The organism is Sphingomonas sp. PL20 (assembly GCF_017875905.1).
Classification (GTDB): domain Bacteria; phylum Pseudomonadota; class Alphaproteobacteria; order Sphingomonadales; family Sphingomonadaceae; genus Sphingomonas; species Sphingomonas echinoides.
Genome location: NZ_JAGINH010000002.1, coordinates 4583623 through 4631974 on the forward strand (window position 1 = coordinate 4583623; position 48352 = coordinate 4631974).

The 48352-nt window shown below is 65.7% G+C and carries 50 protein-coding genes and 1 riboswitch (1 of these 51 cut by a window edge); of the genes, 37 read left to right on the top strand and 13 right to left on the bottom strand.

Translation table 11 applies throughout. The features are described from left to right. The 4 genes from cobW to H4W01_RS21795 form a co-directional block, all read right to left on the bottom strand. Nucleotides 1-362, bottom strand: partial view of a cobalamin biosynthesis protein CobW gene (gene cobW, locus H4W01_RS21780; protein ID WP_209613153.1) — the beginning only. The gene continues 676 nt to the left of window position 1, outside the view; only the first 362 of its 1038 coding nucleotides appear in the window; the start codon lies at nucleotides 360-362; the stop codon falls past the left edge of the window. A gap of 180 nt (nucleotides 363-542) precedes the next feature. Continuing rightward, nucleotides 543-771, bottom strand: a riboswitch (cobalamin riboswitch). A gap of 74 nt (nucleotides 772-845) precedes the next feature. Further along, the gene (locus H4W01_RS21785; protein ID WP_209613154.1) at nucleotides 846-1904 is read right to left on the bottom strand and encodes a HoxN/HupN/NixA family nickel/cobalt transporter; all 1059 of its coding nucleotides are present in this window, start codon (nucleotides 1902-1904) and stop codon (nucleotides 846-848) included. Between the two features lie 123 nt (nucleotides 1905-2027). After that, nucleotides 2028-2795 (bottom strand): glutaminyl-peptide cyclotransferase, encoded by a 768-nt coding sequence (locus H4W01_RS21790; protein ID WP_209613155.1) that lies wholly within the window; start codon nucleotides 2793-2795, stop codon nucleotides 2028-2030. Then, nucleotides 2792-3355 (bottom strand): helix-turn-helix domain-containing protein, encoded by a 564-nt coding sequence (locus H4W01_RS21795; protein WP_209613156.1) that lies wholly within the window; start codon nucleotides 3353-3355, stop codon nucleotides 2792-2794. Before H4W01_RS21795 ends, H4W01_RS21790 begins: the two co-directional genes overlap by 4 nt. Nucleotides 3356-3446: 91 nt before the next feature. On the opposite strand from H4W01_RS21795, the gene H4W01_RS21800 reads away from it, so the two are divergent. The 4 genes from H4W01_RS21800 (at nucleotide 3447) to H4W01_RS21815 (ending at nucleotide 6605) form a co-directional block, all read left to right on the top strand. After that, nucleotides 3447-3920: a DUF6456 domain-containing protein gene (locus H4W01_RS21800; RefSeq protein WP_209613157.1), complete on the top strand. Its 474-nt coding sequence runs from the start codon at nucleotides 3447-3449 to the stop codon at nucleotides 3918-3920. 21 nt (nucleotides 3921-3941) lie between these two features. Further along, nucleotides 3942-5021 carry a DUF2855 family protein gene (locus tag H4W01_RS21805; RefSeq protein ID WP_209613158.1) on the top strand — a complete coding sequence of 360 codons (1080 nt, stop codon included), beginning with the start codon at nucleotides 3942-3944 and terminating at the stop codon, nucleotides 5019-5021. A gap of 37 nt (nucleotides 5022-5058) precedes the next feature. Then, on the top strand, nucleotides 5059-6003 hold the full coding sequence (gene dapF / locus H4W01_RS21810) for a diaminopimelate epimerase (RefSeq protein WP_209613159.1): 945 nt from the start codon (nucleotides 5059-5061) through the stop codon (nucleotides 6001-6003). Nucleotides 6004-6074: 71 nt separating this feature from the next. Then, nucleotides 6075-6605 (top strand): glycine zipper 2TM domain-containing protein, encoded by a 531-nt coding sequence (locus tag H4W01_RS21815; RefSeq protein WP_334685402.1) that lies wholly within the window; start codon nucleotides 6075-6077, stop codon nucleotides 6603-6605. Nucleotides 6606-6639: 34 nt separating this feature from the next. Here the strand turns inward: H4W01_RS21815 and H4W01_RS21820 are convergent, their stop codons facing one another. Next, a complete protein-coding gene (locus tag H4W01_RS21820; protein ID WP_209613160.1) occupies nucleotides 6640-7854 on the bottom strand; it encodes a carbohydrate porin in 1215 nt (404 codons plus the stop codon). Between the two features lie 178 nt (nucleotides 7855-8032). Between H4W01_RS21820 and H4W01_RS21825 the strand changes: the two genes are divergently transcribed. From H4W01_RS21825 to H4W01_RS21835, 3 genes are all read left to right on the top strand, one after another. Next, nucleotides 8033-9895, top strand: a complete 1863-nt coding sequence (locus tag H4W01_RS21825; RefSeq protein ID WP_334685403.1) for a methyl-accepting chemotaxis protein — start codon at nucleotides 8033-8035, stop codon at nucleotides 9893-9895. 164 nt (nucleotides 9896-10059) lie between these two features. Continuing rightward, the gene (locus H4W01_RS21830; RefSeq protein WP_209613161.1) at nucleotides 10060-10584 is read left to right on the top strand and encodes a hypothetical protein; all 525 of its coding nucleotides are present in this window, start codon (nucleotides 10060-10062) and stop codon (nucleotides 10582-10584) included. Then, entirely contained in the window at nucleotides 10581-11918 is a 1338-nt protein-coding gene (locus tag H4W01_RS21835; protein ID WP_209613162.1) for a DNA-packaging protein, read from the top strand. The genes H4W01_RS21830 and H4W01_RS21835 overlap by 4 nt, the downstream gene beginning before the upstream one ends. A gap of 7 nt (nucleotides 11919-11925) precedes the next feature. Here H4W01_RS21835 and H4W01_RS21840 read toward each other — a convergent pair whose 3' ends face one another. Continuing rightward, nucleotides 11926-12297, bottom strand: a complete 372-nt coding sequence (locus tag H4W01_RS21840; RefSeq protein ID WP_010406284.1) for a hypothetical protein — start codon at nucleotides 12295-12297, stop codon at nucleotides 11926-11928. A 161-nt stretch (nucleotides 12298-12458) separates the two neighbouring features. On the opposite strand from H4W01_RS21840, the gene H4W01_RS21845 reads away from it, so the two are divergent. The 23 genes from H4W01_RS21845 to H4W01_RS21955 all read left to right on the top strand — a co-directional run bounded on the left by H4W01_RS21845 (nucleotide 12459) and on the right by H4W01_RS21955 (nucleotide 32660). Further along, on the top strand, nucleotides 12459-13130 hold the full coding sequence (locus H4W01_RS21845; RefSeq protein WP_209613163.1) for a spermidine synthase: 672 nt from the start codon (nucleotides 12459-12461) through the stop codon (nucleotides 13128-13130). A gap of 497 nt (nucleotides 13131-13627) precedes the next feature. Continuing rightward, nucleotides 13628-14176 carry a GNAT family N-acetyltransferase gene (locus H4W01_RS21850; RefSeq protein ID WP_209613164.1) on the top strand — a complete coding sequence of 183 codons (549 nt, stop codon included), beginning with the start codon at nucleotides 13628-13630 and terminating at the stop codon, nucleotides 14174-14176. Nucleotides 14177-14502: 326 nt separating this feature from the next. Beyond that, nucleotides 14503-15639, top strand: coding sequence for a phage portal protein (locus H4W01_RS21855; protein WP_209613165.1), 1137 nt, complete (start codon nucleotides 14503-14505; stop codon nucleotides 15637-15639). Further along, a complete protein-coding gene (locus tag H4W01_RS21860; RefSeq protein WP_209613166.1) occupies nucleotides 15636-15941 on the top strand; it encodes a DUF6127 family protein in 306 nt (101 codons plus the stop codon). The genes H4W01_RS21855 and H4W01_RS21860 overlap by 4 nt, the downstream gene beginning before the upstream one ends. Nucleotides 15942-16072: 131 nt before the next feature. Then, nucleotides 16073-16516 carry an HK97 family phage prohead protease gene (locus H4W01_RS21865; protein WP_209613167.1) on the top strand — a complete coding sequence of 148 codons (444 nt, stop codon included), beginning with the start codon at nucleotides 16073-16075 and terminating at the stop codon, nucleotides 16514-16516. Further along, nucleotides 16509-16706: a cold-shock protein gene (locus H4W01_RS21870; protein ID WP_010406292.1), complete on the top strand. Its 198-nt coding sequence runs from the start codon at nucleotides 16509-16511 to the stop codon at nucleotides 16704-16706. The genes H4W01_RS21865 and H4W01_RS21870 overlap by 8 nt, the downstream gene beginning before the upstream one ends. Before the next feature lie 84 nt (nucleotides 16707-16790). Next, a protein-coding gene (locus tag H4W01_RS21875) for an IS3 family transposase (RefSeq protein WP_128082060.1) occupies nucleotides 16791-17920 on the top strand; the annotation gives its coding sequence in 2 pieces (ribosomal slippage) (nucleotides 16791-17052 and nucleotides 17052-17920; 1131 coding nt in all). Nucleotides 17921-18080: 160 nt separating this feature from the next. Continuing rightward, nucleotides 18081-19106: an IS110 family transposase gene (locus H4W01_RS21880; protein ID WP_159513066.1), complete on the top strand. Its 1026-nt coding sequence runs from the start codon at nucleotides 18081-18083 to the stop codon at nucleotides 19104-19106. A 350-nt stretch (nucleotides 19107-19456) separates the two neighbouring features. After that, nucleotides 19457-20509 (top strand): phage major capsid protein, encoded by a 1053-nt coding sequence (locus H4W01_RS21885; RefSeq protein WP_209613168.1) that lies wholly within the window; start codon nucleotides 19457-19459, stop codon nucleotides 20507-20509. A gap of 108 nt (nucleotides 20510-20617) precedes the next feature. Continuing rightward, a complete protein-coding gene (locus H4W01_RS21890) occupies nucleotides 20618-21178 on the top strand; it encodes a head-tail connector protein (RefSeq protein ID WP_209613169.1) in 561 nt (186 codons plus the stop codon). Continuing rightward, on the top strand, nucleotides 21172-21369 hold the full coding sequence (locus H4W01_RS21895) for a hypothetical protein (protein WP_209613170.1): 198 nt from the start codon (nucleotides 21172-21174) through the stop codon (nucleotides 21367-21369). Before H4W01_RS21890 ends, H4W01_RS21895 begins: the two co-directional genes overlap by 7 nt. Further along, a complete protein-coding gene (gp17, locus tag H4W01_RS21900) occupies nucleotides 21366-21749 on the top strand; it encodes a tail completion protein gp17 (RefSeq protein WP_209613171.1) in 384 nt (127 codons plus the stop codon). Before H4W01_RS21895 ends, gp17 begins: the two co-directional genes overlap by 4 nt. A 310-nt stretch (nucleotides 21750-22059) precedes the next feature. Beyond that, complete coding sequence (locus H4W01_RS21905) at nucleotides 22060-22467, top strand: phage major tail protein, TP901-1 family (protein WP_010406304.1); 408 nt, start codon at nucleotides 22060-22062, stop codon at nucleotides 22465-22467. Further along, nucleotides 22464-22775 carry a gene transfer agent family protein gene (locus H4W01_RS21910; RefSeq protein ID WP_010406305.1) on the top strand — a complete coding sequence of 104 codons (312 nt, stop codon included), beginning with the start codon at nucleotides 22464-22466 and terminating at the stop codon, nucleotides 22773-22775. Before H4W01_RS21905 ends, H4W01_RS21910 begins: the two co-directional genes overlap by 4 nt. Further along, on the top strand, nucleotides 22775-22975 hold the full coding sequence (locus H4W01_RS21915; protein WP_209613522.1) for a phage tail assembly chaperone: 201 nt from the start codon (nucleotides 22775-22777) through the stop codon (nucleotides 22973-22975). Before H4W01_RS21910 ends, H4W01_RS21915 begins: the two co-directional genes overlap by 1 nt. Next, entirely contained in the window at nucleotides 22968-23531 is a 564-nt protein-coding gene (locus H4W01_RS21920) for a tail tape measure protein (protein WP_209613172.1), read from the top strand. Before H4W01_RS21915 ends, H4W01_RS21920 begins: the two co-directional genes overlap by 8 nt. A 170-nt stretch (nucleotides 23532-23701) precedes the next feature. Beyond that, nucleotides 23702-26005 carry a DUF2460 domain-containing protein gene (locus tag H4W01_RS21925; protein ID WP_209613173.1) on the top strand — a complete coding sequence of 768 codons (2304 nt, stop codon included), beginning with the start codon at nucleotides 23702-23704 and terminating at the stop codon, nucleotides 26003-26005. Next, on the top strand, nucleotides 26002-26814 hold the full coding sequence (locus H4W01_RS21930; protein ID WP_209613174.1) for a DUF2163 domain-containing protein: 813 nt from the start codon (nucleotides 26002-26004) through the stop codon (nucleotides 26812-26814). The genes H4W01_RS21925 and H4W01_RS21930 overlap by 4 nt, the downstream gene beginning before the upstream one ends. After that, nucleotides 26811-27209 (top strand): peptidoglycan endopeptidase, encoded by a 399-nt coding sequence (locus H4W01_RS21935; protein ID WP_209613175.1) that lies wholly within the window; start codon nucleotides 26811-26813, stop codon nucleotides 27207-27209. The genes H4W01_RS21930 and H4W01_RS21935 overlap by 4 nt, the downstream gene beginning before the upstream one ends. Nucleotides 27210-27212: 3 nt before the next feature. Continuing rightward, complete coding sequence (locus H4W01_RS21940; RefSeq protein WP_209613176.1) at nucleotides 27213-29390, top strand: phage tail protein; 2178 nt, start codon at nucleotides 27213-27215, stop codon at nucleotides 29388-29390. A 13-nt stretch (nucleotides 29391-29403) separates the two neighbouring features. Further along, nucleotides 29404-29907 carry a DUF2793 domain-containing protein gene (locus H4W01_RS21945; RefSeq protein ID WP_209613177.1) on the top strand — a complete coding sequence of 168 codons (504 nt, stop codon included), beginning with the start codon at nucleotides 29404-29406 and terminating at the stop codon, nucleotides 29905-29907. 144 nt (nucleotides 29908-30051) lie between these two features. Further along, nucleotides 30052-31164, top strand: coding sequence for an OmpA family protein (locus H4W01_RS21950; protein WP_334685404.1), 1113 nt, complete (start codon nucleotides 30052-30054; stop codon nucleotides 31162-31164). A gap of 194 nt (nucleotides 31165-31358) precedes the next feature. Further along, on the top strand, nucleotides 31359-32660 hold the full coding sequence (locus tag H4W01_RS21955) for a UDP-glucose dehydrogenase family protein (RefSeq protein WP_209613178.1): 1302 nt from the start codon (nucleotides 31359-31361) through the stop codon (nucleotides 32658-32660). 102 nt (nucleotides 32661-32762) lie between these two features. Here the strand turns inward: H4W01_RS21955 and ppa are convergent, their stop codons facing one another. The 4 genes from ppa to H4W01_RS21975 all read right to left on the bottom strand — a co-directional run bounded on the left by ppa (nucleotide 32763) and on the right by H4W01_RS21975 (nucleotide 36841). Next, complete coding sequence (ppa, locus tag H4W01_RS21960; protein WP_010406323.1) at nucleotides 32763-33314, bottom strand: inorganic diphosphatase; 552 nt, start codon at nucleotides 33312-33314, stop codon at nucleotides 32763-32765. A 40-nt stretch (nucleotides 33315-33354) separates the two neighbouring features. Then, the gene (locus H4W01_RS21965; protein ID WP_209613179.1) at nucleotides 33355-35262 is read right to left on the bottom strand and encodes a M61 family metallopeptidase; all 1908 of its coding nucleotides are present in this window, start codon (nucleotides 35260-35262) and stop codon (nucleotides 33355-33357) included. A 67-nt stretch (nucleotides 35263-35329) separates the two neighbouring features. Then, nucleotides 35330-35977 carry a DUF1345 domain-containing protein gene (locus H4W01_RS21970; RefSeq protein WP_010406325.1) on the bottom strand — a complete coding sequence of 216 codons (648 nt, stop codon included), beginning with the start codon at nucleotides 35975-35977 and terminating at the stop codon, nucleotides 35330-35332. 36 nt (nucleotides 35978-36013) lie between these two features. Next, nucleotides 36014-36841: a sulfite exporter TauE/SafE family protein gene (locus H4W01_RS21975; protein WP_010406326.1), complete on the bottom strand. Its 828-nt coding sequence runs from the start codon at nucleotides 36839-36841 to the stop codon at nucleotides 36014-36016. A gap of 236 nt (nucleotides 36842-37077) precedes the next feature. Here H4W01_RS21975 and hisS point away from each other — a divergent pair, with 236 nt between their 5' ends. From hisS to H4W01_RS22005, 6 genes are all read left to right on the top strand, one after another. Next, the gene (gene hisS, locus H4W01_RS21980) at nucleotides 37078-38412 is read left to right on the top strand and encodes a histidine--tRNA ligase (RefSeq protein ID WP_334685405.1); all 1335 of its coding nucleotides are present in this window, start codon (nucleotides 37078-37080) and stop codon (nucleotides 38410-38412) included. Further along, the gene (prfA, locus tag H4W01_RS21985; RefSeq protein WP_209613180.1) at nucleotides 38409-39482 is read left to right on the top strand and encodes a peptide chain release factor 1; all 1074 of its coding nucleotides are present in this window, start codon (nucleotides 38409-38411) and stop codon (nucleotides 39480-39482) included. The genes hisS and prfA overlap by 4 nt, the downstream gene beginning before the upstream one ends. A gap of 63 nt (nucleotides 39483-39545) precedes the next feature. Then, a complete protein-coding gene (prmC, locus tag H4W01_RS21990; protein WP_209613181.1) occupies nucleotides 39546-40427 on the top strand; it encodes a peptide chain release factor N(5)-glutamine methyltransferase in 882 nt (293 codons plus the stop codon). Nucleotides 40428-40661: 234 nt separating this feature from the next. Continuing rightward, nucleotides 40662-41705, top strand: coding sequence for a DUF4167 domain-containing protein (locus H4W01_RS21995; protein ID WP_209613182.1), 1044 nt, complete (start codon nucleotides 40662-40664; stop codon nucleotides 41703-41705). Between the two features lie 91 nt (nucleotides 41706-41796). Further along, on the top strand, nucleotides 41797-43212 hold the full coding sequence (locus H4W01_RS22000) for a DUF4139 domain-containing protein (protein WP_209613183.1): 1416 nt from the start codon (nucleotides 41797-41799) through the stop codon (nucleotides 43210-43212). Nucleotides 43213-43226: 14 nt separating this feature from the next. Further along, nucleotides 43227-44726 carry a DUF4139 domain-containing protein gene (locus H4W01_RS22005; protein ID WP_334685406.1) on the top strand — a complete coding sequence of 500 codons (1500 nt, stop codon included), beginning with the start codon at nucleotides 43227-43229 and terminating at the stop codon, nucleotides 44724-44726. Nucleotides 44727-44788: 62 nt separating this feature from the next. Here H4W01_RS22005 and H4W01_RS22010 read toward each other — a convergent pair whose 3' ends face one another. Both H4W01_RS22010 and H4W01_RS22015 read right to left on the bottom strand, forming a co-directional pair. Next, a complete protein-coding gene (locus H4W01_RS22010; RefSeq protein WP_209610096.1) occupies nucleotides 44789-45748 on the bottom strand; it encodes an IS110 family transposase in 960 nt (319 codons plus the stop codon). A 273-nt stretch (nucleotides 45749-46021) separates the two neighbouring features. Continuing rightward, on the bottom strand, nucleotides 46022-46297 hold the full coding sequence (locus H4W01_RS22015; protein ID WP_209613185.1) for a hypothetical protein: 276 nt from the start codon (nucleotides 46295-46297) through the stop codon (nucleotides 46022-46024). Between the two features lie 78 nt (nucleotides 46298-46375). Between H4W01_RS22015 and H4W01_RS22020 the strand changes: the two genes are divergently transcribed. Beyond that, nucleotides 46376-46804 (top strand): CBS domain-containing protein, encoded by a 429-nt coding sequence (locus H4W01_RS22020; protein ID WP_209613186.1) that lies wholly within the window; start codon nucleotides 46376-46378, stop codon nucleotides 46802-46804. Here the strand turns inward: H4W01_RS22020 and H4W01_RS22025 are convergent. Next, nucleotides 46801-48294 (bottom strand): lipopolysaccharide biosynthesis protein, encoded by a 1494-nt coding sequence (locus tag H4W01_RS22025; protein WP_209613187.1) that lies wholly within the window; start codon nucleotides 48292-48294, stop codon nucleotides 46801-46803. The genes H4W01_RS22020 and H4W01_RS22025 overlap by 4 nt on opposite strands. Nucleotides 48295-48352 lie beyond the last annotated feature (58 nt).

Genomic DNA, 48352 nt, shown 5'->3' on the forward strand with positions numbered 1-48352 from the left:
ATCGCAGGCCAGTCGAACGCCTTCAACAAGGGTTTGGGCAAAGCGAGGCCGGAGGTTTCGATCAGGATATGGTCGGGCCGCGGATCGAGCGCCAGCAAGCGTTCGACCGTGGGAATGAAATCGTCGGCGACGGTGCAGCAAATGCAGCCATTGGCCAGCTCGACGATGTTTTCCGCCGGGCAATCGGGAATGGCGCAGCCCTGGAGAATGTCTCCGTCAATGCCGAGCGTGCCGAATTCATTGACGACGACCGCAAGCCGCCGCCCGTCGGCGTTGCGGATCAGGTGCGTAATCAGGGTGGTTTTGCCGGCCCCGAGAAAGCCAGTGACAATGGTGACGGGGATCTTGGAAAGATCGGACATGGTACATCTCCCCGCGCCAGGACGAACACAGGACGGGGCTTGCCGGCGCAAAACCGGTCGGCGTGCGCCCCGGACCGACGCGAGAGCGCCCGTGGCCGCACGACCGTGCAGCCCCAGCCGCACAGTTTCGTCGCCCAGACGGAGAAGTACCGTGCCAAGACCATCCCCTGGATCTGGGCAAGAGCGACCGGTGCACTGGCAGGTCTCCTGGCTCACGGGTCACCGTTTGATACGCACCTTCCCAGAGCCCCACCTGCGTGGTTTTCCAGTGGCTGCTCCCGCAAAGGGGAGACTTGCGCATCGCACTATCCGCTTACAGTTGCAGGGACAGCTGTGGATTTGGGAGCACGCTCCCGCACCACATTCCCATTCAAGCCCCTCGCGGGGCACCGGTGCGATCATGAACTCCCGGATTTTTGCCGGGAATTCGCGTGTGGCTTAACCGAGTTTGCGGGCAATGCCAATCCGATACGGTGGTCGGCGTCAGCCCGGCAGGCGGACCTCGATCTCGTCGAAGCGCTTCCAGCGATAGATGCCGAAGCTGACGATCCAGCACAGGACGAACAGGCCGATGATCGCAAAGCCGATCGTGTTGAACTGCTCGCCCAGCCGCGCCGCCGTCTCCCACGGCCAGCCGACCAAGCCGAGCTTCCCGCCGATCAGCGCCATCGCCTCGATGCCGCCAATCACGATCGCGACGACTGCCGACATCAGCGTGATCGTGATGTTGTAATAGAGTTTTCGGATCGGCTTGACGAACGCCCATTCATACGCCCCCAACATGACGACGCCGTCGGCGGTATCGATGAGCGCCATGCCGACCGCAAACAGCAGCGGCAGCACCAGGATGGCGCCGATCGCCGTGCCATCGGCGGCCTGTTGCCCCGACAGCCCGAGGATCGCGACCTCGGTCGCGGTGTCGAAGCCCAGCCCGAACAGGAAGCCGAGCGGGGCCATGTGCCACGGGCGGTTGACCAAGCGGAACATCGGTCGAAACACCCGCGCCAAGATGCCGCGCCCGGCCAGCAGCAAGTCGATATCTTCATCGACATAGGCACCGCCCGCGCGGACATGGGCAAAGGTCTTCCACACCGCGCGCAGGATGATGAGATTGGTCGCCGCGATCGCGAACAGGAACCCTGCCGACACGATCGTGGCAACGGTCCCGCCAATTTGCTTGAGCTCGGCCATGCTGGCGAGTGCGCTCGCCGTCAGCGCGACCGCGACCGAGGCGATCGCGATGATCCCGGAATGGCCGATCGCGAACCAGAAGCCGGTGGTGACCGGGCGCTGGCCATCCTGCATCAGCTTGCGGGTGACGTTGTCGATGGCGGCGATATGATCGGCATCGACTGCGTGGCGCAGCCCCAACCCCCAGGCGAGCAGCGCGGTGCCCAGCATCAACGGGCGTTCGTGGAACACGCTGAACGCCCAAATCCACGCGCCGACATTCGCCAGGGCCAGGGCCGTGAACAACCAGCCGATGCGACGGCGCAGGCCATCCTGACGGGGCGGGGACGAAGCTGACGATGCGTGCGTCATACCGAACAGACCCTTTTTCAACCGCTTGGGTCCCGACGCGCGGTCGCCCTTCAGACGCGAATCGCCGCTACCGCCATTTCCTGCTGGATGGCAAGAGCCGCACCAAAACGACGATTGGCGGGATCACGGAGCCTTTGGCCGCGCGATCTCGAACAGTGTCGGCCAGTTTTTGCCGGTGACATAGAGCTTCCGGGCCGCGCGATCATAGGCGATGCCGTTTGCGACCGAATTGGGGTCGGTCAGTTGCACCTGCGCCAGAAGCGGGGACAGGTCGATGAAGCCGAGCACCTTGCCGCTGACCGGATCGATCCGCGCGATGTAGTGCGTCATCCAGATATTGGCGAGCAACTCGCCATCGACATATTCGAGCTCGTTAATCTGGTCGAGCAAGCGGCCGTTGATCGTCACCGTGACCCGCCGGATAACCTTTTGGGTGACGGGATCGAGAAAGCGCAGCACCGGCGTGCCGTCGGACAGGATCAGGTCGTGTCCATCATCGGTCATCGCCCAGCCTTCGCCGCTATAGCGAAATCCGCCGGTGCGTTTGAGGTCCGGAAGCGACCAGCGGTAGCCCTGTCCGCCATGCCAAGTGACGCTGAACAGGTGTTGCTTCCACGCGACGATGCCTTCGCCAAACAGGTTTGGGGGGAGTTTTACCCGCGCGAGCACCCGTCCACTGGGGAGATCGACGCGGCGAATGTCCGATTGCCCCTCGCGCCCGGTGCTTTCGTAGAGCACGCCGTGGTCGATCAGCAGACCTTCGGTAAAGGCGCTTGTGTCATGCGGGTAGCGGTTGAGGATCTGCGCCGTGGTGACGGGTGGCGGCGGTGCCGGGGCGGGAGCCGCGCCTTGCAGGGCGAGGAGCGCGGCGAAGAGCAGGGTGCGGATCATAAAACGCGAACCAATGTAACGGCGGTGGCGATCCATGGCGGATCGGTGACGACTTGCTGGCGGGCACCGGGGCCGAGCGGGAGCAGGTGGAGCTTTCCGTCCTCGCGCCCGATCAGGCGCGCGAACTGGAAACGGCCGGCCGGGCGCGGGACGAGCACATCGCGGTTGAGCGCCTGGGCGAAATCCGCCGGTGGAATACGCAGGCACCAGATGGTGTCGCCAGCACGATAGTCCCCCACGCCCGCCTGGACCGACACCGCGACATGTTCCGGCACGGGGGCGGGGGGGATGACGGTCGCCGGGCGCTTGGGGGCATGTGCCCCGCTGGTATCGAGGATCGCGGCGACGGCGATATCGGCGCGGTCGGGCAAGGTGACGAGATCGGCGGCACGCACGCCCAGCGCTGCGGCGATCCGGTTGAGCCAGCCGACCGAGACGGTGCGGGTGCCGGTTTCCAGGCGACCGATCGTCTGCGCGGTGGTGGGCGGCACGCATGCGCGTGCGACATCGTCCAGCGTCATGCCCTTGGCGCGGCGAACTTCACGGATCGCGGTGATCATGTCAGCCCTCTAACCAAATCGGTTTTCGCTGTCCTACATCCGCGCCGCCATGGCAACGCTTTTCGCGAACCTGCGGCGAGAGGAAATGGTGATGCGGGAACTGGTGGAGCGAGCGATCGATGCGTGCGGCGTGGTGGGCGATGGGGCGGCACCGCGCCCGCATCGGTCGCGGCGCAGCGTTACGGTGCATATTGGCGAATCGCCGCTCGGCTGGCTGCGCGCGCATGGCAAGGTCGATGCGCGGCAGTTCGAGGCGGGCGAGCGCTTGCGCGCCGATTATGAGATGGCGGCACTCGCCCCGCGCGTGACGATGCAATGGGCCGCGCGGGTGGATGGCGGGGCGAGCGGGCTCGATCCTACGCTCGCGCAGATCGCCGCCAAACGGCGTTTCGATGCGGCGATGGCGGCGCTGGGCAGTGGCTTGCGCGATGTCGCATGGCGTGTGGTGTGCGCGGGCGAAGGGCTGCCGGTCGCCGAGCGCGCGCTGGGCTGGCCGCAGCGCGCGGGCCGGCTCGTGCTGACACTGGCGCTCGACCGGCTGGGCGACCATTATGGGTTGGGATGAGGTGAATCACTTGGGGGGACCATGCCGATCAAGCGCGAGATGATGGTGCGGCGCGATGCGCTGACGCAGGTGGCGATCAACGAGACGCTGGCACCAGAGCCGGGCGAGGGCGAAATCCTGCTGCAGATCGAGGCGTTTGCGGTGACCGCCAATACCGTGACCTACGGCGTGGTCGGCGCGCAGATCGGCTATTGGAATTTCTTCCCCGCGCCCGAAGGCTGGGGGATCGTGCCGGCCTGGGGCTATGCCCGCGTGATCGCCTCGCGCGTTGCAGAGATTGCGGTGGGCGAGCGGGTCTATGGCTTCCTGCCGATGGCGTCGCATCTGATCGTGCAGCCGGGCAAGATTTCGGCGGGCTTGTTCCGCGACATGGCGGCGCACCGCCAGCCGATGAGCGCGGTCTACAACCAGTATCGGCGGCTCCAGGCCGACCCCGCGCATGACGCGGCGGCGGAGGATTTGCGGATGCTGTTCGAGCCGTTGTTCCTGACCAGCTTCCTGATCGAGGATGCGCTGCGCCGTGCGGGCTATCACGGTGCCGACACTGCGGTGCTGACCAGTGCATCGAGCAAGACCGCGCTTGGTACCGCGTATGTGCTGCGCGCGCGCAGCCCGCAGCTGCGGCGGATCGGCCTGACCAGCGCGGCGCATGTCGGTTTCGTCGAGAAGACCGGGCTGTATGACGCGGTGCTGGCCTATGATGCGATCGATGCTCTGGCGGGCGTTGGCGCTGCGGTGCTGATCGATTTTGCGGGCAATGCGGGGTTGCTGCACGCGGTCTATGCGGCACTGCCCGAGCGCGTGGCGGCGTGCCTGCGGGTGGGCGTGACGCATCATGACACCGGCGGCGAGACCGGGCTGCTGCCAGGGCCGAAACCCGTGTGGTTCTTTGCCCCTGACGCGGCGACGGCACTGATCGGCGAGATCGGCCAGGACGGGTTCAACGCGGCGGTCGCGGCAGAGTGGAGCGGCTTTGTCGCCACGGCGGCGGGGCTGGTGCAGGTCGAGCATGGCGACGGCGTCGAGGCGTTGCAGCGAATCTGGCGCACGCACGTGGCGGGGCAGGCCGCGCCGGACACCGGCTTCGTCGTGCGGCTGTAGCTATCGTCGCGCGGGGCCGCTCGCTATGAGGGCGGCCATGCAGATCGATTTCATCAAATGCCACGGCTCGGGCAATGATTTTCCGCTGGTGGATGCGCGCGCGCTGACGCTGGACGACGAGAGTTGGGCGCGGATCGCGGTCGCGCTGGCGGACCGGCAGGGGAGTGTCGGCGGTGACGGGCTGTTGCTGCTGACGGCGGGCGATGCGTCCCACGCGCTGGGTTTTCGCATGTTCAATTCCGATGGCAGCGAGGCGGAGACGTGCCTCAACGGCGTGCGCTGCGTCGCGCGCGCGGGGTTCGAGGCGCTGGGCATCACCGAAGCGGCGATGCGGTTGCAGAGCTCGACCGTCTCAGTGTGGCGCGACCCCGATCTGGCACCGGGTGTGGTGACGATCCGCGAACTGGCGGGGCCGGTCGATCTCGACGTGACGCGCTGGCCGATGGCGGTGGGTGCCGACCGCATCGTCGAGGCACCGATCGCGGCCTTGGGCAGCGCGCGCGCCTTTACCGCCGTCGCCATTCCCAATCCGCATCTGGTGAGCTTTGTCGATACGGTCGATGAGGGGGAACTGGTCGCGCTCGGCGAACGCTGCGAGGCGGCACCCGATTGGCTGCCCAACCGCGCCAACGTCTCCTTCGTCGAACTGCGCGGCGACAATGCCGTGTTCGTGCGCACTTTTGAGCGTGGGGTGGGGCTGACCGACAGTTGTGGCAGCGCGATGGCGGCGTCGACCTATGCCGCCTGCCTGACCGGACGGCGGGCGTTTGACAGCGAGATCACGGTGTTCAATCGCGGCGGCATGGTGCGCGCCCAAGCGGGCACCGATGGGATGGTGCGCTTGTCGGGCAATGCCACGTTCGAATGGGCGGGATCGGTCGAGATCGATCTGGCGACACGGACGGCGGGACCGGTCTCGGTAACGCGCCGCCACGACGACGAGGTTGCGGCATGGCGTGGCGTGATCGCGGCGATTGCCTGACGCGATTCTTGCCGCAACCATTGTCGGGGTGCATCGTTGTCGCACCGTAACATGATGGAGTGCCCCCGCAGATGAGCCGTTTTTCCCGTATCGCCCCCGCTTTGGCGATGCTGATCGCTGGATCGTCCTTGGCGACGGCCACCCCTGCGCTGGCGCAGAGCCCGTCCGACGACCGGCGTTTCCAGCAGGCGCAGCAGCGTTTCGACAGCGAACTGGCGATCTTCCGGGCTGAATTCGACCGGTATCAGCAAGCGCGTGCCCGCGGCTATCGCCCGCCGCCGCCTGCGTATTACGATCCGCGCCAGGACGATCGCGATGAGGGCGGCTATGACCCTGCACGCTATTACCGGAACGATCCGCGCTATCAGGAGCGGGTGCTGACCAGCGATGACCGGGTCTATCGCGGCAGCGACGGTCAATATTATTGCAAGCGCAACGACGGCACGACCGGGCTGATCGCCGGTGCAATCGGTGGCGGCGTGCTCGGCAATCTGATCGACGGCGGGCATTCGCGCGGGGTCGGTACGATCCTTGGCGCGATTGCTGGTGGCGTGGTTGGCAAGTCGGTCGACCAGAACAACTCGCAGCTGCGCTGCCGCTAATCCATCTGCGCGCTGGTGCCGGGCCTGTGGCGGATCAATGGCGACCGAAGGTCGCGATCATCCGCAGGCCCAGCACCAGCGTATCCCGCTCGCCGCCCTCGGTGCAGGCGCGACGGATATATTGCAGATCGGGCTGGATCGTCAGGAACGGTGCCAGCCGATCCTGATAGGTGATCTCGATCCCGTTTTCGGCCGATGCGGCGCGTTCGCCGGTATCGGCCACATTGGCCCGATAGCCGTTCGACAGCAGGCCGTGGGCGAGGCCGAACGATAAACGGCCTTCGGGGCGGCCGGGAACGACACCCCGGATATGGGCCCCGATCTGAAACCCGCCGCGGAACGGTGTGGTCTTCCCCTCCGACAGCCCGGCGCGCAGGAACAAGGACAGCGCGTGCGCATCCCCGCCCGCGATATGCTGATCGACCAGCAGATAGGCCCCCATCGCGGCGCGGTGGACCGGGTTGCCATCGACATCGACCACACGGATATCGTCCTGCCGCCGCGTGTAGCGCCAAACGCCGACCGCCAGTTTCCCTCCGCGCGTGCTTCCCGCCTCGGCGATGAGCAGCGCGCCGTCATGCATGGTCAGGTCAACGCCATATTGATCGCCGAGCACGCCCGCGCGCGCATTGACCACGGCAGCGCGCGCATAGCCTGACGTGCCGATCGTAACGTTCAGCCGCGCCATCAGGGCAGTGGAGGGAAAGATCGACGGACCGTTGGGGCCGGTCGCGGCCAGTTCCGATCCGACGCCGAAGGCCGGGGCCATCAGGATCGCCGCCCCGTCATTCTGATAGAAATCGGCGTTGAGATCGGCCAGCCCGACCAACAGAGCGGCGCGGCCTCCGGCAAAGGCCTGCTCGATCCAGGCTTCGTACAGTTTGACCCGGCCATCCGCCACTTCGATATTGTCGATCCCCTGCAACGTACCGGCAGCATCGTTGATGGCGCGCCCTTGATTGCTGAGCAGATGCACCCGCGCTTTGGCACCGTGCCATCCGACCAGGCGCGCGAGATCGGCGTCGGCGGTGAGTTCGAGATTGTCGAGAACGCCGGTCTGGCGCGCCTCGCCACCCGCCGCCACGCCGATCAGATCGAGCACATAGCGACCGTCGAAGGTAATCGGACGTGGGGCGGGGGCTGCAGTGGGGATGGGGGCAAGGACGGGATCAGGCCTATCCGTTTGCCCCAAGGCCGGAGCCGCACACAGGATCGTCAGGGCCACAACGGAAGCAGAGAGCGCGCGCATCGATCATTTCCCAGACAAGCGGACACCCGCTTCCAAAAATATGATCTATTATAGGATGGTGCAGTCGGGCTTGTGTTGGATGCGACCGACATGCGTGCAGCCTGGCGAAGTATTCGGGGATCAATTGCCGCCCTTTGAGGGACTTTGATCGTCGTTTCTATTTGAGGGGGTGGTCGAGATGAAATCCAATAATATCAGTAGCGGTCTAGCTGCGATGCCGCTCGATCGCGCCATCCGCATAGCGGGGGCCGTCTTGCTAAGCCTGATGGTGCTGAGTGGTGGCAGCGGGATCGCTGCGGCCTGGCTGCAGTCGGCGGCGCTGGAGCGCCAAAACGAGGCGGGCGCGTTGCTTGCCAATCACGAACTGGCCGACATGATGCATGATGCGATCCGCAGTGACGTGCTTGCTGGGTTCGAAGCGGCCACGCCGAAGAGCCAGATCAAGAGCGCTGACGTCGCCAAGGACTTTGACGAACATCTAAAGGCGCTGCGCGCGGGGATTGCCGCCGATGGCAGCTATACCGGATCAGCCGAGGTCGCCGCGGTCACCAGCAAGCTCGTCGCGCCGATGGAAGCCTATGCGGCGTCCGCGACGCAGATCATCAACCGGATCAAGACCGATCCGAAGGGGGCCCGGTCCGACCTTCCGGGGTTTTTCGATCAATTCCACACCCTTGAAACGTCGATGGCGAAAGCGTCGGACGCGATCACGGCCAATGCCAAGCAAGCGTCCGACGCAGGGTCGAGCGTTGGCACGATCGCGATGATCGCGCTGGTGCTGATCGTGCTGCTTGGGATTTTCGGAACGTCGGCGCTTGTGATGATGGCCATCCGCCACGTCATCCGCCCGATTGGCGCCCTTGCCGACACGATGCGCGAACTCGGCGCGGGCAATCTGGGCGTCGCGGTGGTCGGGGCGGATCGCGCTGACGAACTGGGCGATATGGCGCAGGCGATGCTGGCGTTTCGCGACCAGTTGCAAGCGGCGGAAGCCTCGAAAGAGGCGCAGGCGCAACTGATTGTCGATAGTCTGGGGTCGGGCCTGATGTCGCTGGCCGAAGGCGATTTGACCGTGGCGGTGACGGCTGACCTGCAGGCACCGTTCACTGCGTTGAAGGACAATTTCAACAGCGCGGTCAGCGGATTGAACGCGCTGATCGCGGCGGTGACGGAAAGCGCGTCGGCGATCAGCACCGGATCGGGCGAAATCGCGCAGGCGAGCGAGGATCTGGCGCGGCGGACCGAAGGCAATGCTGCCAGCCTGGAACAGACCACGGCGGCGATCAGCCAGATCGAACAGCGCCTGAAAGCCACCGCCGCCGCCGCCGCGCGGACGGTACAGCGTGCCGACGGAGCGATCGCCACGGTGGCCGGCGGGCGCGGCATTGCCGACGAGGCAGTGCAGGCGATGAACCGGGTGAGCGAAAGCGCCAAGGGCATCGACAGCGTGATCGAGGGGCTGGACAAGATCGCATTCCAGACGCGCGTGCTGGCGATGAACGCTGCCGTCGAGGCGGGGCGTGCAGGCGAGGCCGGGCGCGGTTTTGCGGTGGTGGCCGATCTGGTATCGGCGCTGGCGATCCGGGCGGAGCAGGAAGCGGGGCGCGCGCGCGACCAGTTGACCGCGACGCAGACCGACATCGTCGCCGCGGTCGAGCGCGTCCACAAGGTCGACGGGGCGCTGTCCACGATTTCGGGCGATGTGGGCGAGGTGCATGTGCTGTTGGGCGAGATGGCGAACGACAATAATGCGCAGTCGGCGATGATCTCCGAAATCAGCACGGCGATCAGCACGATGGACAAGGCAACGCAGCAGAATGCCGCGATGGTGGAAGAAACCTCCGCGGCTGCGCGCAATCTCACCGACGAGGTTGCCGCGCTGTCGAGCCGGGCGGCGCAGTTTAAGATCGGGGGCACCGGGCGACCGGCACCGTTGCGGAGCTATGCCAAGGCACCGCGCAAACCGGCTGCGGCGGCAGCGCGCGCTGTTGCAGTCACGGCCAGCGGGCGCGGTCAAAACGCCGAATGGGCGACCTTCTGACAGGCGAGGTCAAAATAACCAAATAGGCACAATTGGCCTTGACATCGCGACGCTGTTTTGGTACATAACAGGAACGATGAAGAATTGCGAGTCGGCCTCTCGGGGTCGATCAACGGGCCGGGGCAGCAACGCCTTTCGGCCCGTTTTGCTATGCGGGGGGCCGGATGGAAGCGATTACGGCAGGAAACAAACGCGTCCTGCAAGTGCGCCGGGTGCGCCGGGGCGGGTTCGACAAGGCCAAGCGCAAGCGCTTCCTCGATACGCTGGCGGCGACGTGCAACGTCACCTCGGCGGTTCGGGCGGCGGGCGTGGCTCAGTCGAGCTGCTATCGCGCGCGGATGCGCGATGCGGCCTTCGCGGCGGCGTGGGAGGAGGCGATCGCCACCGGCTATCAACGGCTGGAGGAGGCGTTGCTCGATTATGCGCTGGCGCGGGTTGTCGGTGAGGTGCCCGATCCCGCCGCCGCCGATCCCGAGGCGCTGGCGCAAAGCCCGATTACGGCGCTTGCAGAGCGCACCATTTCCGCGAGCGATCTGCACTTCGCGGTCGGCTTGCTCAATCGGCAACGCGCTGCCGCCGAGGGGAAGGTTACGCTCGGGCGCAGGGTGAAAATGGCGTCGCCGACCGAAACCGACGCGGCGCTGCGCCGCAAGCTCGATCAGCTCGCGCGGCGGATGGGGCCGAAATGAGCGAGCGATATTCCGCCGCGCAAGCGCGGGCGCTGTTGCTCGAGCTCGCGCGCTTGCCTGCGGGCGTGCGCGACGCCTTGCTGCGCGACCTGACCGCCGCGCAGCGGGCCGAACTCAATTGGAGCTGGGAGCGCTGGGCGCAGCAGGGGCAGGAGCCGCCCGCCGGCCCGTGGCGGGTGTGGCTGATCCGCGCCGGGCGCGGTTTCGGCAAGACGCGGGCGGGTGCCGAATGGGTGAGCGAGATCGCGCGCACGATGCCGGGCACGCGGATCGCGCTGGTTGGCGCGACGATCGAGGATGTGCGGCGCGTGATGATCGAGGGGGAAAGCGGGCTGATCGCGGTGGCGCGGCCGGGCGAATCGGTCGGCTATCGCTCGCGCGGCACCGAAGTGGAGTTCGCCTCCAAGGCGCGCGCGACGATCTTTTCGGCGGGCGCGCCCGAGAAATTGCGCGGGCCCGAACATGCCGCCGCCTGGTGCGACGAACTCGCCAAATGGCGCAAGGGTGACGCGACCTGGGACAATTTGATGCTGGGAATGCGGATGGGCGACGCCCCGCAAGTGGTGGTGACGACGACGCCGCGCCCGACCCCATTGCTGCGCCGGATCATGGCGCTGGACGGGTGTCGGGAGACCGGCGGGAGCTCGCACCAAAATCCGTTTCTGCCCGACGCTTTTCTGGCCGCGATCGAGCAGGCCTATGGCGGGACGCGGCTGGGGCGGCAGGAGATTGCGGGCGAAATGCTCGCCGATGTCGAGGGGGCCTTGTGGTCCCCCGCGCAATTCGACGCGGCGCGGGTGGAGTCTGCCCCGGCATTGGTGCGCATTGTGGTCGCGGTCGATCCGCCCGCCGGGACCGAGTCCGGGCGCGGCGGCGATGCGTGCGGGATCGTCGCGGTCGGGCTCGGGCGTGACGGGCGCGGCTATGTGCTGGAGGATGCAAGCGTCACGGGGCGATCCCCCGAGGGCTGGGCGCAGGCGGTGGCGGCGTGCGCCGCACGCCACCGCGCCGACCGTGTCATCGCCGAAAAGAACCAGGGGGGGCGGATGGTGCAGAGCATGCTGCTCGCCGCCGATGCCAGCCTGCCGCTGAAGCTGGTCCATGCCAGCGATGGCAAAGTCGCGCGCGCCGAGCCGGTGGCGTTGCTGTACGAACGCGGAATGGTCTCGCATGTCGGCGCGATGCCCGATCTGGAGCGCGAATTGTGCGGGCTGGTGGTGGGAGGCGGCTATCAAGGGGCGAACCGCTCCCCCGACCGCGCCGACGCCTTGGTCTGGGCGCTGGGCGAGCTGTTGCTCAAACGGCGCGGCGGCGGGCGGGTGCGGGGCTTGTGAGCGGGCGTCAGGCGAGGATGTTGACGGTGCTGTTCGCGGTGGCGGGCGGCGTGGGCGGCGTGGGTGCTTTGCTGGCGTCGGCATCGTGATGGTGGTGGTGATGCCCGCCGCGCGCCTGCTGCAACGCTGCGGTAGCTTTCTGCACGGCGGCAGTGTCGCCGGTCTGCAGCGCGGCCCCGAGCGCGGCGAGCGGGCTGTTTGCCGGAGGGGCCTGATTGGCGGTCAGCTTGGCATAAGCGGTTTTCGCGCTTTCGATGTCGGAGGATTGCAAGGAGGACATGAGGTTTGCATAATCCTGCTTACGCTGTTTCGCCGCCGCGCTTGCTTGACTGGCAGTGGTGGGCGTTGTTGCGCTGATCGCGCTGACGCTGCAGTTCATTCGATCGTACCTTCGCTTGGCCCCGTTGGTGGAATGCCCCGACTCCGTTGTAGGCGGGAGAGCGGGGGCGGGGCCGAATCGCCGCAAGATTATTTGGTGTCGGTTTGCGCGCGCGGGGCGTACCGCGCTGCGCTTGCAATGAAGGTGTGAGGACGAACGACATGGTGCCCCGCGAAAGGATCGACAGCGCGCGCATTCCCGGCGGCGAGGAAATGACGCTGTACCGGCGCGGCGACGATTTCATGATCGTGATCGACCGCAACGAATTGATGAGCACGCGGATGAACGGCTCGGAAGAGGCGCTCGGCACGATGGCGTGCGCGCGGCTATCGCGGGTGGCGGCACCGCGCGTGCTGATCGGCGGGTACGGTATGGGCTTTACGCTGCGCGCGGTGCTGGGCGTGGTCGGCCCCAAGGCGGAGGTGACGGTGGCGGAACTTGTCCCCGAGATCCTTGCCTGGGCGCGCGGGCCGATGGCGGCGGTGGCGGCCGGGTGCCTGGATGACCCGCGCGTGGATGTGGTCGAGGCCGATGTTGCCGAGGCGATTGCCGCTGCGCCGGGTGGGTATGATGCGATCCTGCTCGATGTCGACAATGGCCCGGACGGGCTGGTGCGCGCCGAGAATAACCGGCTCTATGCCCCGCGCGGGCTGGCGGCGGCGCGTGCGGCGTTGCGGCCGGGCGGGGTGCTGGCGGTGTGGTCGGCGGCGCCCGATGCGCGCTTCGTTACGCGGTTGAAGAGCGCGGGCTTTGTGGTCGACGAAGTGGCAGTGAAGGCGCGGCAGAATGGCAAGGGCCCGCGCCATGTGATCTGGTTCGCGAGGCTGGGGTGATGGCGGGCTCTGCCTCCCCTTCCTAGAAGGGACTTATATACGTGTGTGACCCACTCGCATGAAAAATAAGTGTCGATCTACAATCCTGTAATTTTTATGATCTATATTTAATGAGAGTTACACCAACATAATTTTCAAATTTGATCGCAACGGATTGCGCATCCCGTACGTTTGCCACATATGGAAATTCAAGCGATCGTTGATTCCCGCGTTCATCGGGGGTTTCGGTATCGTATGCGATAAGCTTTCGACAACGTTATCGCGTTACGTAACGCCAGACCAAGGAGGGTCAATATGGCAGTTCATTCGAACACATTTGGCGGCCTTCAGCTTTCAGGCGAAGACGCCAAGAAATTTAGGAACCAAACGCGTTCCGCTAATACGAGTGTGGCAGCTAAGTCGACTGCTTTGAACGGTATGGCGGCGGCGCGTTCGTTGCTAGCTTCGGGGTACGTGAAGGTTGCAAACGCTAAATAGTAGCCGCTAAGCCCGACCGTATGGCCGGGGAAATCATAATAAAGCAACTTGAAGCGGCTAGCCTTGACCAGGTTAGCCGCTTTCGTATGGGCGACGCGGACGACAAACCGCTCGAGATTTTTATTCGCCGAGACGCACATAAATCGGCAAAAGCAAACCTCACACAGACCTACGTAGCCAAAGTGGAAAACGATCCTAAGGTCGTTGGCTACGTGAGCATCATGTGTGCAGAAGTGGCACTCGAAAAAACATATGATATTGCCGATAAGGTCGGGGCCGATCGGTATGACTACCAGCCAAGTGTGCGAATATCGCGGCTGGCGGTAATGCCAGATCATCGAGGGGCTCAACTTGGCCGAAGGCTCGTTGAAACCGCGATAGGCGTCGTGTTGGTATCAATCGTCCCGTATGCGGGATGCCGATTTTTAATTTTGGATGCGAAATCCAAGTCAATATCTTTTTACAAAAAAATGGGTTTCCGCTTGCTAGACACGCCTGAAAATGCCGCCAAGCAGACGCCTCTCATGTTCCTCGATCTACGCAATCTTATAGATGGCGGGGCTGAGTAAGACCGGGCGGTTAGGCCGGGTTTTTATTAATTGGGCTTGTGTCCGCGTCACTGTCGCCAAGGACGACAACCGTATTCTCGTCGTCCTCAGGGGCAATAGTTGGGGCAAGCACGTATATAGGCTCCTCCCTGGAATGGCGGGGACTGAGGGGTGGGTTGGCCGATGGTGGGGGTACGCCCGCTTGCGGGCCGACCTACCCCCTTCTCCTCCCTGGCAGGGAGGGGGCGCGAGTCGGATCTGGATCGCGACGGTTGCGGGGTAACGGGTTGGGGTTTTCCCCAGGCGCAGCACCTCGCCCGTCTTTTCTCGATAAGAAGGAAGACAGCATGAAATGGTTCGGCTGGAAGGCAGCCGGGCGCGAGGAATCGCGTCCGGCGCTGGAGTTTCGGCGTGCGCGCTTTGCCGAGGGGGCGGCTTACGGGGCACTGCCGCAAAGTTATGCGGAACAGGTGCGCGCGCTGTATCTGCGCAATGCGATGGCGCAGCGCGCGGTGCGGCTGGTTGCCGATGCGGTGGGCGATGCGCCGCTGACGGGGACGCCCGAAACCATCGCGCTGGTCCAGGCACGATCGGGCGGGCAGGCGCTGACCGCGACGCTGGCGGCGCATCTGCTGCTGCACGGCAATGCCTATGTGCAGATGCTGACCGATGCGGCGGGCGACGTGGTCGAGCTGTTCGCGCTGCGCCCCGAGCGGGTGACGGTCGAGCCCGATGCGGGCGGATGGCCGATCGCCTATCGCTATAGCGTGGGCGATCGATCGGTACGGCTCTCGGCGGAGGAGCCACGGCCCGAAATCGTGCAGATCAAGACGTTCCATCCGCTCGACGATCATTATGGCCTGGGGTGTCTCGGCGGAGCGGCGGGTGCGATCGCGCTGCACAATGCAGCGGCGGCATGGAATGCCGGGCTGCTCGACAATGCCGCGCGGCCATCGGGGGCGCTGATCTATGATCCGGGCGATGGCTCGACTTTGTCGCGCGAGCAATTTGCCCGGTTGCGTGAGGAAATGGAGGCGAGCTTTGCGGGCGCGCGCAATGCCGGGCGACCGATGCTGCTGGAAGGCGGCCTCACATGGCAGGCGCTGAGCCTGACGCCCGCCGACATGGACTTTGTCGGCATGAAAGCGGCGGCGGCGCGCGAGATCGCGACGGCCTTCGGGGTGCCACCGATGCTGCTCGGCCTGCCGGGCGATGCGACCTATGCCAATTACAAGGAGGCCAATCGCGCGTTGTGGCGATCGACGATCCTGCCGCTGGCGGGAACGATCCTGGCCGGGCTGACGCAGGGGTTGCGCGGATGGTTCGCGGACACCGCATTGTCGGTCGATCTCGACCGGGTGACCGCGCTGGCCGAGGATCGCGAACGCTTGTGGAGCCAGGTGGGCGCGGCGGATTTCCTCTCGCGCGATGAAAAGCGCGCGATGGTGGGGTTGGGGCCCGGCGCGGTGGAGGTGGCACCATGAGCGGGGCGGTGCTGGCGCAATTGATGGCGCAAGGCGCGGGCGAGGGCGCGGATTTGAACACGCTGCGCGCCATTGCCGAGGAAGCGGGCGAACTGGCGGCGTCGCGCGCGATGGCGCGGCTGGGGCTCGACGATGCGGCGGCGGCCAAGGACATGGCCGAATTGCGCGAATTGCTGGGGGCATGGCGCGATGCCAAAAGATCGGTGTGGAAGGCGGCGCTCGCCTGGGTGGTGCGGATCGCGGGCGCGCTGCTGCTGACCGGGCTGGCCGCCAAATTCGGCTTTTGGGATTGGGTTAAGTGAGGGGGGCGCGCGTCTCCCCTCCCTGGAAGGGAGGGGGCGGGGGTGGGTTGGCCCGTGGCGGCGTCGACCCCCTCCTCACACCGACCCACCCCCAGCCCCTCCCTTCCAGGGAGGGGAGGACGGAGGGCGGCTTGCGCTTCGCTGGCTACGCCGCCGTGTTCGATGCGGTCGATCGGGGTGGCGACGTGATCCGCGCGGGGGCGTTCGGGGCGGACCTACCGGTGGTGCCGTTATTGTGGCAGCATCGCGGGCCCGCAATCGGCACGATCGAGCGCATCGCGCCCGACCAGCGTGGGCTGCGTGTGATCGCGCGGATCGACGATGCGCGGGTCGCGCGGCTGGTGCGGGGTGGGGCGCTGAACGGTTTGTCGATCGGCTTTCGCGCGCGCGGCGCGGTGCGGGGGCGGGTGCGCGAGTTGACCGCGGTCGACCTGGTCGAGGTCAGCCTGGTCGCGCAGCCGATGCAGCCGCTGGCACGGGTGCATATGGTGGAGGAGCGTGCTACGATGCCGCCTCCAGACTTGGTTCCCGATCCCCGGCAGCCGCGCGCGGACGAGGAGAGCGATCATGGCTGAAGGCACCATCAAGCGACTGACCGACAAGGGTTTCGGCTTCATCGCCGATGCGAGCGGCAAGGATCTGTTCTTCCACATGTCGAGCGTCGAGGGCGTCCGTTATGAGGATCTGCGCGAAGGCGAGACGGTCACGTTCGACGTCGGCCAGGGCCCCAAGGGTCCGCGCGCCGAGAATGTGAAGCAGGCGTGAGAGGTGGTTCTAGGAATCTGAACAGCGGGGATAAGTGGATTGCCGATCTGACAGCGGCCATGCTGGCCGCGAAGAGGAAGCAAGATGAGCAAGCGACCCCGCCGGAACCACAGTCCGGCATTCAAGGCCAAGGTGGCGCTGGCTGCTGTGAAGGGTGAGAAGACGCTGGCCGAGCTGGCGCAGGAGTATGAGGTGCACCCGAACCTCATCAACCAGTGGCGGTCCAAGCTGCTGGAGGGGGCGGCAGACGTGTTCGGAGCGGTTCCGGCAGCGAGCGAACCAGCGGTCGATATAACCGTGCTGCACGCCAAGATTGGTGAGCTGACGCTGGCGAACGATTTTTTGGCCGGTGCGCTCGGGAAGGCCGGTCTGTTGCCGAGCGCAAAGCGATGATCGACCGTGACCATGAGTTGCCGCTGACCCATCAGGCGCAGCAGCTCGAGATCAGCCGCGGCAGCATCTACTATCTTCCGCGGCCTGTATCCTCGGCTGACCTGGCGATCATGCGCCGGATCGACGAACTTCATCTGCTCTATCCGTTCGCCGGGAGCCGGATGCTGCGCGATCTGCTCCGTCAGGAGGATGTGAGCATCGGACGACGGCATGTTGCGACGCTGATGAAGCGGATGGGGCTAGAGGCGATCTACCGCCGTCCGAACACGTCGAAACCGGCGACGGGTCACAAGATCTATCCCTATCTGCTGCGCAAGCTGGCGGTGACGCGGCCGAACCAAGTTTGGGCGACCGATATCACGTATGTGCCCATGGCGCGCGGTTTCGTCTATCTGGTCGCTATCGTCGATTGGTTTACCCGGCGGGTGCTGGCTTGGCGGGTGTCGATCTCAATGGATGTCGCGTTTTGTATCGAGGCACTGGAGGAAGCGCTCGCCCGTTATGGCAAGCCTACGATCTTCAACAGCGACCAGGGCTCGCAATTTACCAGTGCGGCTTTCACCGCTGTCCTTCACCGAGAGAAGATCGCCATTAGCATGGATGGAAAGGGTTGCTGGCGCGACAACGTGTTCGTGGAGCGCCTCTGGCGCTCGGTGAAATACGAGGACGTGTACCTCAACGCATACACCTCAGTCCCGGAAGCACGCGCCGGCATCGGCCGATACTTTGCATTTTATAACAGCATCCGGCCACATTCAGCCCTTGGTACCAGGACACCGGACCAGGTATACTTCGACCAGCCGCTTCTCGCAGCGGCATGATCAACCAGCGGCGATCCACTTATCCAGACCGCGAGCCTGTTCAGACAACCGGGGCCACCTCTGTGATCGGCTAACCGATCCCCCTTTATGGATGGCTCGCCCCTTATCCGAATCGTTGTCATCCTACGACAGCAGGTCGTTTGAGGAAGGAGCGAAGGTCATGGACGTATCGGTTCTGGGAATTGATCTAGGCAAGAACAGCTGCAGCGTGGTTGGGCTGGATGCGACCGGCAAGGTCGTCGTCCGCCGACGGATGCGCCGCGACACGGTCATCACATACGCCGCAGGTCTGCCGGCTTGCGTCGTGGCGATGGAGGCCTGCTGCGGAGCTCATCACATGGGACGGGCGCTGGCACGACAAGGCCATGCCGTTCGGCTGATGTCGCCGGAATATGTCCGTCCATACGTTAAGGCGCAGAAGAACGACGACCGCGACGCTGAGGCGATCGCGGAAGCGGCAACACGGCCGACCATGCGGTTCGTCGAGTTGAAAACCGAGGAACAACTCGACATGCAAACGCTGCATCGCATCCGTGACCAGCTTGTCGGTGATCGCACCTCGTTGATGAACCAGATCAGAAGTCTTCTTCTGGAGCGCGGCTACATAGTCCCGCAAGGACGCGCAAAGCTTGCCGTCCGGCTGGGTGAGATGCTCGATGGTGACGAGCCAGTGCTGGGCTCTCGTATCCACCGGCTCGTCAGTGATATGCGTCTGCGCTGGATTGCCCTTGATGACCGGATCGCAGATCTCAATGCCGAGTTTACCGAGGCTGCCCGCTCGGATGAGCGAACGCGGCGCCTCCTGACTATTCCTGGTATCGGCGCGCTGAACGCGACGGCGCTGGTAGCTGCAGTTGGCGACGCTCGAACATTCGGACGGGGCAGGGATCTTGCCGCGTGGCTTGGGCTCGTGCCGCGTCAAGCAACGACCGGGGGTAAACCGCGATTGCTCGGCATTACCAAGCGCGGAAGCCGCTATCTGCGGAAAAACCTGATCCAGGGTGCCCGGGCATCACTACCGACGATGAGCAAGAGCGACACACGACTTGGCGCCTGGCTACGCGGCCTTTTGTCGCGTTCCCATCACAACACCGTCGTGGTGGCGCTAGCGGCCAAGATGGCGCGCATCGTCTGGGCGCTGCTGCGTCATGAGCGTACTTACGATCCAGCCGCACAAGCGGCGTGAACGAGATCAGCCGATGCACCTTGCACCGGCTGGATGATGTCTGCGGGAGGTAAGTGAAAGATGGCCTGACAGTCGACCGGTGACCTGGAACCCTATGGCTTAAAATGGCACTCGATGCCGGCCCCTTTATGAGGACCAGGACGCGCGGATCTCCATCTTGGCCAACGACCTCGCGTCGAAAGGCCGGATACGTTTTCGCAGACTGCTCAGAACATCAGACACAAACCGCTTGCCGACGGGGCGAGCCATACGTTGATGCGGCGTAGGTGCCGCATCCGAAATGCCAGAGGGCGTCGCGATTGCGGCGCCCTTTTTCGTTTCCGAACCGAACTTTCAACGAGGAGAATGACATGGGTGACATGACCGTGGATGCGCTTGAGGCGAGCTTCGAGGGCGAAGCTGTGGCGGGTGTGGTCGCGCGCCCGCTGTTGGCGGGCGCGCGCGAGCCTGGCGGCGCGGGGTTCGACAGTTTCCTGCGCAGCGGCGCGAGCGTCGAGATGAAGGCGTTTACCGCCGTGAGCGGCGATGCCGGTGGCTATGCCGTGCCGCGCGAGATCGACGCGGTGATTGACGCGACGCTCAAATCGATCTCGCCGATCCGCAGCGTGGCGAATGTGGTGACGGTGGGGTCGGCGGGGTATCGCAAGCTGGTGACGACGGGGGGCACGCCCTCGGGCTGGGCGGCGGAGACCGATGCGCGCGGCACGACGGCAACGCCGGTGTTCACCGAAATCGCGCCGCCGATGGGGGAACTCTACGCGAATCCGTCGGCGAGCCAGGCGATGCTCGACGATGCCGCGTTCGATGTCGAGGCGTGGCTGGCGGGCGAGATTGCGATGGAATTCGCCAAGGCCGAGGGGGCGGCGTACGTCAACGGTTCGGGGGTCAACCGGCCCAAGGGGTTTCTGCAAGCGCCGACCGCGAGCACGGCGGATGCGGCGCGCGCCTTTGGGACGCTGCAATATCTGGCGAGCGGGGCGGCGGGCGATTTCGCGGCCAACCCGCAGGACCGGCTGATCGATTTGGTGCAGGCGTTGCGCGGGCCGTATCGGCAGGGCGCGGTGTTCGTGATGAATGCGAGCACGCTGGCGCGGATACGCAAGTTCAAGACCAATGACGGCGCGTTCCTGTGGGCGCCGAGCCTGACTGCGGGGACGCCGGCGACGTTGCTCGGCTATCCGGTGATTGAGGCCGAGGACATGCCCGATATCGCCGCCAATGCTTGTGCGATTGCGTTCGGCAATTTCAAGGCGGGCTATCTGATTGCCGAGCGGCGCGAGACGGTGATCCTGCGCGACCCTTATACCAACAAGCCGTTCGTTAATTTCTACGCGACCAAGCGCGTCGGCGGCTGTGTCTCCAATTCCGAGGCGATCAAGCTGCTGAAGTTCGCGGCGAGCTGACGTCGTGGGGTGAGGGCGCGCGGTCGGTGTGCGTCCTCACCCTTCCCACTGCCTGCGGCAGCGGGCCCCTTCCCTCTCCCGGCGGGAGCGGGACTTGGAGGAATGTCGATGATCGAGACGGATGGGCCGGGCGTGGTGACGCTCGGCGAGGAGGACCGTGCGCTGGCGGTGGCGGCGGTCAAGGCGGTGCTGCGCGTGGCGAGCGCCGATGAAGATGCGTTGATCGCAGCCTTTGCCGAGTCGGCCTTGGGGCTGGCCGAGCAGTTTCTGGGGATGGTGCTGATCGCGCGGGCGCTGCGCGTGCCGGTGGCGGTGCGGGGGGCGTGGCACGCGCTTGGCGTGGCGCCGGTCTCGGCGATTACGGGCGTGGAGACGGCGGCGGGGGTGGCGCTTGCCGCGGATGCCTTTGCGATCGACATCGATGCGTCGGGGGAGGGCTGGGTGCGGATCGTGCGGGCGCAAGGGGTGCGCTCGGTCGTGGTGCTGGCGCGCGCGGGTCTGGCCGAAGGGTGGGCGGGGCTGCCCGCGCCGATCCGGCAAGGCGTGGTGCTGCTGGCGGCGCATCTGTTCGAGCAGCGCGAGGCCAGCGTCGCGCCGCCGAGCGCGATCACCGCTTTGTGGCGGCCGTTCCGGCGGATCGCGCTGCGCCCGACGGCGCACGCATGTTGAGCGCGCTGGAGGCGCAGGGGCGCGTGCTGGCGGAACACGCGGCGGAGCGGGCGCGGGGGCGTGTTGCGGAGGCGCTGCGCGCCGAACTGCCGGGGGTGGCGGTGACGGTGGAGGGCGAGGCGGTGGTGCTGAGCGGGCGGATCGCGCCCGACGATGCGCGGCTGCGCTGGATCGGGAGTCTGCTGCCATGAGCGCGGAGAGTGTTGTGCAAGCGGCGGTGCTGGCGGCGCTGCGCGGGGTCGCCGGGTTGAACGGCGTTTATCTGGGGCCGCCGGTCAAGGCGACGGTGCCCTTTGCCGAGCTGGGCGATCTGCTGAGCGGCGACTGGAGCGTGAAGGATCGAGCCGGGCGCGAGCTGCGGCTGATCGTGACCGTGCGCGATGTGGGCGACAGTTCGGCGCGCGCGCAGGCGCTGGCCGGAGCGGTCGGCGCGGCGATCGAGGGCCTGCCGCGCGATCTGGCCGGGTGGCGCGTGGCGAGCGTGGTGCTGGTGCGGTCGCGGTTGAGTGGCGCGGCGGGCGGGGGTTGGAACGCCAGCGTCGAATATCGCGTGCGGGTTCTGGCGGCCTGACGTCCCTCTCCCAGTGGGAGAGGGAGGGAGCGGCGCAGCCGCGGAAGGGTGAGGGCGACCGGTTCTGGCGGTTAGTGCTTGCGGCAGCGGTGAAGGGTTCGCGCGGAGGCGCGGAGGACGCGGAGAGGGTGCGCGGGGGGCGAGGTTGCGCCCGGCAAGGATGCGACAAAGGGGAGGCTGGGCGGGCCTGCTCTGCGTCCTCTGCGCCTCTGCGCGAACCCCCTTCTGGACCCTCACCCTTCCCACTGCCTGCGGCAGCGGGTCCCTTCCCTCTCCCGGTGGGAGAGGGCGATTTTTGAGGAGACATTTTATGAGTGCGGAACGGGGTAGTGCCTTTTTGTTGAAGGTGGGGAATGGGGCGTCGCCGCTCGTTTATGCGACGGTGGCGGGGCTGCGGACGACGCAGATGAGCGTCAATGGCGAGATGGTGGCGATCACCTCCAAGGATTCGGGCGGGTGGCGCGAATTGCTGTCGGGGGCGGGGGTGCGCTCGGTCAGTGTGTCGGGGGCGGGGATCTTTACCGGGTCCGCCGCCGAGACGCGGATCAAGGGCAATGCGCTGGCCGGCACGATCGACGATTACCGGCTGAGCTTCGAAAGCGGCGAGACGCTGTCGGGGCGCTTCCTGGTGACCAAGCTCGACTATGCCGGGGATTATAATGGTGAGCGCAGCTACACGCTGAGCCTGGAGAGTTCCGGGCCGGTGGTGTCGGCGTGAGCGCGGCCAATCCCGAGCGCGGCGAGGCGGCGCTCCGCGTGGGCGGGGCGACGGTCGTGCTGCGCCCGAGCTTTGCCGCTTTGGTCGCGGCCGAGGGCGAATTGGGGCCGCTCTTCGCCTTGGTCGAGCGTGCGGCGGCGGGGGGCTTGTCGCTGGGCGAGATGGTCGGCTTGTTCTGGCATTGCCTGCACGATGCACCCGCAGGGCTGACGCGCGCGCAATTGGGCGAGGCGGTGGTGCTGGGCGGGCTGTCGCGCGCGACGCCGGTGCTGCGCGTGCTGCTCGGGCAGATTCTGGCGGGGCGGTGATGGAGCGGTTCGCGCAGGGCGCGACGCGGCTGGCGGGCTTTGCCGGCGTGGTGCTGGGCTGGGCGCCCGACACCTTCTGGCGCGCGACCCCGGCGGAATTGGCGGCGGTGGTGGCGGTGCTGCGCGGCGGCGAGGGCGAGATCACCCCGCCCGATGGCGCGACGATCGCGCGGATGCAGGAGGCCTTTCCCGATGGATGAGGAAATCGAACGGCTGGTGGTGGGCGTGCGCGCCGATACCGCAGGGTTTGCGCGCGATGTTGATGCGATGCGCGCGAGCCTGGACGGGCCGCTGACCAGCGGGGTGGACCGCGCCGGGCGCGCGATCGAGAGCGCGCTGGGCAAGGCGATCCGGAGCGGGAGCCTCAGCTTTGAGGATTTGCGCAAGGTCGCGCTCTCGGTGCTGTCGGACATTGCGGCTTCGGCAGTGCGCAGCGGGTTGAGCGCGATTCTGGGCGGTGGGTCGAGCGGGTCTTCGGGGGCTGGCGGGTTGCTGGCGACGCTGGGGAGCCTGGTCGGCGCGCCGGGGCGGGCGACCGGTGGGCCGGTGTCGCCTGCGCGGCCCTATCTGGTCGGCGAGCGCGGGCCTGAGCTGTTCGTGCCGACCACCAGTGGGAGCGTGGTTGCGGCGGGCGGTGGCGGCGCGCGCGATGTGCGCGTGGCGATCACGGTGCAGGGCGGGAGCGATGCGCCGCAAGCGCTGGCGGCGTCGAGCCGGCAGGTGGCGCGGGCGGTGCGGGCGGCTTTGATGGAGTGAGGCGCTGGGGGAGCTGGGAAGCGCTGAGGCGTCGGGAGATGGGTTGGGCGGCGGTTCTTGTGACGGCCCCTCTCCCCGACCAGCATCAGGTGAACCGTGCCCCGCACGGTTCAGGTCATCCCGGGGAGATGACCGACCTGATGCTCCCCGCAAGCGGGAGAGGGAGAAAGATGGCATTTTGGTTGGCGAGCGAGCGCACGGTTCAGGTCGAGGGCGTCGTGTCGCGGTTCGATCCGCGCTTTTGGACGGTCAATTTTCCGCGGCCGATGATGGCGGCGGTGACGACCAGCGCGGCGGATGCGCTGCGCGTCGATGCGGTGTTCTATACCTCGGGCGATCTGGCGGGGCTGATCTGGGAAGCGGAGGATCGCTACGATCATCCGCTGCTGCGCTATGAGACGGCACGCGATTTTCGCGGGTGTCGGCTCGGGCTCCGCTGGCGATCGGCGGGGGTGGTGCCGCTCGATGCGGTCAACGGCCCGGTGCTGACGATCGAGGGGCGCGATGCCAGTGGTGCGGCGCGCGCCTGGTATGTGCGACTGTGGAATTATGCGGTGGGATCGCCCGAGGATGCGACCGTCTCGATCGACTTTGCCAACCTGTCTGGTGGGTTTGTGCTGCCGGATGAGGCCGATCCGGTGTGGGCGGGGGATGTCGACCGGATGTTCGTATCGCTGGTGCCGCCCGGTTTCGATGGCGGGAGTGCGCCGTTGGCGGGCCCGGTCGAGGCGTGGGTCGAGCTGACGCAGATCGTGTGCGACGGGCCGGGGGCGGTGCTGGCGATTGGCGATGTGGTGGTGCCCGAGCACCGTTTGCAGATCGCGAGTGGCTATGACGACAGTTACCACCTGACGCCCGCGCGGCTGCTGCGCAACGCGCTGTTGCTGGGCTATCGCGGAAGCATCGTCCATTATCTGGGGATGAGCCATTATCTGCGGCTCGAGGCCAATTCGGGCGGCTTTTATGCGAGCCTGGCGGGGGGCGCGCTGAATGTGGCGGCGGCGGCGTGGCAGCGCGACTTTGCCGAGCGGGCGAAGGCGCTCGGCTATGACGTGATCTGGTCGCTCAGCTACGAACTGTTCGACGCGCATTGCTGGGGCGACTGGAAGCAGCGGGCCTGGGATGGCAGCCCGGCGCTGACCGGGTGGGCGCCGCCCTCGACCTTGCTGTCGCCCGCGCATGAGGGGGCGATGGGCTATTTGCGCGCGGTCGCGGTGGCGATTATCGGGATTGCGGTGGCCGCGGGGCTTGCGCCCAAATTCCAGGTGGGCGAGCCGTGGTGGTGGATCATGCCCGATGGCCGCCCCTGTTTGTATGACGCTGCGGCGCGGCAGCATTTCGGTGCAGGCGCGGTGGAGATTGCGCGCGTGCAGGCGGTGACCACAGCCGCCGAGCGCACCTTGCTCGATGCGGCGGGGGCGCTGCTCGCGGCCTCGACCGCCGCATTGGTCGCCGCAGTGCGCGCGGCGGCACCGACGGTCGAGACGCATGTGCTGGTCTATTTGCCAACCGTGCTGGCGGGCGATGCGCCCGAGGTGCAGCGCGCCAATGTGCCGGTCGGCTGGGCGCATCCCGCCTTCGACGTGCTGCAACTGGAAGATTATGATTTCGTGGTGGCGGGCAATGTCGCGGGGACGGCGCGGGCGGTTGACGCCGCCACCGCGCGGCTTGGCTATGCGGTTGCGGACACGCACTATTTTTCGGGCTTCGTACTGCGGCCCGATCAGACCGCGCAGTGGCGCGAGATCGAGGCGGCGGCGCTGGCGGCGCGGGCGCGCGGGGTCGCCGCCGCCTTCGTCTGGGCGCTGCCGCAAGTGCTGCGCGACGGGTTCGTTCATTTCCAAGAGGCGGAGGATGCGGTGCAGGCTTTCGACGATGTGCTGTTCCCGCTCGCTTTGGGGCGCGAGGCCGAGGTCAGCCCGGAATTCTCGACCGCGATCGTCACCAGCGCGGGCGGGCATGAGGCGCGCAATGCAAGCTGGGCGGAGGCGCGCACGCGCTATGATGTCGGGCCGGGGTTGCGCTCCGAAGCCGATATCGCGACGCTGCTGGCGTTTTTTCGCGCGCGCATGGGGCCGGCGCGGGGTTTCCGGCTGCGCGACCCGTTCGATGCCAGTTCGGGGACGACGACACCGGGTGCCCGCGACCAAATGTTGGGGACCGGCGACGGCGTCACGGTGCGCTTTGCTTTGGTCAAGCGCTATGGCGATGCCGTGCGGCGGATCACGCGGCCCGTCGTGGGAAGCGTGCGCGTGGGCGTCGGCGGGTTTGAGACGGCGGCGTTTTCGCTGGTGGCGGGCGGCTATGTCGAGCTGGACGTTGCGCCTGCCACCGGCACGGCGGTGACGGCGGGGTTCCTGTTCGATGTACCGGTGCGGTTCGCCGAGGACCGCTTGAACGTCAATCGCGCAACCTTTCTGGCGGGTGCGGCGGCATCGGTGCCGCTGATCGAAGTGCGCGAGGATGCGGTATGAGCTTCCTCGACGGTACGCTCACTACGGTCGCCCTGTGCTGGCGGATCGAGCGGCGCGACGGCGTGACGATCGGGCTGACCGACCATGATCGCGACTTGGCGATTGCCGGGCTGGTGCATCGCGCGGCACCGGGGATGACGCCGTCTGCGATCAAGCGCAGCGACGGGCTCGAGGCCGATACGATGGACATTGCCGGAGCGTTGACCAGTGCGGCGATCACCGACGGGGATCTGCTGGCCGGACGCTGGGATGGCGCGCGCGTGGCCCTGTTCGCGGTCGACTGGACCGATGCGGACGCGGCGCACGTGCCGCTGGGTGAAGGGACGATCGGCGCGGTGGAGACCGATCGTGGGGCCTTCACCGCCGAATTGCGCGGGGCGAGCGCGGCGTTGGAACGACCGGTGGTCGAGGCGACCTCGCCCGAATGTCGTGCCGAGCTGGGCGACGTACGCTGTCGCGTGGCGATGGCGGGGCGGCGGCGGATGGTGCGGGTGACGGGTATCGTGGAGCAGGTGGTGACGGTGGATGCGGTCGAGCCGAGCGACAATGCCTATGGCGCGGGGCTGCTGCGCTGGATTGGCGGGGCGAATAGCGGTCTCGAAAGTGCGATTGCGCGATCGGCGGGGGCGACGGTGACGCTGCGCAGCGCGCCCGCGCTGACGGTTGCGGTGGGGGACCGGGTCGAACTGATCGAGGGATGCGACAAGAGCCTGGCGACCTGCGCCGCACGCTTTGCCAATGCGGTGAATTTCCGTGGCGAGCCGTATCTGCCGGGGATCGACCTGCTCACGCGCTATCCCGGCGCATGAGCGCGGGCGAGCGCGCCGTTGCGGCGGCGCGCGGCGCGATCGGCGCGCGCTTCCGGGTGCAGGGGCGTGATCCCGCTTTTGGGCTTGATTGTGTCGGGCTGGCTGGGCTGGCGGCGCGCGCGGCGGGTTTCGAGGGCGAGATCCCAAGCGGTTATGCGCTGCGCGGCGGCGATGCGGTGGTGCTTGCGGCGGCGTTCTCGGCGGCGGGGCTGGTGGCCAGCGACGTTCCCGCGCCTGGCGACCTGGCGCTGTTCCTGACCGGGCCGGGGCAATTTCATCTGGCGGTGCTGGTGCCTGGCGGGATTGTCCATGCCGACGCGATGTTGCGGCGCGTGGTCGAGCGACCGGGCGTGCCGCCGTGGCCGGTACTGGGATGCTGGCGGGTGGAGGGGTAAGCGATGGCGACTCTCATTCTTTCGACCGTCGGCGGGATTGTGGGTGGGCCGATCGGCAGCGCGATTGGCGCGGTGATCGGCAACGCCCTGGATCGCGAAGTGCTGTTCAAGCCCAAAGGGCGCGAGGGCCCCAGGCTGAGCGAACTGCACCTGCAGACGTCGAGCTATGGCACGCCGCTGCAACGCGTCTTCGGGACGATGCGCGTGGGTGGTTGCGTGATCTGGTCGACCGATCTGATCGAGAGCAGAACCAGCAGTGGCGGCGGCAAGGGACAGCCAAGCACGACCAGTTACAGCTATTCGGCGTCGTTCGCGGTGGCGCTGTCGGGTCGGCCGATCCAGAGCGTCGGGCGCATTTGGGCGGATGGCAAATTGTTGCGCGGTGCCGGCGGGGACTTCAAGAGCGCGACCGGCTTTCGCCTACATGCGGGCGGGGAGGGCCAGGCGGTCGACCCGCTAATCGCGTCTGCGGAAGGGGTGGGGCTGACGCCTGCGCATCGCGGGCTTGCTTATGCGGTGTTCGAGCATCTCGAGCTGGCCGATTACGGCAATCGCATCCCTTCGCTGACCTTTGAGGTGGTTGCCGATGCCGCGCCGGTCAGCGTCGGCGCGATCGCGCAGGAATTGGCAGACGGGAGGATCGATGGAAGCGCCGCCACGCAGGCGGTGACGGGTTTTGCGGCCAATGGCGATAGCGTGCGCGCGGTCGCCGAGACGCTGGCGGTCGCGGGAGGAGCGTGGTTTGCCCCGGACGGGCGGGCCCTGCGGATGCGGGCTGGGATTGCCCCCGACCATGCGATCGCAGATGGCGAAACCGTCGCAAACGGGGCGGCACGCGGCAAGCACGGTCGCGCGATGGCGGCGCTGGAGACGGTGCCGCGCCACGTAAAGCTGGCGCATTACGACCCGGCGCGCGATTATCAGACCGGGGTGCAGCAGGCGCGGCGACCGGGCGCGGGGGTCCGCGAAGACCGGGTCGAGATGCCGGCGGTGATCGCTGCCGACAGCGCAAAGACGATGGCCGAGGCGGTGCTCGCCCGGGCCGAGGCTGCCCGGGAGCGGCGCACGGTCACGCTCGGCTGGAACTCGCTCACCGTAGCCCCTGGGGCGTGCGTCTCGATTACGGGCGTGGCGGGCGTCTGGCGAGTCACGGGGTGGGCGCTGGAGCATATGGTGCTGTCGCTGGAATGCGTCCGCCTTGCCGCCGGAACCGCGCCCGTTTCGGCGAGCGCCGGTCGTGTGCTGCCTGCGCCCGACGTCGTGACCGGCACAACATTGCTTGCCGCGTTCGAAGCGCCGCCGCCGGATGATAGCGTCCTCTCGGTTCCGCGCGTAACGATCGTGGCGGCGGGGACGCAGCCAGGCTGGCGCAGGGCGGCGTTGCTGTACAGCAACGATGGAGGCGCGCGGTGGGTGGCCGCGGGGGCTACGGCTGTGCCGGGAATCCTTGGGCAGATCGTGGCGCCGCTTGGGATGGCAGGCGCGGAGATCGTCGATCGCGCCAATGTGATCGAGGTTGAATTGGCTCATGCCGCTATGGCGTTGGCGGGAGCAGACGCAGGTGCGCTCGATGCGGGGGTCAATTTGGCCCTGGTCGGGAATGAGTTGCTGCAATTCGGCGAAGCGACGCAAATCACGGCGACACGGTGGCACCTCGCGGTTCTCCTCCGGGGACGGCGTGCGACCGAGGCCGCGATCGGGATGCAGCGTGCGGGCGATCGCTTCGTGTTGCTCGAACCGGACGCGGCCGTAACGCTCGACGTGCCGACAGCCACGCTGGGAACCGATGTGCGGATCCTGGCATCGGGGCTCGGTGATGTGGGCGGTCCGGTCGACGTGACCGTCGCGCTGACGGGGCGATCGATTCTGCCGCTTTCGCCGACCCATCTGACCTGGTGCGAGCTGGGCAATGGCGATGTCGCCGTACGATGGATTCGTCGCAGCCGGGCGGGCTTGCGCTGGGTCGACGGAGTCGACGCGCCATTGGCCGAAGAGCGCGAGGTCTACCGTGTTGCGCTGGTCTCCCCCGACGGGCGGGCAGTCGCGGTTCAGACCACCGAAGCTGCGCTAACGGTGCAGCGCGCAGACCGGATTGCGGGACTGTCGCTCGCGGTGCGTCAGGTCGGCGCGCACGGCGAGTCGGCCGCCCTCAACGGCATGATCCCCGCTTGGGTGGATTGAGAAAGGACCGGAAATGAACGACCAAATGAGCGTGCGCTTGGGGTTGCCTCTGCTTCAGGTCGGGCAGGCGCAGAAGGAAGTGTCGCACAACGAGGCGCTGACCTTGCTGGATTTTGCGGTGCAACCGGTGGTGGAAGCGGTGGGGCTCGGGGCACCTCCGGCCAGCCCGGATTTGGGCGCGTGCTGGGTCGTCGGTCCAGCACCGACGGGCGCGTGGACAGGCAGTGGAAACGCGATCGCCGGGTGGACCAGTGCTGGCTGGCGCTTCCTTGCAGCCCGCGACGGGATGACCGCGTGGAGCAGGGCGGATTCCGCGTTCGCCCGTTTCGATGGATCGCATTGGCGCGTCGGGGAGATTACCGGGGCCGGGGTTTTCGTGTCAGGGCACCGGGTTGTCGGGCAACAGCAGCCGCCGATCTCGGTTCCGACGGGTGGATCGATGATCGACATCGAGGCGCGTGCGGCGCTCGCCGCAGTCCTTGCTGCATTGCGGTCGCATGGCCTCATCGCCGCGTGAAGGTCACTGCTTTTTCGGCGGTTTCCCGCTTCGCCTTGTGGCTATTATGCCACAGTCGCATCTATTTGTGCGCTTGCGTGGAAACATTCCTTTGGGTAGGGAGTTTGCGCTGTCCGAGTGACAACCAGAAGAAGGGGTTTTTTTATGCGGAAGCTTGCCGTTGCTATGGCGCTTGCCTCCACCGCGATCGTCGCCACACCTGCCCTCGCCCGCGATAAGTCGTGGTACGTCGGCGTCGAGGGTGGCGCGATGATTGTGGAGGACGTGAAGTTCGACATCAATTCGATCAAGGGTGCCAGCACCGCTGACCACCGTTATGGCTATGACGTCGATGGCGTCATCGGTTACGACCTTGGCATGTTCCGTATCGAAACCGAGGTCGGTTACAAGAGCGCCGATGTGAACGGGTATCGCTCCACCGTGACGACGCCGGGCGGTTTCCCGGCCGGCAGCTACGGCGGCGCTGGCGGTCGTAGCTCGGCGTTGAGCTTCATGGTCAACGGCCTGCTCGATTTCGGTGATTCGGATGAGGTCCAGGGCTTCGTCGGCGGCGGTGTCGGTGTCGCACGCGTCAAGGAAGGCGTTTCGCTCGGCGCTTCGCGCTTCCTGAACGACAGCGATACGGTTTTCGCGTATCAGGGCATTGCGGGTATCCGCGCCCCGATCTCGAAGAACGTTGACGTCTCGCTGAAGTATCGTTTCTTCACCGCCGACAACGTCAAGCTGGTCGACATTGCTGGCAGTTCGTATGCGAGCAAGTTCCGCACGCACAGCCTGCTGGGTGGCCTGACCTACAACTTCGGTGAGCCTGCTGCTCCGCCGCCGCCGCCTGCTCCGGCACCCGCTCCGGCTCCGGCTCCTGAGCCCCCCGCACCGCCGCCCGCACCGGTTGCAGTGCCGTGCTCGCCCGGTCCGTTCATCGTGTTCTTCGAATGGGACAAGTCGGACGTTACGCCTGAAGCAGCAGCAATCCTGGACGGTGCGGTTGCACAGTATCAGAACTGCGGTAGCGCAAAGGTCATGCTGGCCGGCTTCACCGATCGCTCGGGTACGCCGAAGTACAACTTGGCCCTGTCGCAGCGCCGCAACGACGCGGTTCGTGCGTACATGACCGCCCACTCGATCCCCGATGGTGTGATCTCGACCGAAGCGTTCGGTGAAGATCCTGCTCACCTTCGCGTTCAGACCGCCGATGGCGTTCGCGAAGTGCAGAACCGTCGCGTCGAAGTCACCTACGGTCCGGGTTCGGGCAACTAAGCCTTTACCTGAAGACGAAAAATTGTGGGGAGGTCAGCGTAAGCTGGCCTCCCCATTTTTTTGTGATATCGACAATCCCGGCATGCGAGCGCATGGCGGCGATGTTGCGACACCATGACGGCACCGCCGGGGCATCGTTCTCAACCGACGTCCCATTCGCGCTGTCGCAATGCACAATGGGTTAGGGAGACATCATGCGAATTACGATGGTTGGCTCGGGCTATGTCGGCCTTGTCTCCGGCGCGTGCTTTTCCGATTTCGGCCATGACGTGATTTGCGTCGACAAAGACGCCGACAAGATCGCCGCGCTGGAAGCGGGCAAGATGCCGATCTTTGAACCTGGCCTCGACATTTTGGTGGCGACCAATGTCGCCGCAGGACGTCTGACGTTTTCCACCGACCTTAAGGCGGCGGTGTCCGGCGCAGATGCCGTCTTCATTGCGGTTGGAACCCCATCGCGGCGCGGCGATGGCCATGCCGATCTGAGCTATGTTTTCGCAGCCACCCGGGAGATCGCTGCGGCGATCGATGGCCCGCTGGTGGTGGTGACCAAGTCGACCGTTCCTGTCGGCACGGGCGATAAGGTCGAGGAAATTCTGACCGAACTGGCCGGCGACTTTCCGATCGCGGTCGTGTCCAATCCGGAGTTCCTGCGCGAGGGTGCTGCGATCGGAGACTTCAAACGCCCCGATCGTATCGTCATCGGCACCGACGATGCGCGTGCCCAACAGGTGATGCGCGATATCTATCGTCCGCTTTATCTGAACGAGAGCCCGATTCTGTTCACCGGGCGCCGCACGTCCGAGCTGATCAAATATGCAGCGAATGCGTTTCTCGCGACAAAGATCACCTTCATAAACGAGATCGCGGACTTGTGCGAGGCCGTCGGTGCAAACGTTCAGGACGTTGCGCGCGGCATCGGCCTCGATAATCGGATCGGCTCCAAATTCCTGCATGCCGGACCCGGCTATGGCGGCTCGTGCTTCCCCAAGGACACGCTTGCTCTGCTCAAGACGGCGGAGGATTACGAGACGCCGGTCCGGATTGTCGAGGCCGTCGTGCAAGTCAACGACACGCGCAAGCGTGCGATGGGGCGGAAAGTCATTACGGCGCTGGGGGGCGAGGCCAAGGGCAAGACCGTTGCCGTACTCGGCCTGACCTTCAAACCCAATACCGATGACATGCGCGATGCGCCGAGCTTGGCGATCGTCCAGAGCTTGCTCGATGCAGGGGCAAGCATTCGGGCGCATGATCCCGAAGGCATGGAGATTGCGAGGGCGATGATGCCCGATGTGGTGTATTGCAACGATGCCTATGAAGCCGCTGCGGGGTCGGACGCGGTGGTGATCGTGACCGAGTGGGATATTTACCGCGCGCTGGATCTGAAGCGGTTGGCGGCAACGATGGCCGGTGCGGTGATGGTCGACCTGCGCAACGTCTATCGGCCAGGCGACGTCGAAAAGGCCGGATTTAGCTACAGCTCGATCGGGCGGTAGCGACCAGCCGACGGGGCCCCGCCGCGCTTGTGCCTTGAGGATCTTGGAAGCACGATCGGGCGGTGCGGTTCGGACAATCCCGACCGCACCGCCCGAATGCGTTCAGGCGGAGACCTTGTCGGTCTTGGCCGCGTGGTAGCGTTCGATCGCCTCGGTCACGATGCGGCGCGCTTCGTCGCGGTCGCCCCAAGTGCCGATGCGCACCCACTTCTTCTTCTCCAGATCCTTATAGTGCGTGAAGAAGTGTTCGATCTGTTCGAACACGATCTCGGGCATGTCGCCGCGTTCGTTGACGTTCGAATAATAAGGGAAGGTCGAATCGACGGGCACACAGACGAGCTTCTCGTCGCCGCCGGCTTCATCTTCCAGATTGAGCACGGCGATCGGCCGGGCGCGCACGACGCAACCGGGAATGAAGGGCGAGCGTGCGATGACCAAAGCATCGAGCGGATCGCCATCGGGCGACAGCGTGTGCGGCACGAAGCCGTAATTGGCCGGGTAGCGCATCGGCGTGTGCAGGATGCGATCGACGAACAGCGCGCCGCTGGCCTTGTCGAACTCATACTTTACCGGCTCGCCGCCGGTTGGCACTTCGATGATCACGTTCAGGTCATCGGGCGGGCTCTTGCCGACCGGAATCATGTCGATACGCATGCTAAATCCTTAAACTGATGCAGGTCTGTAGTGCAGCCGCTTAGCGGGCTGTCAGCAACCGATCCAAGCCACCCTCTCCGGTGCCGATTTTCTCCAGGTGCGGATAGCGCAGCCCGCCATGATAGTCGATGCTGACGGGGGTGATGCTGTCATTGGACTTGATCAGCAGCACGATCGGGTCGGTGCCGGTCTTTGCTGCGGTCACGGCGGCCTTCAGCGCCGTATCCGAGAAAACGGTGCCGTTCACCGCAACGACGGTGTTGCCGATCGTCACGCCAGCTTTGAACGCGGGTGTATCCCAGCCCACGCCGGTGATGCCGCCATCCTTGTTGAGCGTAAGGCCCAGCGAGTAGGTCAGATCGGTGCTTTTGCGCGTGGCCTCGGCATTCTTGAACGCGAGCGAGGGGGTGTCGGTATAGACGAGCTTATAGCCATTGGCCTCAAAGCCCTTGAGCGGGGCTGGTGCGCCCGTTTCGGTCAAGCGCGTGTTGAGCAGGGTGGCCCAGTCATAAGGCTGGATCGCGTTGAGCGTCGAAACGACATCGTCGAAGGTGTAGGTCACCTCGCCATAGTCGCCGTCGTTCAAGCCAAAGAATTTGGTGGCGAAGTCGTCGATCGACTTGGTGCCGCCGGACTGCTTGCGCAGGATCGAATCGACCTCCATCCACACCAGCAAGCCCTCATTGTAATAATCTTCCGAGCGCTGATAGCTGACCCAGCCCTTCGGGCGGCGCTGCGAAATCGTCGGGTCGTTGGTCGTGTCGACCAGGTCACGCCAGTTACGCGCCGGGCGATTGTCGAGGCTGGCGAGGATCGAAGCATAGCCGTCAAGCGTGTCCTGCTTCGACACCAGGCCCGAGCGCGCCTGGAAGACATAGCCCCAGAATTGCGTCTGGCCTTCATAGACCCAGAGCAGGCTGCCCCGCATCGGCGTGCGGTAATCGGGGGTCCACAGGTCGGCACCACGGCGGAATTTGCCGTCCCAGCTATGGTTGTATTCGTGCGGCAGCAGGTTGCGCGGCCCGGGGCCTTCCTTCCACTTGGTGAAATAGCCGAGTTTGACCCCGTCCTCGGATGAGCGGTGATGTTCCAGCCCGATGCCGCCCATCACGTCGGAAATCGACAGCAGGAATTCATAGGTGTCGTAATGCTGCGCACCGTACACCTTGACCGCCTGCTCGACGAGTTTCTTATGTGCATCGATCTGTTCGGGTGTGGCTGCCAGTTCGGCGGCATTGTCGGCATAGACGTCGAGATTGACGCGCGGGCTCAGCGGCCATTGCTTGTAATAGCGCCCCGCGAGCACGGGCGAGTCGACCAGGATTTCGTAATTGGTCTTGTCATAGCTGTAGGTCGACCCGGTCGCCTTCGACGGCAGGCCCGACGACGCGGTCCAGCCCGCCGGATATTTCACCGTCGCCTTTACCGGAATCTGCCGGGTGAAATAGCCCGCCGGATAGAGGCTCATCGAATTCCACTGCAGCCGCAGCATGTTGGGCGACATCACCACCGCACCCTGGTCCCCGGCAGTGGCGGAGAGGAATTGCAGATCGATGTCGAGCGCTTTGGCCCCGGCGGGCAGGTCGATGTGGAAGGCGTAGACATCGACCGGATCGCGCGTCCACGCCAGTTCCTTGCCGCCCGCGCGGATGTGCAGCCCGGCAAGCTTGTCGAGCTGGCCCGTCGGCGAATGGTTGCCGGGCAGCCATTTCGGGAAGAGCAGCACCATATGACCCGCCGAGACGCCGCTGATCGTTTCACGCGTCGTGAAGATGCCGCGGCGCGTATCGGTCGCGTCAATGTCGAGCGTGATCGTACCGGGGAAGCGAATGTCCTGCGCAGGTGGGATCGTGTCGACATAGGGCACTGGCTGCGGCTTGGAATTTTCCGCCAACACCGGGGCGGCGGTGGCGAGCAACAGGGTAGTGAGCGCGGCACGACGGATCATTCGGGATTCTTTCGTGTAAGGATTGCTGTGACGGTGATCTAAGCGGCTCATGCGGTCGGCGTCCAGCCTAGGACGTGCTGCTGCTGCCGAGCACGTTGATGGTAAAGGCGAGTACGCCGATGTTGAAGACGAACGCCGCCAGGCAATGGCCGAGCGTGACGCGGCGGATCTGGCGCGAGGAAATTTCGACGTCGGAGGTCTGGAAGGTCATGCCGAGCGTGAAGCTGAAATATAAAAAATCCCAATAATCCGGTTCGGCGCAATTGGGGATTTCCAGGCCACCGGCATCCTTGCCGTCCCCGTCGCAATCCGAATAGAACAGATGCGCATAATGCAGCGCATAGACCGAATTGGAGAAGAGCCACGCCAGCACCAGCGTCACGATGACGAGCACCGTCGCGACGAGATTGGCTTTCTCCTGCATTTCCTTGGCGACCGAAGTGAGGATGACGACCATGGTCAGCCCGGTCAGCACCAGCAACCCTGCGCGGTTGGCGTCATTCGCGGCGGCGGCCTTGCGCATCTGATCGGCCTTGCCCTTGCGCAGCAAGGTCGAGATCGCGATCAGAAACACCGCCGCTGCGACATCGAACGCCCCCATTGTGCCGCGCCCCCAGCCAAAGGCGGGAATGGCGAAGAACAGCCCGGCCACGAACAGAATCGTGAACAGGATGAAGCGGGGCGGGGCGATTCTCTTGCCGAGGTTCAGGGTCATCGGCGCGGTGCTACCGCGCTTTTGAGCCAGCGCAAATCACATATGCATCGCGCGGTTGAACATGACCCCGGCGATGAACAGCAAGTACACGCCAAACACGCGCTTGAGCGGCTCGGCCGGCAGAGCGTGCGCCGACGCGACGCCAAGCGGCGCGGTCAGGATCGACATTGAGGTGATGATCGCCGCCCCCAGGAAATTGACATAGCCGATCGACCCGATCGGAAGGCCGGGCTTGCCCAGGCCGATCAGCATCCAGCCGATTGTGCCCGGCACTGCGATGATGAAGCCGAAGCCCGCCGCCGTCGCGATCGCCTTGTGGATCGAGCGGCCGCACAGCGTCATCACGATCACCGCGACCGTGCCGCCGCCAATGCCGAGCAGTGAGGAAAAGATGCCAAGGCTTCCGGCGATGCCTGCGCGCACCACGCCAGTCGGCATCGTATCGCTGACCTGACGGCGCGCGAGCTTGGGCACGAGGAAGTTGATCGACATCAGCGTGATGCCAACCGCAAAGATGATCGAGAGCGCCTGGCCAGTCAGCACGCGCGCGAGCATCACGCCGATGCCGACCCCGCCGATAATCCACGGGGCCCAGCTTTTCAGGATCTCGAAATCGACCGCCCCGCGTTTGGCGTGCGATAGCGTCGAGCGCAGCGCGGTAATGACGATCGTGGCGAAGGACGTGCCGATCGCGACATGGGTATATTCGGCGTGGCTACCGCCGAGTAGCGGCAACAACGCGATCATCGCCGGTACGACGACGAATCCGCCCCCGATGCCGAACAATCCGGCGGCAAAACCGGCAAACAGACCAGCGGCGAGCAGGGCAATGATCGCGGGCCCCCATGCGATCAACAAGCTCATGCGGAAAAGGGGACGGTGTGGGACGCAAAAGCGGCGGGACTTTGGGAAGCAAACGGACGCATAGCTACCTTTCCGAAACGAGCCGGGTGGAGTCCTGCGGATGCTGAAAAGGGAACTGTGGCCGTTCCCGTTGCGACAATGCTGCGATGCAGCGAAGGCCCTGTCAAGCGCTGTCATGGCCGTTATGCACAAGCATCTGGCGCTTGGTGCGCGGCTCGCTTAGAGAGCGAGCCTTTATGGCACGCATTGAAACCCCCAAACGCATTCGCGGCACGCAGGACATCTTCGGCGACGATCAGCGGCGCTTTGCGCGCGTGGTCGACACCTTTGACAGGGTGCGGCGACTCTATTGTTTCCAGCGCGTTGAGCTGCCCGTGTTTGAATCGACGGCGGTGTTCGCGCGCTCGCTCGGCGAAACGACCGACGTAGTGTCGAAGGAGATGTACACCTTCGAGGATCGCGGTGGCGATTCGCTGACGCTGCGGCCTGAATTCACGGCTGGCATCGCGCGCGCTTATCTGACCGAAGGCTGGCAGCAATATGCGCCGCTGAAGATTGTGACGCACGGTCCGGTATTCCGTTACGAACGCCCGCAAAAGGGCCGCTTCCGCCAGTTCCACCAGATCGACGCCGAAGTGATTGGTGATGCCGAACCGTTGGCGGATGTCCAATTGCTCGTGCTGGCGGACCAGTTGCTGCGGGAGCTGGGCATCACCGAGGGCGTCACGCTGCAGCTCAACACGCTGGGCGATGCCGAGACGCGCGATGCGTGGCGCGCGGCGTTGGTCGCGCATTTCGAGGCGCATCGGGGTGCGCTGAGCGAGGACAGCCTGGCGCGGCTGGAGAAGAACCCGCTGCGCATTCTGGATTCGAAAGACCCGCGTGACCGGCCGGTGGCGGATTCGGCACCCGATATCGACGCCTATCTCACGCCCGAAGCGCGCGCGTTCTTCGATGCGGTGACGGCGGGGCTGGACGCGGCGGGCGTGGCGTGGACGCGCAATGCGCGGTTGGTGCGCGGGCTCGATTATTACCGGCACACCGCGTTCGAATTCGTAACAGATCGCTTGGGTGCGCAGGGCACCGTGCTGGCGGGCGGGCGCTATGATGGGTTGATCGGCTCGCTTGGCGGGCCGGAGACGGCGGGCGTTGGCTGGGCGGCGGGGATCGAGCGGCTGGCGATGTTGACGGAGGAGCCGGAGGTTGACGAGCTTGATCTCGCTATAGTGCTTGAAGCAGATGAATTGACCGATGTTGCGCTCCGCATCGCGCGCGATGTTCGGCACGCTGGGTATTCAGTTGAAGTAGTGGCCAGCGGCAGCGAGCGGAAGCGTTTCGACAAGGCCAAGCGGCAGAATCCGCAATCGATCGTCACAGTTAGCGACAGGGTCACCGGGACGAATGATCGCGCGTTGATCGACATGCGTTGGCTTCGAGGTGATCAATCAAGGCTGCGCGGTATTTGGTTCAAAGTTCAAAGTAGCTGCAAGGCTAATTTCATTACGCCTTACGGGAAGGGTACGCTCACCGAACCTGGTGAGTTCAGAATTCTCTCGAAGCCCGACGCATGACTTCCATCTCCCCAGACCGCATCCGCCAGATCGAAGCGCGGCGTGACGAGCTTTCGGCGCTGATGGCGACCGGGGATTTGCCGTCGGACCGCTTCGTGCAGGTGTCGAAGGAATATGCCGAGCTTGAACCCGTTGCGCGCGCGGCGGGCGAGGTGCGGCGTTTGCGCGCCGAGCTCGATGTGCTGGCCGGCATGGAAGATGACGGTGACCCCGAGATCAAGACGATGGCGCGCGAGGAAATCGACACGATTCGCGAGCGCCTGCCGCTGGCCGAGCGCGCGCTGGCATTGTCGCTGCTGCCGCGCGATGCGGCGGATGAACGCGCCGCGATGCTCGAAATCCGCGCCGGGACCGGTGGGGACGAGGCTGCCTTGTTCGCCGCCGACCTGTTCCGCATGTATCAGCGTTATGCCGAAAGCCAGGGCTGGCGGGTCGAGCTGATCTCGACCTCCTCGTCCGAAAGCGGCGGCTTCAAGGAAGCGATCGCCTCGGTCGAGGGCAAGGGCGTGTTCGCCAAGTTGAAGTTCGAAAGCGGCGTCCACCGCGTTCAGCGCGTGCCCGCGACCGAGGCGCAGGGGCGCATCCACACCTCGGCCGCGACGGTCGCGGTGCTGCCCGAGGCCGAGGAAGTCGACGTCAAGATCGAGGACAAGGATCTCCGCATCGACATTTACCGCTCGTCGGGGCCGGGCGGGCAATCGGTCAACACCACCGATTCGGCGGTGCGCATCGTCCATATCCCGACAGGCCTCACCGTCATCCAGCAGGACGAGAAGAGCCAGCACAAAAACAAAGCCAAGGCGATGCGCGTGCTGCGCACCCGTTTGTACGAGGCCGAGCGCGACCGTCTGCACCAGGAGCGTGCGGGTGCCCGCAAATCGATGGTTGGATCGGGGGATCGTTCGGAGCGGATTCGGACGTATAATTTCCCGCAAGGGCGCGTGACCGACCACCGCATCAACTTGACGCTGCACCGGTTGCCCGAGATTCTGGCGGGCGAGATGGATGAACTGCTCGGCGCGCTGATCGCGCAGGACGAGGCCGAGCGGTTGGCGAGCCTTGACTCTTAAACTCCCCTCCCGCGTGCGGGAGGGGCTGGGGGAGGGCAGTGCGATAAGCGCGCGGTACGAATTATGACAGCCCCTCCCCCAACCCCTCCCGCACGCGGGAGGGGAGTTAGAGTCGCGCTCGCTTCGGCAACCACCGCGCTTACTCCTGTCTCGGCGACGCCGCGGCTCGATGCCGAACTGCTGATGGCGCATGCACTCGGCGTTTCTCGCGAAACGCTGCTGCTCCAGCGGCTCGATTCCCCCACGCCACACAGCTTCGGCCCGCTGCTGGCGCGGCGGCTCGCGCATGAGCCGATTGCCTATATCACCGGCAGCCGCGCCTTCTGGACGATCGAGCTGGCGGTGGGGCCGGGGGTGCTGGTGCCGCGCGCCGATAGCGAGACGCTGATCGAGGCGGCGGTCGAACATTTCGGCACGGCTGGCCCCAAGACCGTTCTCGATCTGGGCACTGGGCCTGGCACCTTGTTGCTGGCGGCGCTCGACCAATGGCCTGCGGCCACCGGATTGGGCGTCGATGCGTCGCCCGAGGCGCTGGCTTATGCAGAACGCAACCGGCTTGCGCTCGGGCTGGGCGCGCGCGCAACCTTGCGGCGGGGCGATTGGGGCGAGGGCGTGACCGAGGCGTTCGACCTGATCCTGTCGAATCCGCCCTATATCGGTACGCAGGAGCACCTTCCGGCCGAGGTGCGCGACCATGAACCGGGTGCTGCCCTGTTCGCAGGATCGGACGGGCTCGACGATTATCGCCGCATCGCCCCGCAACTGCCCCGCTTGCTCGCGCCAGGTGGTGCCGCGATCCTTGAAATCGGGGCGACGCAGGCCGCTGCCGTCACCGCGCTGCTGGAAGCGCAGGGCCTCGCCGTGGCGCTGCGCCATGATCTCGGCGGGCGTCCGCGCGCGCTGATTGCGACGCACTCGTCCGAATTGGTCACGCGACGGTCATAATATTCCGCTTGGCGATTGGCTTTGCAGTCGCTATTGAACGGCGCAGGGGCTCGCGTTTTCATCGCAACTGGTTGAAAACGGGCTGTAGCCTGCATCCTTAGTCATGCAGTCGCTGTCGTCCGGCGACCGTGGCGGGCGCGCGTTGCCGATGGTCGGCGGCGGTGCCGGGGGCATTTGCATCCAGATTTGTTGGAGCACGGCCGGGTTGGTTTCCAAGCACAGGACAACAAGAACTTGATCAATAATCGTCAGGCCGGCCGCCGTCGCGGCCGTGGCGGGCAGCAGCAGCGCTCGTCGGGTGGCAATCCGGGTCGTCAGGACACCGGCAATCGCATCGACAATCGCGCGCGCGGCAATGCCGCCCAATTGCTCGAGAAATATAAGACGCTTGCGCGCGATGCGCAGATGCAGGGTGACCGCGTCAACGTCGAATATTATCTGCAATTTGCCGATCATTACTTCCGCGTGCTGGCCGAGACCCGCGCGCGCTTCGAGGAAAATGGCGGCGCGCCATCGACCCGCCGCATCCAGGGCGCGACGCTCGATGAAGACGAGCCCGATTATGAAGATGAGGGCGAACGCGTTCAGGAGCAGCCGCGCGGCGACCAGCAGCGTGGCGGCCAGAACGGCAACGGCCAGCAAAATGGCTATCGTCAGGACGGCAACCGCCAGGATGGGCGCCAGGATGGCCGTCAGGACGGTAATCGCTCCTACAACCAGAATGGTGGCCATCAGCAAAACGGCAACCAGAATGCCGCGCCGCAGAATGGCGCAGCCGAAGCGCGCGGTTCAGGTCAGGGCTATGATGATCGCGGACGGGGCCGGGCGAACGGCAACGCGCAAGCCAGCGAAGCCGGCGAAGGCGGTTATGAACGGCAGGCCGACGCGCCGCGCGAAGAGCGCGGTGAGCGCCGTCCGCGTGGCGATCGCTATGAGCGGCAAGACCGCGTAGCGCGGACCCCCGAGGCGAACGACGCTGCGGTGCCGACGGAAACGGTTGTGCCGTTTGAAGGTGCGCCTGCCGTTGAAGGCGTGGTGGCGGTCGAGCCGGTTGCGGAGGCACCGCGTCGTGGTCGGGGCCGTCCGCGGCGCGAGCCCGTTGTGGTTGCCGTGGTGAAAGACGCTGACGAGGATAGCGGCTTCACCGCCGATCGCCTGCCGCCGTCGCTCAACCTCTCCGCCGTCGTCGAGTCCGACAGCGAGGGCGAAGTGATCGAGAAGCCGCGCCGCCGTCGCGGTCGCCCACCTGGCAGCACGGCGAGCACGCCAAGCGAGTAACCGGCGGCTCCTTCTCGCGGGCCTGACGATGGGATTGTAACATCGTTGTTATATCCATAGCCTAGGCCCGCGATAACGGGAGAGCGATGACATGCGCATGTGGCTGGCGACGACGATGCTCTGCCTGCCCGGCGTGGCGACCGCGCAAAGCGCCGCCCCCGACCTGGTCGCGAGCAGCGCGCAGGGGGAGCTGTCGGTCACCATCTACAATAATAATCTCGCGCTGATCCAGGATACCCGACAATTGGCCCTGCCGCGCGGTCGATCGCGCCAGGAGTTCGCCGACGTCTCGGCGCAGATCCGCCCTGAGACGGTGACGCTCACCGCCGCCGGGGCCGGGATTGTCGAGCAGAATTTCGATTACGACCTTCTCTCGCCCGAAACCTTGATGAACAAATCGGTCGGCCAAAGCGTGACGCTGGTGCGCACCAACCCGGCGACTGGCGCCGAGACGCGCGAGGCGGCCCGCGTGCTCGCCAATAATGGCGGCACGATCGTCCAGGTCGGCAACCGCATCGAGATCCTCGACAGCAATGCTGGCCGTGTTGTGTTCCCGTCGCTTCCCGCCAATTTGCGCGCGCGGCCGACCTTGTCGGTGACGCTCGACAGCGCGAACGCAGGCACGCGCCCGGCGACACTCAACTATCTGTCGCGCGGGCTGAGGTGGAAGGCCGACTATGTCGCCTTGTTCGATGAGAAAGCCGGCAAGCTCGACGTGCAGGGCTGGGTCACGCTGACCAACACCACCGGCACCACCTTCAACGCCGCGAAGACGCTGCTGGTCGCGGGGGCGGTCGGCACGGTCGACGGCGGCAATCGCCCGAGCTTTTACGGTGGTCGCGGCACGCCCGGCCCGCGCGGCAATCAGGCTGGCACCGAGACGGCGCGCCGTGAGCAGCTTGGCGACTTCTATCTCTATCCACTGGCTGAGCGCACCACGATCGCCAATGCGCAGACCAAGCAAGTCAGCTTCCTCGACGTGGCCGGGGCACTGGCGGCCAAAACCTATTTCTACCGCAACCCCTGGCTGCAAAAGCTGGACGAGGCGGTCAGCGTCGACACGGTGCTGAGGTTCAGCTCGTCGCGCGAGGGCGGTCTTGGCGATGCGCTGCCGGCAGGCACGGTGCGCGTCTATATGCGCGATGCGCGTGGCGCGCCGCAATTCATCGGCGAAAGCGAAATTCCGCACACCCCGATGGGATCGAAGCTCGCGCTCAAGACCGGTGAAGCGTTCGACGTGAAGATCCTGCCCGTGGTGGAAAAGCGCGAGCGGATTTCGAGCGAGCGCTGGCGCACGACGATGCGCTATACCCTCACCAATGCGCGCGCGCAGGGCGTGACAGTGGAACTCGCCCAGGCCGGTCTTGATGGCTGGTGGCACGACACCAAGATCACCGACGAAAGCCAGCCGAGCACCCGCGCCGATGCCGATGAGGCGGTGTGGCAGGTCGCCGTCCCCGCCAACGGAACGGCGAGCGTCACTGCGACCTTCGACACGCGGTTCTGAGCGCGGTGCGGCGCGTGCTGCGCTGGATGGTGGCACTGCTGGTCGGCGCGCTGGCGAGCGCGGCACCCGCGCAAACTGTATCGCCCGGGCCCGGCCGCGTTGCCGTGACGATCTACCGTGCGCCCCGGCGTGCGCCCGATCAGGCGATCGATCGCGCCTGGCTGCAAGGCTATGCGCTGATCACCGAACAGCGCCGCGTGACCATCCCGGCGGGGCAGACGACGCTGCGCTTTGAAGGTGTGGCGGCGGGGATTCTGCCCGAAAGCGCGATCGTCACCGGCCTGCCGCAGGGGGTGCGCGAGAAAAATCTCGATGCCGATCTGCTCTCGCCGCGCAGCCTTTACGCGGGCAGCTTTGGCCGTCCGGTGACGATCCGGCGGACGATCGCCAAGCGCATCGTCGAGGAGGACGCGATCCTCCGCTCGGGGCCGGATGGTGCTGCGATCCTGCAGACGCGCGACGGCTTCATCGCCGCCGATTGCGCACCATCGCAGGATGCGCTGGTCTATAACCGCGTGCCCCCTGCGCTTGCTGCCAAGCCAACGCTGTCGGTCGAGCTCGATTCGCCCGCCGCAGCGAGCGGCACCGTGACGCTCTCCTATCTCGCCTGGGGGTTTGACTGGCAGGCCAATTATGTCGCGACGCTGCGCCCCGATGGCCAGAGCGCCGATCTGCTCGCGTGGGTGACGCTGGCCAGCAGCGACACCACCAGCTTCGCTAATGCCGAGACGATGGTGGTGGCGGGGGCGGTCAAGCGCGAAGGCAGCGCACCCAATCCAGCCTGGAGTGCCCGCGACGAGTCGCTCACTTTTGCGTGTTTCGCACATCCCATCGAGGTTCCGATGATGGCGGTTTCGGCTCCTCCGGCACCCGCGCCGATGGCGTTTGAGGCGGATATCGTCGTCACAGGGACTCGCTTACGGCGCGCGATGGTTCAGCAGGAAGATCTTGGCGACCTGAAACTCTACCGCGTGCCCGATCGCACCACCGTCGCCGCGCTCGCGCAAAAGCAGGTGGCCTTGCTCGATCGCGCGGCTGTGCCGGTCAGCATCGTCTATGTCTCGACGGTCGACAGCAATGGCGATGCCGAGGCCCCCCGGATCACGCTGCGCCTGCGCAACCGGACCGATCAGGGGCTGGGCGTGCCGCTCCCAGCGGGCCCGGTCGCCTTGTTCCAGCCGCGCGGCGACACGGCGCTGCTGATCGGCGAGGGCGCGATTGCCGATAAGGCGGTGGGCGAAGAGGTCGAAGCCGGCGTCGCCGAGGCCAGCCAGGTGACGATCGAAAGCGCGCATCCCGACAGTAGCAAAGATTGGGAAGCGTATCGCCTCACCGCGCGCAACGCCAATCCCTATCCCGTGCGCTTCGAGGCCCGTTTCGCGGGCGAGGATTTGCCGCGCATGACGCGCACGACGGAGAAGCTCACGCGCAAGGATGGCAAAGCGGTGTGGTCGGTGGAGATCCCCGCCAATGGCAGCCGCAGCTTCAGCTACCGCATCAAGGATAGCGATTAGAATCGGGTGATCTTTCACCAGTTCCGTTCGTTTCGAGCGAAGTCGAGCATCTGTGTTGGCGGTCAAGGGGTGACTTGCGTCCAGTGTCGATTTTCAGTGATGAGGGTGTTTGCAAGGACGACGATTTTGCGGGCGACGGCAGCGAGCGCCAGTTTGGCGGGTTTGCCGCGTTCGATGAGGCCTTGGTAGAATCGTTTGAGATCGGCGTTGCGGCGGCTGGCGCTCAGCGCCGCCATGTAGAGGGCACAGCGGAGCTGGGCACGCCCGCCATGGATGCGGCGCTTTGGCTGGGATGTCCCGCTATCCCGCGCAAAGGGAGCGAGCCCGGCAAGGGCTGCGGCCTGCTTGGCGGTGATGCGGCCGAGTTCGCCGAGCTGGGCGAGGAAGGCGAGCGAGGTGACGGGGCCGACGCCGGGGATTGAACGCAGGATGCGGGCCTTGCGGTCGAGCTCGTGATCGGCCCGGATCATGGCGTCGATCGTGCTATCGAGCCGGGCGATATGGCGCTCGAGCGCGCGCAGGCGGGTGGCGAGTTCGCGCCGCAGGAAGGCGCTGGTGGCAGCGGCGAGACGATTGCCGAGCGCGGTGCGTTCAGCGATCGCAGCCTGGCGGGCGCTGGCGAGTTCCTGAAGCTCCTCCTGCGCCGGTGTCGGCGGGGCGACCGGATCGGGGCCAAGCCGCTCGGCCATGCGCGCCAGCATCGCGGCATCGATCGCATCGGTCTTGGCGAGCGTGCCGGACGCCTGGGCGAACAGCCGCGCGCGCAGCGGATTGGCGAGCGCGACCGGCAGACCGGCTTCATGCAGCCGACGATGGACGGCGCGGTGATAGCGCGAGGTCGGCTCCATCAGCACGAGCGCCACCGCGTGCTGGGTGAGCAGCGCCACAAGGTGGCGGTGGCCGTGCGCATCGTTGGTCACGCGCAACCGCTCGCCCAGCGGGTGCAGATGCACATCGAGATGCGCCTTGCTCACATCGATGCCGACATGGATCGTCGGCGTTGCCTCGGCCTTTTCTTGCATTCGGGTCTTGCTCCCCATCATCTGTTCAGGCCAGACAAAGAGGACGGACGGACCACGCTCGACTGCGGCACATAGCCCAGAAACCCACGGTCCCGCCCGTCCGACCTGCAGGGGCGGCCACCCCTGCAGGTCAACCCTTCTGGATCACCAGATCAGGCCAGCCGCAACATGCAAGAAACCTGGCACAGCGATTGTTGCTGTTTCTCGACTTCGCTCGAAACGAACGGGGCGAAGTGAAATCATCGCGCTCAAGCGTCCGAGGGTGGCCCTCCCTCAATCCCGCCGATCGACCGATTCATCATGGCCCGAACCCGAGCTCAGGAAGATCAAGCCCATCAGCACCGCGCTCAGCATGATCGATCCGCCCGCGCCGCCGATGACCGCGAGAATCGCGACCCACCCCATCGGGCCATAAACATGCTGCAGCACCACGATCGCCGCGACGATGAACACCGCCGCCAGCACCGCCATCCAGCCGAGGATGCGGCGAAAGCGTGCCCAGGCAAAGGCGGCATAGTCGGGATCATCAAGGCCGGGCGGAGTCGTCATTGCTTCCCATAGAGCGCGAAACGTGAAATCCTCAAGCGCCTGAGAGACTCGAATGACGAGCGCAGTAGGAGAGAGCCGATGACGATCGCAGCAATCCTGGGCAATAAGGGCCGCGAAGTAATTTCGATCACCGCGCAGCAGAGCGTCGGCGACGCGGTGGCGGTGCTGGCGACGCGCCGCGTCGGCGCGGTGCCGGTGATGGAGGGCAACCGCGTCGTCGGCATCTTTTCCGAACGCGACGTGATTCATGCGATCCACGCGCATGGCGCAGACGCGATGGCGCGCAGCGTCGGCGATACGATGACCGCACCGCCGATCACCGTGACGCCGGGCGAGGCGGTGATCGGTGCGCTCTCGCTGATGACACGGCGGCGAATCCGCCATTTGCCGGTGGTCGAGGGGGATACGGTGATCGGCTTCGTGTCGATCGGCGATCTCGTCAAATATCGCATCGACCGGATCGAGGCCGATGCCGAGGCGATGCGCAGCTACATTCAGTCGGCTTAGGCGGGCGCCAGCGGCGCGGGCTGTTTGCGCACCACCGCGATCATTTCGCGTACCACGCCGCGCGCGAACAGCGCGAGCCAGCCACCATAGACGCCCGCGCCGACCGCCACCAGCAGCGCAAGGCGCGGGAAGGGATGCATTGCGGGCAGGGCATCGTCGACCAGCGTCACCGCCAATGCCATCGCCAGCGCCGCGAGCAACGCGGGCGCGATGGCATCGGCGATCGCGCGCGGCGAGGCCCCGATCACCGGCAGCGATCGCCACAAGCTGACGCCGAGATAGGCAGGATAGGCGCAGATCCACGCCGTGGCGAGGCCGGGCGCACCCCAATGCACTCCGATCAGAAACGCGATCGTCAGCACCAGCGCGCCGACCGCGCCGTTGCGCACGCCGATTCCCGGTCGCCCGCAGGCGTCGCACGCCGGCTGCAGCAACACCTGCAGCGTCATGAATGGCATGGCCAGCGCCAGCAAATGCACGATGGGCGCGGCTTCGCGCCACTTTTCGCCCAGCACCGTCAGCACCAGCGGTTCGGCGGTGGCGGCCAGGCCGAAATAGAAAGGGAGGGCTGCAAGCATGATGATCCGCACCGATCGCGCAAAAGCGGCGGCGACCAACGCGCGATCATGCTGGATCCGCGCATAGGCCGAAAAGGCGACTTCATTGAGCGGGGGCACGAATTTCGAAACGAACACCTGCGTCAGGAACAGGCTCTCGGTGTAGATGCCGAGCGTGTGCGGGGTGAAATGCCGACCGGCGATGAACACATCGGCCTGGCTTTGCGCGAACCAGAAGAGCTGGCCGACCGCCATCACCCCGCCATAGCGCGCCAGCGTGCCCGCGCCGCGGAAATTGAAGCTCGGCCATACCAGCGATTTGGCGACGATCGTCATCCCGATCGCGCGAACGCTGAAGAGGACCAGGGGCGCGAGCACGAGCGTCCACACACCCAATCCGGCGAGCGCGCCAGCAAGCGCCGCGCTCGCACTGGCAATAGACGCAAGAATGTTCACCCGCGCCTGCAGCTTGAATTCCAGCGTGCGGGATAGCAGCGCGTAGGGCAGCGCAATGAAGGGGGTGGTCAGATAGAGCAGCGCCTGGACCTGCAGCAGGTGCGCGACGATCGGCTGGCGATAATATGCCGCGGCGGCGGGGGCGAGCACGAAGACCTGCGCCGCGGCGAGCGCACCGTTGAGCAACAGCAACATGCCGAACAACTGGCGCACGTCGCGTGGTGTGATCTCCGGCTTCTGGATCAATCCGCTGGCCAGTCCATAGCCGTTGAGCATGTTGAGGAAGACCAGCACCACCCCGGTCATCGCAAACAGCCCGTAATCGTGCGGGTCGAGGATCCGAATCACGAGGAAGGTCGATGCCCATTGCACCAATTGCGCGAGAATCTGGCTGCCCGATCGCCAGATCACGGCACTCCGCACCTGATTCGATAGCGATTCGGCAGGGGGATTCGCAGATTCGGCGGTGGCATCCATCCCCATGCCCCTAGCGCAAAAGCCCTTAAAGACCCTTAAACCCGCAGATTTCTGCGGG

Coding starts and splice junctions, on each gene's coding strand:
- H4W01_RS21975 (WP_010406326.1), bottom strand. CDS start 36,841: ATGAGCTTGTTGATCGCATGGGGGCCCGCGATCATTGCCCTGCTCGCC.
- H4W01_RS21925 (WP_209613173.1), top strand. CDS start 23,702: ATGGCATTTTGGTTGGCGAGCGAGCGCACGGTTCAGGTCGAGGGCGTC.
- H4W01_RS21905 (WP_010406304.1), top strand. CDS start 22,060: ATGAGTGCGGAACGGGGTAGTGCCTTTTTGTTGAAGGTGGGGAATGGG.
- H4W01_RS21800 (WP_209613157.1), top strand. CDS start 3,447: ATGCGGGAACTGGTGGAGCGAGCGATCGATGCGTGCGGCGTGGTGGGC.
- H4W01_RS21805 (WP_209613158.1), top strand. CDS start 3,942: ATGCCGATCAAGCGCGAGATGATGGTGCGGCGCGATGCGCTGACGCAG.
- ppa (WP_010406323.1), bottom strand. CDS start 33,314: ATGCGTATCGACATGATTCCGGTCGGCAAGAGCCCGCCCGATGACCTG.
- H4W01_RS21915 (WP_209613522.1), top strand. CDS start 22,775: ATGGAGCGGTTCGCGCAGGGCGCGACGCGGCTGGCGGGCTTTGCCGGC.
- H4W01_RS21930 (WP_209613174.1), top strand. CDS start 26,002: ATGAGCTTCCTCGACGGTACGCTCACTACGGTCGCCCTGTGCTGGCGG.
- H4W01_RS21815 (WP_334685402.1), top strand. CDS start 6,075: ATGAGCCGTTTTTCCCGTATCGCCCCCGCTTTGGCGATGCTGATCGCT.
- H4W01_RS22015 (WP_209613185.1), bottom strand. CDS start 46,297: ATGACGACTCCGCCCGGCCTTGATGATCCCGACTATGCCGCCTTTGCC.
- H4W01_RS21795 (WP_209613156.1), bottom strand. CDS start 3,355: ATGATCACCGCGATCCGTGAAGTTCGCCGCGCCAAGGGCATGACGCTG.
- H4W01_RS22000 (WP_209613183.1), top strand. CDS start 41,797: ATGCGCATGTGGCTGGCGACGACGATGCTCTGCCTGCCCGGCGTGGCG.
- H4W01_RS21945 (WP_209613177.1), top strand. CDS start 29,404: ATGAACGACCAAATGAGCGTGCGCTTGGGGTTGCCTCTGCTTCAGGTC.
- H4W01_RS21835 (WP_209613162.1), top strand. CDS start 10,581: ATGAGCGAGCGATATTCCGCCGCGCAAGCGCGGGCGCTGTTGCTCGAG.
- H4W01_RS21785 (WP_209613154.1), bottom strand. CDS start 1,904: ATGACGCACGCATCGTCAGCTTCGTCCCCGCCCCGTCAGGATGGCCTG.
- H4W01_RS21885 (WP_209613168.1), top strand. CDS start 19,457: ATGGGTGACATGACCGTGGATGCGCTTGAGGCGAGCTTCGAGGGCGAA.
- H4W01_RS21850 (WP_209613164.1), top strand. CDS start 13,628: ATGGCCGGGGAAATCATAATAAAGCAACTTGAAGCGGCTAGCCTTGAC.
- gp17 (WP_209613171.1), top strand. CDS start 21,366: ATGAGCGCGGAGAGTGTTGTGCAAGCGGCGGTGCTGGCGGCGCTGCGC.
- dapF (WP_209613159.1), top strand. CDS start 5,059: ATGCAGATCGATTTCATCAAATGCCACGGCTCGGGCAATGATTTTCCG.
- H4W01_RS21940 (WP_209613176.1), top strand. CDS start 27,213: ATGGCGACTCTCATTCTTTCGACCGTCGGCGGGATTGTGGGTGGGCCG.
- H4W01_RS22025 (WP_209613187.1), bottom strand. CDS start 48,294: ATGGATGCCACCGCCGAATCTGCGAATCCCCCTGCCGAATCGCTATCG.
- H4W01_RS21935 (WP_209613175.1), top strand. CDS start 26,811: ATGAGCGCGGGCGAGCGCGCCGTTGCGGCGGCGCGCGGCGCGATCGGC.
- H4W01_RS21970 (WP_010406325.1), bottom strand. CDS start 35,977: ATGACCCTGAACCTCGGCAAGAGAATCGCCCCGCCCCGCTTCATCCTG.
- H4W01_RS22020 (WP_209613186.1), top strand. CDS start 46,376: ATGACGATCGCAGCAATCCTGGGCAATAAGGGCCGCGAAGTAATTTCG.
- H4W01_RS21950 (WP_334685404.1), top strand. CDS start 30,052: ATGCGGAAGCTTGCCGTTGCTATGGCGCTTGCCTCCACCGCGATCGTC.
- H4W01_RS21825 (WP_334685403.1), top strand. CDS start 8,033: ATGAAATCCAATAATATCAGTAGCGGTCTAGCTGCGATGCCGCTCGAT.
- prfA (WP_209613180.1), top strand. CDS start 38,409: ATGACTTCCATCTCCCCAGACCGCATCCGCCAGATCGAAGCGCGGCGT.
- H4W01_RS21820 (WP_209613160.1), bottom strand. CDS start 7,854: ATGCGCGCGCTCTCTGCTTCCGTTGTGGCCCTGACGATCCTGTGTGCG.
- H4W01_RS21830 (WP_209613161.1), top strand. CDS start 10,060: ATGGAAGCGATTACGGCAGGAAACAAACGCGTCCTGCAAGTGCGCCGG.
- H4W01_RS22010 (WP_209610096.1), bottom strand. CDS start 45,748: ATGCAAGAAAAGGCCGAGGCAACGCCGACGATCCATGTCGGCATCGAT.
- hisS (WP_334685405.1), top strand. CDS start 37,078: ATGGCACGCATTGAAACCCCCAAACGCATTCGCGGCACGCAGGACATC.
- H4W01_RS21855 (WP_209613165.1), top strand. CDS start 14,503: ATGAAATGGTTCGGCTGGAAGGCAGCCGGGCGCGAGGAATCGCGTCCG.
- H4W01_RS21895 (WP_209613170.1), top strand. CDS start 21,172: ATGTTGAGCGCGCTGGAGGCGCAGGGGCGCGTGCTGGCGGAACACGCG.
- H4W01_RS21920 (WP_209613172.1), top strand. CDS start 22,968: ATGGATGAGGAAATCGAACGGCTGGTGGTGGGCGTGCGCGCCGATACC.
- H4W01_RS21880 (WP_159513066.1), top strand. CDS start 18,081: ATGGACGTATCGGTTCTGGGAATTGATCTAGGCAAGAACAGCTGCAGC.
- H4W01_RS21955 (WP_209613178.1), top strand. CDS start 31,359: ATGCGAATTACGATGGTTGGCTCGGGCTATGTCGGCCTTGTCTCCGGC.
- H4W01_RS21965 (WP_209613179.1), bottom strand. CDS start 35,262: ATGATCCGTCGTGCCGCGCTCACTACCCTGTTGCTCGCCACCGCCGCC.
- H4W01_RS21845 (WP_209613163.1), top strand. CDS start 12,459: ATGGTGCCCCGCGAAAGGATCGACAGCGCGCGCATTCCCGGCGGCGAG.
- H4W01_RS21860 (WP_209613166.1), top strand. CDS start 15,636: ATGAGCGGGGCGGTGCTGGCGCAATTGATGGCGCAAGGCGCGGGCGAG.
- H4W01_RS21890 (WP_209613169.1), top strand. CDS start 20,618: ATGATCGAGACGGATGGGCCGGGCGTGGTGACGCTCGGCGAGGAGGAC.
- H4W01_RS21870 (WP_010406292.1), top strand. CDS start 16,509: ATGGCTGAAGGCACCATCAAGCGACTGACCGACAAGGGTTTCGGCTTC.
- prmC (WP_209613181.1), top strand. CDS start 39,546: ATGACAGCCCCTCCCCCAACCCCTCCCGCACGCGGGAGGGGAGTTAGA.
- H4W01_RS21840 (WP_010406284.1), bottom strand. CDS start 12,297: ATGAACTGCAGCGTCAGCGCGATCAGCGCAACAACGCCCACCACTGCC.
- H4W01_RS21790 (WP_209613155.1), bottom strand. CDS start 2,795: ATGATCCGCACCCTGCTCTTCGCCGCGCTCCTCGCCCTGCAAGGCGCG.